This is a genomic window from Massilia eburnea (assembly GCF_009720745.1).
GTDB classification, from domain to species: domain Bacteria; phylum Pseudomonadota; class Gammaproteobacteria; order Burkholderiales; family Burkholderiaceae_D; genus Rugamonas; species Rugamonas eburnea.
In genome coordinates this window covers 1-52674 of sequence record NZ_WNKX01000029.1, presented here as the reverse complement: position 1 = coordinate 52674, position 52674 = coordinate 1, and the positions used below count along the sequence as shown (strand labels likewise).

Sequence of the window (52674 nt, the reverse complement as noted above, 5' to 3'; positions counted from 1 at the left end):
TCCCCGGCCGATCGCCTTGCGCCGCCCGCGGCAACCATCGGTTCTGTCGCTTCGCTGCCGTCAGCCGGGGACGCGGCGACAGTTGGCTCGCCGGCCAATTCCGCTGCGCCGGCGCTGGACGCGGCAACGGGCGTTTTGCGCTGGGCCGGGCCGCCGCGCGCCGCACGCAGTGCCGGAACCGTGGCCCTTGCAGGCACCGGCGTACTCGCCGCAGGCACGCGCCGCACCGCGGCTGCCGCTGCCGGTTCCTCCATCCTGAACACGGACACCGCCTCCACCAGCCGCTCCGACTGTTCCTGCATGCTGCGCGCCGCAGCTGCCGCCTGTTCCACCAGCGCTGCGTTCTGCTGCGTTGCGTTATCCATTTCCACAATCGCAGTGTTCACCTGCTCGATGCCGGAAGATTGCTCCTGGCTGGCCGACGTGATCTCATTCATGATGTCCGCCACCTGCTGCACGGAAGCGACGATCTGCTGCATCGTTGCGCCAGCCCGGTCGACTAGCGCACCGCCCGCATCGACCTTGGAAATCGAATCATCGATCAGCTCCTTGATTTCCTTCGCCGCGCTGGCGCTGCGCTGCGCCAGGTTGCGCACTTCCGAAGCGACCACCGCAAAGCCGCGCCCCTGTTCCCCGGCGCGGGCCGCTTCCACCGCGGCATTCAGGGCCAAGATATTGGTCTGGAACGCAATGCCGTCAATCGCGCTGATGATGTCCGCCATGCGCGCCGAACTGGCCTTGATCGCGCCCATGGTATCCACCACTTCGCTCACCACTTGCCCGCCCTCGCTGGCGTGGCCCGCCGCCGACACCACCAATTGGTTGGCCTGGCGCGCATTGTCCGCGTTCTGTTTGACGGTAGAAGTCAGTTCTTCCATCGACGACGCGGTTTCCTCCAGGCTGGCTGCTTGCTGTTCGGTGCGGCGCGACAGGTCCAGGTTGCCCGCCGCGATTTCCGCCGCTGCGGTATTGATGGTATCGGTGGAGGTGCGCACCGAACCGACGGTGCGCTTCAAGGCCGACACCATGTCCTTCAGCGCATTGAGCAGGCGTCCCGTTTCGTCCTTGCGGCGCACGTCGATGTCAGCCGTCAGATCGCCATGCGCCACCGTTTCCGCCACCTCCACCGCTTGCAGCAGCGGACCTGTCACCGAGCGTGTGATCAGGTAGCCGGCCACGATGGAGACCACCGTGGCCAGCACCAGCAGCCCGATCATCAACATGGTCGCATCGGATGCGGACTTGGCCGCCTCTTCCCCATCACTGTTCATCAGCCTGTTTTGCAGGGCGAGCATGGCATCGAGCTTGCCGAAATAAGCGTTCTGCAGCGGAATCGCCTGGTTGAACAGGGTTTGCACTGCGCTCTCATGGTCGCCGTCCTTCACCAGCTTGAGTACCTCGTCGCGCTTGGCGCGGAAGGCTTCAAAAGCCTGGGTCTCTTCGGCAAACAGCCTCTTGGCCTCTTCCAGCACAAGCACCTGTTGCAATTTGTTGGCGGCTGCCGTGCCGGCGGTATCCGCTTCCGCCATATTGGCAAGGAAGGCGTCGCTGCCGGCCTTGTCAGGCGCCAGCATGGCGTTGCGCAGCGACTGGGCCGAACGGTTGGAATAGCTGCGCATGTCGTTGGTCAGCTGTACCTTCATGTAGCGGTCTTCGATCAGCCGCTTGGTCAGGCTGGCGTTGTGGCTCAAGCGGCTGATCCCTGTCAGCGACATGGCCAGTTGGATCGCAATGGCCAGCGCAAAACCCATCGCCAGCCGCATACCGATATTCATGTTCGAGAAGCTCATGCCATGCCTCACCGGAAAGTTGGTCTGTGCCTGATGATGGCACAGGCATGGCAAGGCGGCGCAGCGCTCAAAAACTGCGTCGCGTTGTCGCCACAGCAAGCCCAGCTGGGCAATTACTGTATATAATTACAGTATCGCAAGCGAACTCGACTTTTTGTATATGGACTGGCCCCGCCGCATTGCCCACCTCGACATGGACGCCTTTTATGCGTCCGTCGAGTTGCTGCGCTATCCGGAATTGCGCGGCCTGCCGGTGGTGATCGGCGGTGGCGGGCGGCACCAGCCGCGCCAGCTGCCCGATGGCACCCGCGAGTTTTCCCGCCTGCGCGATTACGTGGGGCGCGGCGTGATCACCACTTCCACCTACGAGGCGCGTGCGCTGGGCGTGTTCTCCGCCATGGGCACCATGAAGGCGGCGGCGCTGGCGCCGGATGCCATCCTGCTGCCGGTGGATTTCGACTCTTACCGCAAGTATTCGCGCCTGTTCAAGGCTGCCGTCGCGAGCATCGCGCCGCAGATCGAAGACCGCGGCATCGATGAAATCTACATCGACCTGACCGATGTCGAAGGCGAAACGCGGGAACTGGCCCAGCGCATCAAGGACGCCGTGCGTGCCGCGACCGGTCTGTCATGTTCGATCGGGATCGCACCGAACAAGCTGCTGGCCAAGATCTGCTCCGACCTGGACAAGCCGAACGGCCTGACCGTGGTCGGCTACGACGACGTGCCCGCCCGCATCTGGCCGCTGGCGGTGCGCAAGGTGAACGGCATCGGCCCCAAGGCGGAAAAAAAGCTGGTGGCGCTTGGCATCGACACCGTGGGCCAGCTGGCTGCCGCCGATCCCGCCCTGCTGCAGGAACATTTCGGCCTCAATTACGCCGAATGGCTGCAGCGCATTTCGCATGGCCGCGACGAGCGCGCCATCTCCACTTACCACGAGCCGAAAGGCGTCAGCCGCGAGACGACCTTCTCGCGCGACTTGCATGTGAAGCGCGACCGCGCCGAGCTGTCCGAGATCTTCACCCGCCTGTGCCAGAAGGTGGCGGACGACCTGGCGCGCAAGCGCTATGCCGGCCGCACCGTCGGCATCAAGCTGCGCTACGCCGACTTCCGCACGGTCACGCGCGACCTCACGCTGCCTTCGCCCACGGCCGATGCCGCCGCCATCCGCCGCGCCGCCGGCGAGTGCCTGCGCCGCGTGCCGCTGGACGACCGCCTGCGCCTGCTCGGCGTGCGCATGTCGGCGCTGTGCTCGCTGGAGGAGGCCGGCAGGGCGCAGCCGGCGCAGGGTGATCTTTTTGCTAATATGTGATACCTTTCCCGCGCGAGCTGGCATGTGAGTCCGGCTGCAAACCGGACTACCTATGCAAGCAGATTTCAACCCGGCGCGGCGCGCCTGGCTGGTCGTGATCGCGTTGGGGCATCTCGCCCTGCTGATGGCCTGGCGCCCTGTCGTCCAGCATGCCATTGATGCGGCGCCGCGCATGGATGGTGAGCTGGTATTCCTCCATATGCCGGCGGCCAAGCCGCGCGACGAAACAGCCCCGGCGCCGCGCGCGGCCAGGCAGCCCTCGCATGCGCGGCCCGCGCCGCCGCCGCTCGCCAGCAAAGCAGCCCGGCCCGATGCGCCACCGGCTGCGCGCGAAGAGTCGCCACAAACGATCACCCTGCCATCCAACGCCAGTGTTCCGGCCGACCCTTTTGCCAAACCCGCTGCGCCAGCCGAAACATTGCGCGACAGGGCCCGCATGTCCGCTGCCAGCATCGACCGCCAGCTGCGCAAGGAAAGCCTGAATAAATTCGCCACCATCGTGCAGGAGCAAAGCCCGCTGGCCAAGCAGCTGGCGCGCGCCTACAACGGCGAAGTGGTGCTGGAACAAACCTCCACCATGGGCGATGGCCGCACCATGAAACGCTACCGCGCGGGCGGACAGGAATGGTGCGAATACGTGAACCTGGTCGGCGCGGCCGGGCAGGATCCTTTCCGCGACGGGAACAAAACCCAGGTGAAGACGTGCCCCTGATGGCAATCCACCGCCGGCATGGCCTGCTGGTGCTGGTCGCCGGGCTGCACTTGGCCATGCTGGCCTGCTGGCGCGTCACCGCGCCGCGCACGCAGCCGCTTGGCCAGCAGCGCGAAGGAGAGCTCGTCTTCCTGACCCAAGTGGCGGCCCGGCAGCCAAAGGAGGCGGCACAAAATGTGTCCGCCGCAGCCCGGCCTCCCCGCCGCAAGGTCTCACCGCAGCCGGTCCCGGTCGTACCCTCTGCGCCACCCTCGGCCAGCACGCCGCCGCCCGCCGCCGAAGCGCCCGAACCGGCCATCCCCGACCCCTTCGCCCAGCCGGCGCCGGTGGTGGAAAGCGTACTGGAACGCTCTCGCCACGCCGCCATCGGCATCGACCGCCAGCTGCGCAAGGAGAGCAAAAATGACAACGACCGAGTATTGGTCCACGAATCGAAACTGTCGCAAGATATGGCGCTGGCCTACAAAGGTTCCGGCGCCTTCTCGATGACCGAAACAGTGTTGCCCAATGGAGACAGCCTGGCGCGGGTGACGACTCCCCTCGGCAGCTACTGCATGCTCAAGCGCGGCAACCGCGATCACGCTGGCCTGAACGCGGTCAATAACGCGGGCAAAACATTAATCGTTCGCTGCCCCAAATAGCTCCTGCTAAAATGTCGTTCCTTTGAAAATGCTCAGCTAGGCTGCAAACAAGTATGTGGTTTAAGAATCTCCAGGTTTACCGTCTGCCCGCCCCATGGGCATTTACTCCAGAACAACTCGAAGAAGCACTGCAGTCGCAAGCCTTCTCCCCTGCCAGCAGCAATGAGCTGATGCGCCAGGGCTGGGACAAGCCGCGTCCAAATGGCGGCCTGGTACACGTAGTCAACAAGCAGATGCTGATGGTGCTGGGCACCGAGAAAAAGCTGCTGCCTTCGACCGTGGTCAACCAGGTAGCCAAGGCGCGCGCCGCCGAAATGGAAGAACAGCAAGGCTTCGCCCCAGGCAAAAAAGCCATGAAAGAGCTGAAGGAACGCGTGCACGACGAACTGCTGCCGCGCGCCTTCACCATCCGCAGCAACACCTGGTGCTGGATCGACCCGGTCAACGGCTGGCTGGTGGTCGACGCCGCCAGCCCGGCCAAGGCCGATGACATCATCAAGATGCTGCTGAAAGCCGTCGACCGCATGCCGATCGAGAGCCTGCGCGTTCAGCGCTCCCCAGTGGGCGTGATGACTGCCTGGCTGCAGGACGACGAAGCCCCTGCCGGCTTCACCGTCGATATGGATACCGAACTGCGCGCCACCGGCGAAAGCAAGGCGGCCGTGCGCTACGTGCGCCACACCCTGGAGCCGGAAGAAGTACGCCGCCACATCGCCGCCGGCAAGCAGTGCACCCGCCTGGCCATGACCTGGGACAGCAAGATCAGCTTCGTGCTGACCGAAGCCCTGGCCATCAAAGGCGTGAAGCCGCTGGACGTGATGAAGGAAAACGACGCCGTTACCCGCAACGACGACGAACGCTTCGACGGCGATTTCATGCTGATGACCGGCGAACTGGCCAAGCTGCTGCAGGACGTCGTCGACGCCCTGGGCGGCGAAGCGAAGGCGTAACGTTCGCTACGTCCGTGTGAGCGCCAGCAGGCGCTCGCAATAGCCCGCGGCCATGTCCTCGGGCACATTGGTCACGCCGAGCAGCAGCCCGCCCTGTGCGGGCGCCTGGCCGGCGTACCAGGCCGACAGGGCCGACGGCGACATGCCCAGTCCGCGCGCCCGCGCAACCACTTCCACGTCACTGACACCCGGCGGCAATTGCAGCAGCACACCGAGTGCCGCAGGCGCCTGCACCACGCCCAGCTTGTCCAGTGCCGCACCCAATGCATTGCGCCGCTCCTGGTACAAGCGCTTCATATGCCGCAGATGGCGCAGGTAGGCGCCGCTGCGCAGGAATTCGGCCACCGCCAGCTGTACCACCGGCGGCGGCGCGCTGGCGCAGGTGGACGCCGCCTGCGCCAGCTTGTCCGCCAGTGCCGGCGGCGCCACCAGGAAGCCCACCCGCAGCGACGGCGTCAGCGTCTTGCTGAACGTCCCCAGGTGCAGCACGCGGCCGGCACGGTCCTGCGAGGCCAGGGCCGGGGCCGCACGGCCTTGCGGCTGCAGTTCGCCCAGGTAGTCGTCCTCGATGATCCAGGCTTCCGCCTGCGCCGCCCATTCCAGCAAGGCCTGGCGCCGCCGCAGCGACAGCGTGACGCCGAGCGGCGCCTGCTGGCCCGGAGTGACCACTGCCAGCTTCGCGCGAGGCGCGCTGCGCATGCCGGCAGCCACGTCCAGCCCCTCCGGGTCGACCGGCACCGGCACCAGCTTGATGCCTGCGTCCAGCAAGGCGTCGCGCGTCGCCTTGTAGCCAGGCTGCTCGACCCAGGCCTCCGTGCCTTTCAGTTCCAGCGCGTGCAGGACCAGGCTTAGCGCGCCCGCATAGCCATTACAGACCAGCACTTGCGCTGGGGTGCAATCGAGCCCGCGCGCCACGCACAGGTAGCCCGCGATTTCGGCGCGCAGGGAATGTTCGCCGCGCGGGTCGGGATAGGCCAGGGTCATTGCCGCCGCAGTGCGAGCCGCCCGGCCCAGCACGCGCGACCAGGTCTTGAAAGGGAAAGCGTCCTGCGCCGGCACGCCGACCTGGAAAGGGCGCGTGCTGACGGCCCGGCCGGGAAAGGTTTGCACCACATCCTGCGCTGCCGCCGCAGGGGACATGTCGCGCAGCGCGCTGGCGGCCGCTGCTCCCATGCCGGCGCTGGCGCCCGCACAGACGAAAGTCCCCGCCGCCCCCGCCGTGAACACCAGCTGTTCGTCGCGCAGGCGCTCATACGCTTGCCGCACCGTGCCGCGCGCCACGCCCAGCTGCGCCGCCAGGTCATGCCAGGAAGGCAGGCGCGCTTGCGGCGCCAGGCGTCCATCGCCGATGGCGTTACGCAGGCCGAGGAAAATCTGGTCGGCCAGGGAGGCAGCGGCCTTGCGGTCAATGGAAAGGTCGAGTGAATGGTACATAAATTCAGCGAATTCTTGCGTCTTTTTAATGGCCTAAGGCGAAGGTACCATGGTTTTCATCCCAATCTGACGAAAGCCATCATGTTCAAGCCATTTATCGCAGCATTGTTACTGACCCTTTCCACGGTCGCAGCGCACGCGGACGAAGCGGGCAGCGGCGCCAGCCGCGCCAAGCTGGCCGGCAAGGCGCTGGTCGGCCAACCCGGACCGGCGGCGGTCCTGCAGACCATCGACGGCCAGCGTATCGACCTGGCCAGCTTTTACGGCAAGAAGCCGGTCTACCTGAAATTCTGGGCTACCTGGTGCGTGCCATGCCGTGAGCAGATGCCGGCATTCGAAAAAGCGTACGAGCAGTACGGCGACAAGATCGCCGTGGTGGCGGTCAATGCCGGCTACAGCGATACCGAAGCCGACGTGAAAAGCTACCGCGCCCAGCACGGACTGCACATGCCGATCGTGATCGACGACGGGTCGCTGGCGGCCAAGCTGAACCTGCGCGTCACGCCGCAGCACATCGTGATCGGCCGCGATGGCCGCATCGAGCACGTCGGCCATTTGCACGACAAGGAGCTTGAAAACGCGCTGGCGAGCGCCGTCAACGAGCGCAAGGTAGCGAATCCGTTGGCGCTGGCCGCACCGGCAGCCGCGCCGAGCCAGCCCGTCCTGAAGGTAGGTGACCTCGCCAAGGGCCTCCCGCTGCCCGCCGCGCAAGGCAAACCGCGCGCCCTGATGTTCTTCTCCCCATGGTGCGAGTCCTACCTGAAAGAGAGCCGCCCAGCGACTGCGCAAGCCTGCCAGCGTGTGCGCGAAGAAGCCGAAACGCTTGCCGCAAACAACGGCGTCGAATGGCTGGCAGTGGCCTCGCCGGTATGGTCCTCCGACAAGGAAGTCGCCGAATTCGCCCGCAGCAAAAAGTCGCGCATGGCAATGCGGCTGGACAAGGACGGCGCGCTGTTCAATGCCTTCGGCGTGCGCCAGATCCCCAGCGTCGTCCTGCTGGACAGACAAGGCCGCGTGGCGCGCGTGATCGGCCCCGGAGAACGCGGCCTGGCGCAAGCAGTCAAAGCCCTTGAGGTGCAATGATGCGCCGCCTGCTGATGCTGTTTGCCCTGCTGGCTTTTGTCGCCCGCGCCTTTGCGCAAGACTTCCTCGAGCCGGAAGCCGCCTTCCGCTTCGCCGCAAGGATGGCCGATGGCGGCACCGCCGAAGTCAGTTTCGACATCGCCGATGGCTACTACATGTACCGCGACCGCTTCAAGTTCAGTGCCGACGGCGCCAAGCTGGGTGCACCTGAACTGCCGGCCGGCAAAGTGAAGTTCGACCAGACCTTCGGCAAGCAAGTGGAAACCTACCGCCACCGCGTTACGGTGCGCGTGCCGGTGCAGGGCGAAGGCCCCTTTGTGTTGCGTGTAACAAGCCAGGGCTGCGCCGACGCGGGCCTGTGCTATTCGCCGATGGAGTCCGGCATCACCATGCAGGCCGCCGCACCGCTGGCGCAAGTGCTGCAGGGCGGACGGCTGCTGAAGATCGTGCCCCTGTTCCTGCTGCTTGGCCTCGGCCTCGCATTCACCCCCTGCGTGCTGCCGATGGTCCCCATCCTGTCCTCGATCATCGTCGGCGACAGCGCCAAGCCAAGCCGCAAGCGCGGACTGCTGCTGTCCGCTGCCTATTCGCTTGGCATGGCCCTGGTGTACACCGCCTTCGGCATTGCCGCCGGCCTGGCAGGAGAAGGCCTCGCCGCTTCGCTGCAAAAGCCATGGGTAATCGGCGGCTTCGCCCTGCTGCTCACCGCGCTGGCGCTGTCGATGTTCGGCTTGTACGAACTGCAGCTGCCGAATGCCCTCCAATCGCGCCTGGCCGAAAGCTCCAACCGCCGCAGCGCAGGCAAGCTGGCCGGCGTCTTCGGCATGGGCGCCATCTCCGCCCTGATGGTCGGCCCCTGCGTGGCCGCACCGCTGGCCGGAGCCCTGGTCTACATCAGCCAGACGCGCGACGTGCTGGTAGGCGGCAGCGCCCTGTTCGCGATGGCAGCCGGCATGAGCGTGCCGCTGGTGCTGGTGGGCGTTTCCGCCGGCAGCCTGCTGCCGCGGGCCGGCGCGTGGATGGTGTGGGTCAAGCGAGGCTTCGGCGTCATGCTGCTGGCGCTGGCCGCCTGGATGGCATTGCCGCTACTGCCTAGCCACCACACTTCGGCGCTGCCATTCAAGCGTATCAGCAATGTGCAGGAACTGGAGGCCGAACTCGCGAAAGGCAAACCCGTCATGCTCGACTTTTACGCCGACTGGTGCGTATCGTGCAAAGAGATGGAAAAATTCACCTTCAGCGCCGCACCAGTGAAAGCAGCGCTGCAAGGCGCGGTGCTACTGCAAGCCGACGTCACCGCCAACACCGAACAAGACAAGGCCCTGCTGAAACGCTTTGGCCTGTTTGGACCGCCCGCCATCATCCTGTTCGGCGGCGGGGGCAAGGAAGGAGCGCGCGTGATCGGCTACCAGGACGCCGAACGCTTCCAGCAAACGCTGGCGAAGATCAGGTAACTCAGAGCGGCTGGAACACACCAGCCGCTTTGTTTTTCTGCACGTTATCCCAAGCGAAGATCTGGCCGTTCATCGCCACGTACACGCCGGGCGGCAGCACCTGCGCCACGCCGCAGGCAAAGCCCATGTTGAAGAAAGCATCCGAGTTATCGATCTCGTAAGGGATCATGGCACCGGTGAAGACGATGGTCTTGTCCTTGATTGCCGGCCCCAGGACCGCGGCGGTCTGCGGCATGGTATCGGTGCCGTGCACGATCACGATCGCCTTTTCCGACGCAGCCTGGCAAGCGGCCAGCACGCGCTGGCGGTCGGCATCAACCATGTCCAGTGAATCCAGCAGCGACACCACTTCCAGTTCGCAAGGCGTGGTGATGCGGGCGCGCTTGATCGCGGCAGGCAGGTGGCTGTCGGCGAAAGCCAAGGTGCCATTCAGTTCGTTGTAATGCTTGTCGAAAGTGCCGCCGGTGGCAATGATGCGCAGGGTCATGATGAATTAAAATGAAATCGATGAATGGCGTGCATGATAGCCGAAAAAGTTTTCCGCAACCGGCTGGCATTCCGCCGAACTGTTGACTACACTGGGTTTTTTGCCCGGCCAGACCATGAAAGCGCTCGCACCAGGAACCGTGATTTTCCACCGCTACCGCGGCTACGGAGTGATCACGGCCGTCAATTTGCTCACCGGCTGGATCTCCGCCCGGTTTGGCAATGAATCGCGCACGCTCGACCTGAACCTGTCCACCGACGAAGTGCAGTTCGCCGACGGCGAAGCGATCCTGTTCCGCCGCGCCCCGCCCGACCGCATGCCGCACGCACGGCTGATGGCCGTCGTCCGCGAGTTGCACAAGGCCGGCTACCAGAAGTTATACCTGTACTCCTGGCCCAAGCCCTCCGGCCTGCACTGGCGCTGGCACCTGTTCACCGGCCCGCGCGACTGGATGCAGCGCTCCTGGCGCGAAGGCTGGTACGGCTCCGGCGCCGATTACATCTTCAATCCCGTGATGGGCTGGGGCGACCAGCCCGGCGCCACGACGGAAGAACTGGTGCACGCGCTGGCGAAATTCGACCCGCAAGGCCTGGCGCAGGCGCTCGGCCGCGACGAAGACCACACGAACTGGTTCGCCCAAGTCTGCGACGCCCTGCTACCCGGCTACATGTACAGCCTCGACATGCAGCGCCCGCACGGCGCCCCGCTGACCGAGATGCCCGCCGTCCCCGTCATCCCCGTGCGCGCCAACCTCCCGCCCTACCGCGGCCCCGACATCACCTGGCCGCCCGGCTGGGCCGGCCTCTGGAGCAAAGTTCACGCCACGCCCCTACAGTCCAGCCCGTGTCCCACCCTTGGGTCACACCCGAAATGGGACACGGACCCGGCTGTATAGTGCTCCAGCTCGTGTCCCGAAACGGGTGTGACCCCAGGGTGGGACACGGAGTCAGCCGTTGATGTGGTTGACCAGGTTCTGGAAGGCGTGGCGGAAGTAGAGCTCGTAACTTGCTTTCTCGACGTAGCCCAGGTGCGGGGTGCACAGCACATTCGGCATGCGCAGCAGCGGTGAATTTTCTGGAAGCGGTTCGGTTTCGAATACGTCGAGCGCGGCATAGCCGGGGCGGCCGGCAGCCAGGGCTTCTTCCAGCGCGCCCGACGCAACCAGCTCGGCGCGGCTGACGTTGACGAACAGCGCGTCCGGCTTCATGCGCGCCAGGTCTTCGGCGGTGACGATGCCGCGCGTGCCGTCGGCCAGGCGCAAGTGCAGCGAAAGCACATCCGCCTCCGCAAAGAATGCCTCACGCGAAGCCGCCGCTTCGTAGCCATCGGCGACCGCTGCGGCGCGGCTGGACTCGCTGCCCCACACCGTCACCCGCATGCCGAAGGCGCGCGCATACCCCGCCACCATCTTGCCGATCTTGCCATAGCCCCAGATCGCCATGGTGCTGCCCGCCAGCACCAGGCCCAGCGTATTGTGTTCATGCCGGATCGACACTTGCTGCCACTGCCCGTCGCGCAGCTTGCCGGCGTACGGGAACAGCTTGCGCCGCGCCGCCATCACCAGCGCCCAGGTCAGTTCGGCCGGGGCAGTCGGCGAACCCACGCCTTCGAGCACCGTGATGCCCAGCTCGCGGCAGGCTTCCATGTCGATATGCCCGCTCACCTTGCCGGTCTGCGAGATGACCTTCAAATTCGGCAGCTTCGATAGCAAAGTACGGTTGAACGAGGTGCGTTCGCGAATCAGTACCAGCGCTTCGAACGGCGCCAGGCGGGCCACCAGCTGGCCCATTCCCTTCACGGAATTTTTGAAAACTTTGACCTCATGGCCATCCAGAATTTTGAAGCATTCCAAGCCACGTGTTGCGTCTTGGTAATCATCGAGAATCGCAATTTTCATGTCAGTTAGCAGATTTTGTGATGGAAATAGTAGGGAAATAACAGGTTTGTGAATATCTGGAATAGCCTACTACATTAGTCGGGCAATATTCCTACATTTTGGTCGGAAACGCGGGATCGCAGGTGTACAATCGGCCAATTCAAGGAGCCCAACCAGGCTCCAGCAGCATATGTTCCACGTGCCTGAGCCACCCCCGCCAGGCACTCGCGCCCTCGAGAAATCGGGCGCATCGACAGAACCGCCGTATTTCGCCGAAGCAACCAATCTTCCGCGCAAGCTATCTGACGACGATTCCTGCCGTGCCGGGACAAGGACAGAATTCTTTATTGGCATTGGAGGTACTATGAATCAACCCGTTATGGGAGGCGTTGCAACTATGAACGCACCAGCTTACATCAAACAGCAAAAGCTGATCAATTGGGTGGCCGAAGTCGCCGCATTGACCAAGCCTGCCCGCATCTACTGGTGCGATGGCTCGCAGGAAGAGTACGACCGCCTGTGCGCTGAAATGGTTGCCGCCGGCACCATGAAGAAGCTGAACGACGCCAAGCGTCCTAACTCCTACCTGGCTTGCTCCGACCCGACCGACGTGGCCCGCGTTGAAGACCGCACCTTCATCTGCTCGCAGACCAAGGAAGCCGCCGGCCCGACCAACAACTGGATGGACCCGCAGGAAATGCGCGGCACCCTGAACGGCCTGTTCGACGGCTGCATGGCCGGCCGCACCATGTACGTGGTGCCGTTCTCGATGGGCCCACTGGGTTCCCCGATCGCCCACATCGGCGTGGAACTGTCCGACTCCCCATACGTCGCTGTCAACATGCGCACCATGACCCGCATGGGTAAGGCCGTGTACGACGTGCTGGGCACCGATGGCGAGTTCGTGCCTGCGATCCATACCGTCGGCAAGCCGCTGGCTGCCGGCGAAAAAGACGTGGCTTGGCCATGCAACGCCACCAAGTACATCGTGCACTTCCCTGAGACCCGCGAAATCTGGTCCTACGGTTCCGGCTACGGCGGCAACGCGCTGCTGGGCAAGAAGTGCTTCGCGCTGCGTATCGCTTCCACCATGGGCTACAACGACGCCAAGAACGGCGGCGAGGGCTGGCTGGCGGAACACATGCTGATCCTGGGCGTTGAATCCCCAGAAGGCAAGAAGCACTACGTTGCTGCCGCTTTCCCATCGGCTTGCGGCAAGACCAACTTCGCCATGCTGATCCCGCCGAAGACCTTCGACGGCTGGAAAGTCACCACCATCGGCGACGACATCGCCTGGATCAAGCCGGGCAAGGATGGCCGCCTGTACGCCATCAACCCGGAAGCGGGTTACTTCGGCGTGGCTCCTGGCACCAACACCAAGACCAACTCGAACTGCATGTCCTGCCTGAACGAGAACACCATCTTCACCAACGTCGCGCTGACCGACGACGGCGATATCTGGTGGGAAGGCCTGACCAAGGAAGCCCCTGCGCACCTGGTCGACTGGCAAGGCAAGGACTGGACCCCGGCGTCCGGCACCAAGGCTTCGCACCCTAACGCACGCTTCACCGTAGCCGCTACCCAGAATCCTGTGATCGACCCGGCTTGGGACGATCCAGCCGGCGTGCCGATCTCCGCCTTCATCTTCGGTGGCCGCCGCTCCACCACCGTGCCGCTGGTCACCGAAGCGCGCGACTGGATCGAAGGCGTGTACATGGCTGCGACCATGGGTTCCGAAACCACCGCTGCAGCCGCCGGCCAGCAGGGCGTGGTGCGCCGCGACCCGTTCGCAATGCTGCCGTTCATGGGCTACAACATGAGCGACTACTTCCAGCACTGGCTGGACATGGGCAAGCGCCTGGAAGGCAAGGGCGCCACCCTGCCTAAGATCTTCTGCGTCAACTGGTTCCGCACCGACGAAAACGGCCACTTCGTATGGCCAGGCTTCGGCGACAATATGCGCGTACTGAAGTGGATGCTGGAACGCGTGGAAGGCACCGGCGGCGGCGTCGAAAACATCTTCGGCACCACCCCGCGCTATGGCGACATTTCCTGGGACGGCCTGCCATTCACGCCTGAAGAATTCGAGACCATCACCTCGATCGACAAGGACGCATGGCGCGCGGAACTGAAACTGCACGCAGAACTGTTCGAGAAGCTGGCATACCACCTGCCGCAAGAGCTGAAAGACAATATGGCCAAGCTGGAGCAGCGCCTGAACGGCTAAGCTTTACCGCTTCCGCAAGAACGCGTCCTACGGGGCGCGTTTTTTATTCCCTGGCCGCCGTCGACCATTCCGGCCGCTTCTCGACCGGCACTTCCGCCTGGTCGAAGCTGTCGACTTCCTTCAAGGTGTTCGCGTCGTACAGCGTTTCAATGCCGGCGAAATGGATGCCGCCGCAATCGGTGGCGACATGCGTGCCCTTCTTCCAGAACCAGTACTCGCGGATGATTCCCGCACATTCGATGGTACCCGTGCGGCCCTCGTGGTAGACGCGCAATTCCTTTGGCCACTTCCTGCCATCGACCGAGGGAATGAGCGGGGTCACCAGCCAGGTCACAACTTCGCCGTCCGGTGAGAGCCGCACATCTTCCGCATCCCGATCCGAAGTCAGCTTCTGGTCCTTGCCTGATGCAGTCACGACATGGACATTCTTTGCCTTGTCGGCATAGGCCTTGATCAAACTTCCTGCACTAGCGCAGGAACACCCCAAAACAAGCGCAACGGCAAATGCAAAACGGCGATACCCCATCGTCATCCTCCCCAATTTTTGACCCGGCACCAGGTTCCAATAAGCTTCCCCCAACTTTATTGGAACTGCAACGTAAATATGATGGCAAAAACCGCGAACTTTCCACGCACAGCATGATCACGGAAGAGAAGGGCGGTGCGATCGTCGTTACCCATTTCCTAATCGAAGAGAAAAACTGGTCAAAAAATTTTCTTGACACGCTGTTCGGGACCGGCGCAGAATCGCGTCCACTGATTTTATTCACCCAAATTTTTGAAAGGACGACCATGCCACGTAAGGCTATCAACAATCTGCAAATGAGATAGCCCCGCAGCGCGAGCGCTCGGGGCAGGCAATCTAGCCACCCGAGCCGGTCGTTCTTCCAACACGAACCCCGGCCAGGAAACTCGCCGGGGTTTTTGTTTCTACAGCCCCGGCATAACGAAAGACGTTATGCCAATCAAGCAAAGCCTGCACAAAGGCCTGGTGCCTGTGCACATCTATACGGATGACATTGATCATTCGGCCATTCAGCAGCTGCTGAATATTTCGAACCTGCCCATCGTGCATCCGCACGTGGCAGCCATGCCCGACGTCCACGCCGGCATCGGCGCAACCGTGGGCAGCGTGATTCCGACGCGCGGCGCCATCATTCCCGCCGCCGTTGGCGTGGACATCGGCTGCGGCATGAACGCCGTGCGCACCACGCTGACCGCGAGCCAGTTGCCCGACAACCTGGCGCGTGTGCGCAGCGCGATTGAAACGCTGGTGCCGGTCGGCTTCGAGCAGCACGCCTACGACAAGGTGCGCGGCTCCGCCCACGGCCGCGCCGGACGTCCCCTGAACGATCGCCTGGACCGCATCGTGGCGCGCCACAAGGGCATCATGAAGATGCAGCACAAGTTCGCGCAGACCTGGATCTGCCAGCTTGGTACGCTCGGTGGCGGCAACCACTTTATCGAGCTATGCATCGATGAAGCGCAGCGCGTGTGGATCATGCTGCATTCGGGCTCGCGCGGCATCGGCAATGTCATCGGCCGCTACTTCATCTCCGCCGCGCGCAAGGAGATGATGCGGCACAAGGTGAACCTGCCGGACCGCGACCTGTCCTACTTCAGCGAAGGCTCCGAACTGTTCGACGATTACGTGGAAGCGGTGGACTGGGCGCAGGACTACGCGATGCTGAACCGGCGTGAAATGATGCGCCGCGTCGTAGCGGCACTCGCGCCGCACGTGCCGCCGTTCAAGCTCGATGGCGAAGCGATCAACTGCCACCACAACTACGTGCAGCAGGAATCGCACTTCGGCCACAAGCTGTACGTCACCCGCAAGGGAGCCATCTCGGCGCGCGAAGGCGAGCTGGGAATCATCCCCGGCAGCATGGGCGCGCGCAGCTACATCGTGCGCGGCAAGGGCAACGAGGAATCGTTCTGCTCCTGCTCCCACGGGGCTGGCCGCCGCATGAGCCGCAGCGAAGCGAAACGCAAGTTCACCCGCTTCGACCTGGCCGAACAGACGCAAGGCATTGAATGCCGCAAGGACGGCGGCGTGGTGGATGAAATCCCCGCCGCCTACAAAGACATCGACGAAGTCATGGCCCACCAGGCCGACCTCGTCGAAATCGTGCACACACTGAAGCAAGTGGTGTGCGTGAAAGGATAAGCAATGAAGGTAACAATCAAACTTCCCAAGCCGCGTAACCCGCTGGCCGTGCTGGCACGCCAGCGCCGCGCGGGCAACCACCAGCGCAACGAGCAATCGCGGCGCGCCCTGAAGCAGCAGCTGCGCCGTGATCTGGTACGGGGGGAGTGAACATATGCAATCAGCAATCATGTTGAACCAGCAGCAGGCGATAGATTTCTTGCTGCACGTTGCAGTTACACGCCCAGTCTTCATGTGGGGGCCACCGGGCATTGGCAAGAGTGCCTTGGTACGGCGTTTCGCGGAAGCGGTGGGAATGGAGTGCGTCTCTTTGCTCGGCAGCCAGCTCGCGCCGGAAGATTTGCTGGGTATCCCGCAAATCGACGGCAAATGCTCGCGCTTCTTCCCGCCGGCGAACATCGTGCGCGACGAGCCGTTCGTGCTCTTCCTGGATGAGTTGAATGCGTCGTCGCATGAAATCCAGAAGGCGTTCTATTCGCTGATCCTGGATCAGCGCATCGGGGAATACAGCCTGCCGAAAGGAACAATCGTGATTGGCGCAGGTAACCGCGCCAAGGATGCTGCCATCGTCAAGCCGATGCCGTCGGCGCTGGTGAACCGCATGGCGCACATCCATCTGCGCTCTGACCACCGCCAATGGCTGGAGTGGGCGAGCGGCGAAGGCGAGATCCACCCATGGGTGCTGGAATACATCCAATTGCGCCCGGACCACTTGTGGAGCGAGCCGCCGAAGCATGAAGAGCCCTTCTCGACCCCGCGTAGCTGGCATATGCTGTCCGATGCGCTGCATTCTTTTGGCGAAGATGCAAGCGACGACATGCTTGATGCACTGGCTTACGGTTTGTTGTCGCCAAATCATGCAGGAAACTTCAAGGGTTTCCTTAAGCAATTGCGGCACAAGCACGGGCTACACGCCATTATCAAAGGCGAACAGCACTGGCCTGATGCGCCGGCGGACCGAGACGTGTTGTACTTCCTGGCACAGTCCTTCCGCGCCCACTTGCTGAAGGAGTTGCCGGAAGAAGAATCGGCAGTGCGCAGCGCACAGCAAGCGTTGTCAATCCGAGCCAAGGACATGCTGCGCGACTTGGCGCGCATCAGCGTGGAAATTGCCCAATCCATCCTCGGGCAAGACCTGCAAGGACGCCGCCTGCCTGCATGGTTCCTGGTCGAAGTAGCACGCGACCTGCCACGGCTGGCCGGTCGCAGCCAGAAGGAAACTGCATGAACAAGGACAAGAAGCCCGATCCCGCATCGTCTGCGCGGCAAGCAGGCATTGCCCAGGTGTTGGCACACCCCGTTCTTGGCGCTATCGCGGGACAGGCCACCTTCCGTACGGACTTGGCGCACGAGACGGTTCCTGCAAAGGGATGGATTGCTGTGGCGCCGGGCGGTACGGTGTGGCTGCACCCGAAACGACGCGCTCAGCCGGGCGAATGGACGCGCGTTGTCGGCATTGTGCTTTCTTGCCTTGGGCTTGGACTGGTTCGGCGACGTGAACCCGCGCAGCTGTGGGAAATTGCTGCATTGGTCGTTGCAGCGAGGTTTTGCGCTGAACTCAAGATGGGCGAATTGCCGGAGGAATGGCGATTGCCGGAGTGCGAAGACGCAAGCGTGGAAACCTTGCTGCGGCACTTTTGTACCGCAGGCTGTCCTGCACCACTACTGGCCTGGCACGCAGACATCGCTGGCGCGGCGTCCCTGTTTGTGTCACTCGAGGAGAAGCCGGTAGCCTGGCGGCGCCAGACCCCTTGGAACGAACTGCTGGCGGATGGCATCGCACGCGGCGTTGGCAGGGCGCTTGCGATTGCGGGTGGCGCAGCCGTGGGCGAGGCGCACCAGCCGCAAAGCCGTGAACACCGCGCGCGGCGCCGCATGATGGATCGCTATCCTTTGCTGGGCGCATTGGCGGCTAGTTTTGACCTTGAGAACGATGTCCGCATCTGCCAGCAGTACGACATCCGCGTCGCCGCGATCGATGTCGGCGCTCGCCGTATCTGGATCAACCCGACAGCAGGCTTGAACGATGATGAAACACTTTTTGTACTTGCCCATGAATTGCTGCACGCAGGATTAAATCACGCTTCGCGCCGACGCGGGCGTGATCCGGTTCTATGGAATGTCGCTTGCGATTTTGCGATCAACAGCTGGCTGCTCGAGATGCAGGTAGGTTCACCGCCCGCTATCGGCATGCTGTACGACGCCGACCTCGCAGGGAAATCCGCCGACGAAATTTACGATGGCCTCGCCCGCGACATTCGCCGCTCACGCAAGCTCGCTACGCTGCGTGGAGCCGGCCAGCCAGATTTGCTAGGGGAGGACAGTGGCGCACAGTTCACCGACGCAGAAGAATACTGCCGCCGAGCGCTCGCACAGGGCATGGATCGCTGGGAATACGATGGTTGCCGAGGCACTGTGCCGGTTGGCCTGCTGGAAGAAATCCGCAGTCTGGCACAGCCGCCCATTCCCTGGGACGCGCGGCTGGCGCACTGGTTCGACGAACGCTTTCCACCATTGGAAGTGCGCCGCAGCTACGCGCGGCCGTCGCGGAGGCAGGGAGCCACGCCAGATATTCCTCGGCCATTGTTGTGCAAGCCTCCCGAAGAGGATCGTAAAAGCCGCGTATTCGGCGTGTTGCTCGATACCTCGGGCTCAATGGAGCCAGCCATGCTGGGCAAAGCGCTCGGCGCGATCGCCAGCTATGCGATGGCCCGCGATGTCATCGCTGTTCGGCTGGTGTGCTGCGACGCCATGGCCTATGACTGCGGCTGGGTGGAACCGGAAAACCTGCTAGACCGTTTCACCCTGCGCGGTCGGGGCGGAACCGTGCTTCAACCGGGATTTGATTTCCTTCGCGATCTCTCAGTTAAAGGGGAAATGCCAGCGCATGGCCCGATATTAGTGGTGACTGATGGTTGGTGTGAAGATAAACTCGAAACCAGCATGGACCATGCCTTCCTGTTGGCCGATGGACGCCGCTTGCCGTTCACTCCGCGTGGCGAGGTCTTCTACATCGCTGAGTGACTACTGGCCCGAAGTGACAGGCATTGGCGGCAGACCCATCATCTTGCGGCGGATATCGAGTGCGCTTTCGTCCTCGATGATCACCGGCTTGCCGCTGGCCAGCTGGGTGCCGTAGCGCTGCGGCAGTCCTTTGGCGACGCGCAGCCGGTCTTCGGCCTGCGCCAGCTGGCTGCCCGGCACGTCGTTCTCCGCCTGGGCTTCGCGCAAGGCAGGCAGCATGGCCTCCAGCTCCTTTTCGGGCATACGCATCAGGACCGTGAAGGCATTTTGAGACAGCTCCGGCCCAGCGAAACGTGCGCCCGGCCAGCCGTGGGAGGCGACGATGGTCTTCAGCCGCGCCACCTCCTTGCGGTCGCGCGCCGCATCGCGCTTGCCGGGAGCGCCCATGGCTTCCAGCGCCCGAATGGCGGCCAGCTCGCGGGTGTCCAGCACCTTGCGCTTGATGATGATTTCATCGCCAGTGATGGTGGTTGCGCCGCTGCTGCCAGCGGTGCGAATGGTCACGCGCACGTTGCCGCGCGCGTGGGTGAGGGCGCCGCGATTTTCCTGCTCGACCTGATTGCCTTCCACCTGCACGGTGTGCTGCTGGCCGATAGGGAGGGCGATGCGCGCGACTTCCTTGCCGCCGGCTAGCGTTTGCACGCTGATGCGGCTGGGATCGGCAGCCAGGGCAAGCCCGCTGCATGCGAGCAAGAGACCCAGCGCTATCTTGTAAGTGCTCATCATGAACAAACAGTAGCAAACCTGAAGGGAGAGGGGAGCACGGCTGCCCGCGTGACAAAGTGTGACTTTTTGCCAAGCTAACGCAGGCTATCATCGCCGCTTCTATTCAGCGGGGAAAACATGGCGGAACTCGAAGTCGCAAAGCACGGCAAGAACGTGATCAATATGGCGGTCAGCAAGGAACACCGCCTGGTGCACAAACTGAAGGAGATCGCGCTGGAAATCGCAATCATCGTCTTCGCCGTCAGCGTCAGCATCTGGTTCCACAGCATGAGCGAGCATCGCCATGAGCAGCAGCAGGTCAAGGAATTCCTCGTCGGCTTGAAAACCGACCTGGCGCGCGACGCCGGGCAGCTGGATGAAATCGCCAAGTCGTATCACGCCCGTGACAAGACTTATGAATACCTGGCGGCGCTGGATCCGAAGGCCGAACCGGAAGGCGAAAAGTTCGACCAGGCCTTTGCTTTTGCGGACAGCAATTGGTTCTTCGTACCTGTGACCAGCCGCTTCGAAGGATTCAAGTCCGGCGGCAAACTGACCAATATCGAAGACGAAGAACTGCTGAACGACATATTGACCCTGTACCAGCTCACGCACCAGGACATCCGCAATTCCGAGTCAGGCTGGCGTACCAACCAGAACAAGCTGCGCGACTACCTCGACGTCGCGCTTGAGCAAGGGGACTCGCGCGAGCAGCGCTATCACGCGCTCACGACGCCTAACGGCAAGCGCCGCCTGCGCAAGATGATCGCCTTTTACCAGCTCTACGACCGCTACGCCGCGGCGGCTGAACTGAGCAGGAAGATCATCCAGCGCATCGATGTCCTGTACAAGAACGCAGAGTGAATATTTATATAAAGTTTTTCTTGACACTACATTCATGAAGAGCGCAGAATCAGCGCTCGTCAGATATTCATCCACCAGATTAAGAAAGGACAGTCATGCGTATTGCCGCTATCACTTGTATTAACACCAGATAGCCCTGATGCGCGTGCGCTCGGGGCCTTGGCGAATTGCCACCCCCGAGCCGGACGTCCCACGACAAAAACCCCGGTAAGGAAACTTGCCGGGGTTTTTGTTTTTTGATTCCGGCGTGAAGAGGAGATGAATCATGCAGATCCAACTGAGACCTGTCACCCGACAGAACTTTGTTGACGTCGCCGACTTGCGGCTGCTGGACCACCAGCGCGATTACGTGGCCAGCAACGCGTTCTCGATAGCGCAGGCCAGCTTCTGCCCGGAAATGCAGGCGCGCGCCATTTACGCCGGCGACGAGCCGGTCGGCTTCCTGCTGTATGCCGACCTTGGACTGGAAGGCAAGCCCGGTGAATTCGGCGTATGGCGCCTGATGATCGACCTCCGCCACCAAGGCAAGGGCTATGGCCGCACAGCGCTGCAGCTGGCGCTGGCGGAGATCCGGGCGCGCGGCGGCGTGCGCAAGATCTGGATCGCCTGCCAGCCCGACAACACGATCGCCAGGGATCTTTACGCCGGCCTTGGATTCGTCGAAACGGAGAGCGACGAAGATGACGAAATGTATGCCGTACTAGAGCAGTAACGAAAAAGAAGAAGGAACCATCAATGAGACCATATCAACGCTTCCTGAGGAAATGGATCACGACAAACCTGCACGTGGTCAGCAAGGAAAACTTCGCCAACATCGCCGAGCTGGAGCTGCATGAGCACCAGCAGGAGCATGCCGCCAGCATGATGTACGCGATTGCGGAAGCCAGCTTCCATCCCAACTACCACTGCCGCGCCATCGCCGACAAGGACGGCGTGGTCGGCTTCCTGATGTACGCCGCGCCGGGCGCACAAGACGAGCCGGGCGACTACGCGATCTATCACTTGATGGTGGACCGCCGCTACCAGGGCCGCGGCCATGGCCGCCGCGCCGTCGAACTGGCGCTGGCCGAAATCGGCAAGCACGGCGACGTGCAGCGCATCTGGAGCAGCTACCAGCCGGGCAACGAAGTGGCGAAGGAACTCTACGCCGCCTGCGGTTTCATCGAAGCCGGCGTAGAAGAAGACGGCGAGATGTACGCCGTCTGGAGCCCCGATCCTTACTGAGTGAAGGACAGGGTGTAGGCACCGGTCGAGTAGCTGCCATAACTGGTGGCCTCGATGGTGTAAGTGCCGCTGGACGGCAGGGTGAAGCTGATGCGCGAATTGGTGCCGCCGCCGCCATCATCGTCGGACCTGATCACATTCCCTGCCGGGTCGCGCAGGTACAGGTAGGTATCGAAGCTCGACGAAGACATGGCGATGGTCGCGACCTTGCCGCCCGTGCCGGAGAAGGTATAGCGGTCGGTGTAGTAGCTGCCGCCGCGTGCGCCGGCCGGGCAGCCGTTCGATTTGAGCGAGCCGCTGACCGGAGTACCGCTGGTGATTGGCGTGCTGCAGGCGGTCGCTTGGCCCGATGCCTGGTTGAAGCTGACCGGCAAGGCCGGGCCGCTGCCCGACAAGGTGGTCGCTGCGCTGCGCGCTGCGCCGGTATTGGCGCTGGCCGAGTAGCTGATGCTGCCGTTGCCGCTACCGCTGCGCGCGCCGGTCAGCGTGATCCAGCTTGGCACCGTGCCAAGCGACCAGGTGCAGGCGGCATTGGCGGTGACGGTCAAGCTGCCGCTGCCCCCTGCGGCAGCAATGCTGGCGCTGGATGGCGAGATGCTCCACGTCGCGCATGGCGAGGCCGCCTGGCTCATATTGAAGGTCGAAGCAACGCCCGGGGCGGTCAGCATGCCCGAACCGCTGCGCGCCGCGCCCGTGTTGGCTGGCGCCGTGATGGTAAAGCTGCCGTTGCCGGTACCGGTGGCGCCGGCAGAAACAGTGGCCCAGCTTGGCGCGCTGATCGACCAGGTGCAGGTCGTGGCAGCGGCCACCGTGCCGGTTGCGGTGCCGCCTGCCGCCGGGAAGGCGTTGGTGCTCAGGCTGATGGTAGGCACCGTCGGGCAAGGCCGGCCGTCCTGGGTGAAGATGAACGTGACGGACTGCCCCATGGCGAGCAGTTGGCCCGACCCGCTGCGCGCGGCAGGGTCATTATTTGCGGCGGCAGTGAAGGCGATGCTGCCATTGCCGGTTCCACTGGCAGCGCCGGTTGCGGTCACAAAGCTCGGCATGGAGGCGACGCTCCATGGGCACGTGGCGGCGGCTGTCACGCTGAGGGTGCCGCTGGCGCCGAGGTTGCCAACGTTGATTGGATTGGGCGATACCACCGGCGCCGACGGACAGCTTGGCGACGCCGCTTGCGTGGCGTTGACGCTTGCGTTGGCCAGCATGAAACTGACATTGCGCGCGGCGCCGCTCTGGTTGGGGGCCGCAGTGAAAAAGACCTCAAGCAAGCCGCTCTCCGGCAGTCGCTGTACGTTACCACCGTTGACGGTCAGCCAGGAGGGCAGTTCCGCAGCCTCGAAGCGGCAGCCCGGTGCCCCGGTCACCACATAGCTGGCAACACCGCCATCGCCAGGGAAGGCCTGGTCCGGCGACATTACGTCGGTCACCTGGCCGGCACAGGCAGGCTCCCAGACCGCTGCATACGACGTAGCCTGATTCAATTCAGAGCCGCCGGTCATCAGCACGCTGCCGTCGGGCAGGCGCGCGACAGCATTGTCGCGCGCAACCTTGCGCTGGGGGCCGGTCAGGTTCCAGGTGCCGGTCGCCGCCTGGTAGCGCATGAGCTGGCGAGTCCAGTCGGCGGTATAGACGATGTCGCCGTTCGGCAGCAACTTGGCGCTCCGGGGTTCGAAGCTGGCAGGCATGGTCGCGGCGGTTGAGAACTGGCCCGTGGCGGGATCGTAGATTTCGGTGCTGCTCTGCGACCACTCCCGGCGGCCACCGGCAACCAGCACGGTACCGTTGCTGAGGACGACCGGCTGCAGGGTAATGCGCGGTTCATTCATCTGGCCGGTGGCGCTCCATTGGTTGGTGGCCGGGTCCCACAGCTCGGCATTCTTGCTGTAGCCGTCCGAATTGAGGCCGCCCATCTTGAGGACGCGGCCATCCGGCAACACCACCAGTCCGGAATCGTAGGCGCGTTCCATCATCGGACCGGTCCTGGTGAACAGTCCAGTGGACGGATCGAAGACGTCGGCTTCGAGGCCGCCGGCACGCTTGTCGAGCAGCATGACGCGCCCGTCGTTCAGCAGGAGCCCGACCGCGTCGGCACGCGTGGCATTCATTCGGCCGGTCATGCTCCATTGGCCGCTGGCCGGGTCGTAAAGTTCGGCCGTATCGGTGTAATAGCCATTTGTCGACATGCCGCCGGCAACCAGGATGCGGCCGTCCAGCAGGGTCACCGCGGCATGGCTGCGGCGCGGCAGCAACATTGGCGCGCCGGGGGTGAACTGCCCGGTGAGCGGGTCGTAGACCTCGGTGCTGGTGTAGATGACGCTGCCGGGTTGCGGGGCGCCGCCCGTCAGCAGGATGCGGCCGTCCGGCAGGGTGCTGGCCTGGTGGAACATGCGCGGCGCGCTCATCGCGCCGGTCGAGATCTGGGCCTGTGCGGACAGGGCGCAGCAGGCGAGCAGGGCGGCCGCCATAAGGCGGCGCGGGATTGGCTGTTTCAAATTTTTCTCCTTGAAAATATTTCCCTCATACAACTCTAGCCATATTTGTAAAATAGTCAATCAAAAAAAATAACGGGAATATTTAGGTTTGATATTTCGCACATGTGTGCTAAAGTTCGCCACATGGACACCCTGACTGCCAAAAGCGAGGCCACCTTCGCCATCATTCTCGACGCCGCCATGGAAATGGCAGCGGCGGAAGGCATCGGCAAGCTGTCGCTGGGCGAGATCGCCAAGCGCACAGGGATCAGCAAGAGCGGGGTGTTTTCGCGCGTGGGTTCGCTGGAGCAGCTGCAATGCGCGGTGCTGGATGAATACGACCGCCGCTTTGCGGCCGACGTCTTCATGCCGACCCTGCAGCTGCCGCGCGGACTGCCGCGGCTGCAGGCGCAAGTGGCAGCCTGGTTCGAGCGCGCCGCCGGCGAGGCGCTGCGTACGTCCTGCCTGTACACGGCGGGCGCTTTCGAGTTCGACGATTCCCAGGACAACGCGGTACGCGACCGCCTGGCGCAAGGCGTGATGACCTGGCGCGCTTCGCTGCGCAAGACGGTGCTGCAGGCGATGGAAGCCGGCCAGCTGCGGCCGGACACCGAACCGGAACAGCTGGTGTTCGAGATTTACAGCCTGGTGGTGGGCCTGCTGCATGATGCCCGCTTCCTGCGTGACGAGCAATCGCCGCGCCATGCGCAGCGTGCTTTCAACCGATTGATTTCTACGTACAAGAGCTTCAACGACTTGTGATTTTGGGTTGCCGCGGGCACTTGCCTGCGGCCTTTTTTTAATCAGACTTCGCACGGGTGTGCGAAAGTGGAGACGAAAATGCGCTTCCTACTTTTACTGGTGCCGGTCGGCATCTACTTTGTGAGCCAGAGCAGCCTGTGGGGCATCCTGCGCGGGCTGCCCCGCAATAACAGCGATTTCGGCGAAAACTACTAAGGAGCGGCCATGGTCCTCGACTTCTATTTCGATTTCGCATCGGGCTACTCCTACTTCGCGGCGCGCCGCATTGAGTGGCTGGCGGCAGCCCATGGCGCCAAGGTGCGCTGGCATCCGGTGCTGCTGCCCGCGCTGACCCAGGTCACCGGCGTGCTGCCTTCGCCGGTGGTGCCGGTCAAGTGGGCTTATGTCACACGCGACATGCAGCGCACCGCGCAGGAGGAGGCGATTCCGTTCAATCCTTCGCCCGCATTCCCGCAAATGCTGATCGCGCCTGGCCGAGCAATGTTATGGGTGCGCGCCAACCATGGTGAGGAGGTAGCGGTGTCGTTTGCGCGTACCTGCTTCCAGGCTTATTACGCCGATGCGGTGGATATCGCCGACAAGGCGGTGCTGCTGGGAATTGCGGAAGGCCTGGGCATCGATGGATCGGCCTTCCTGGCAGGCATGGAAGATCCGGCGATCAAGTCGCAGTTCAAGGAAGGCAACGAGCGCGCGCTGGCGCAAGGCGTGTTCGGAGTGCCGTTTGTGATCGCGGAAGGGGAACCATTCTGGGGCTACGACCGTTTCGGCAACCTGGAACGCTGGCTCGCCGCCGCGCGCAAAGTAGCCTAGCGCCGCAACTGCTCGTAGGTCAGCCACAGTTCCTTGCGGCCCAGCGGCGTATCCGACGGCAAGCCGGGATTGGGCAGTTCGATGACGCGGCGCTTGCCCAGCGCCGCCCTGGACAGCATCGGCCCGTAATAGCCAAGCAGCAGGCGGTCGAATGAGCCATCGGCCTGCGCCGCTTCCAGGCCGCGCCGGATCTCGTCCGCCAGCTCGCGATTGGCGTAATTGACGAAGAAATAGTCGGCGGCCTTGTAATGCAGCACCAGGTGCGGCTCGTCCGACAGGCCGGGATGGTTGCGAAGTTCGCTCCAGATTTCATTGATGGAGCGCGGCACGGCATCGATGCGGCCCGCTTTCAGCATGGGAATCAGGCGGCTGTAGGCGGGCACGATTTCGGGCTGCAGTCCGGCGCCGCGCAGCACTTTGAGGTCGGGCCAATCGTAGCCCAGCGCCATCCGGACATCGCGCAATTCGCGAGCGTTGTGCACATCGCGCAGCCAATCCCGCTTTTCTTCGCGCACCAGCAAAATGCGCCAGCCTATCAAACCCTTTGATATGGGGATCCGCACCGGCAGCATTTCCACTTCCCGTTCGACCGACGTCATGGTGCCGACCACGTGGATTTTTCCCCGGTTGGCGATCAGCTCCACGATCGCGCGGTTTTGCTGGCGGTACTCCGGCGTCAATTCGGCGTGGTGTTTGCTGCCGGCCTTGCTGAGCGCCAGTTGCAGCAGTTCGAAGCCGTAGTCGGACTGGCCGTTTTCGAAAGATTCCGGACGCGGGTAATAAAGCGTATCGGCTTGCGCACAGGCGGCGGCGAGCGCGCAGGCGCACAGCAGGAGGCGGGTCAAACGATGCGGCTTCGGCATGGCGGCCTCCGCGGCCCGAGGAGTAGGGTGGAGCTACCATTTTACTCCCAGGAGCTTGCGTCCCGTCAACCGATGTTGCCGGTTGACGGGCCTGGGCGCCTTATTTTTTCTTCAGCAGCGGCCCGAGGTATTTGCCGGTGACGCTGGCCGGGTTGGCAGCCACTTCTTCCGGCGTGCCGCTGGCGATGATCTGGCCGCCGCCGGCGCCGCCTTCCGGACCGAGATCGACGATCCAGTCGGCCGTCTTGATCACGTCGAGGTTGTGCTCGATGATGACCAGCGTGTTGCCGTGGTCGCGCAGGCGGTGGATTACCTTCAGCAGCAGGTCGATATCGTGGAAGTGCAGGCCGGTGGTCGGCTCGTCCAGGATGTACAGCGTGCGGCCCGTATCGCGCTTGGACAGCTCCAGCGACAGCTTGACGCGCTGCGCCTCGCCACCGGACAGCGTGGTGGCGCTCTGCCCCAGCTTGATGTAGCCCAGGCCCACGTCGAGCAGGGTTTGCAGCTTGCGCGCGATGACCGGCACCGCCTTGAAGAATTCGTGCGCGTCTTCCACCGTCATGTCCAGCACTTCGGTGATGCTCTTGCCCTTGTAGTGGACTTCCAGCGTCTCGCGGTTGTAGCGCTTGCCGTGGCAGACATCGCAAGGCACGTACACGTCCGGCAGGAAGTGCATTTCGACCTTGATCACGCCGTCGCCCTGGCAGGCCTCGCAGCGGCCGCCCTTGACGTTGAAGGAGAAGCGGCCGGCCGAGTAGCCGCGCTCTTTCGCCACCGGCACGGTGGCAAACAGGTCGCGGATCGGCGTGAACAGGCCGGTGTAGGTGGCCGGGTTGGAACGCGGCGTACGGCCGATCGGCGCCTGGTCGACCGAGATCACCTTGTCGAAGTGTTCCAGCCCGCTGATCGAATCGTGCGGCGCCGGTTCGGTCTGTGAGCCGAACAGGTGGCGCGACAGGGCAGGGTACAGCGTGTCGTTGACCAGGGTCGATTTGCCGGAGCCGGAAACGCCGGTCACGCAAGTCATCAGGCCGACCGGCAGGTTGAGCGACACCTTCTTCAGGTTGTTGCCGGTGGCGCCGGTGATGGTCAGCTGGCGCTGCGGATCGGCCACATGGCGCTTCTTAGGCACGGCGATCTGCAGCTTGCCGCTCAGGTACTGGGCGGTCAGCGATTCCTTCGATTTCAGGATGTCTTTCAGCGGGCCGGCTGCGATCACGTCGCCGCCATGCACGCCGGCGCCCTTGCCCATGTCGACCACGTAGTCGGCAGTGCGGATCGCGTCTTCATCGTGCTCCACCACCAGCACCGAGTTGCCGATGTCGCGCAGGTGCTTGAGGGTGTCGATCAGGCGGTCGTTGTCGCGCTGGTGCAGGCCGATGGATGGCTCGTCCAGTACGTACATCACGCCGGTCAGGCCGGAGCCGATCTGCGAAGCGAGGCGGATACGCTGTGCTTCGCCGCCCGACAGGGTGTCGGCGCTGCGTTCCAGCGACAGGTAATCCAGGCCCACGTTGTTCAGGAAAGTCAGGCGCGAAACGATTTCCTTGATGACGCGGTCGGCGATGTCTTTCTTGGCGCCCTTCAGCTTCAGTTGCTCGAAGTAGGAAAGCGTGTCGCGCAATGGCTTGTCGGCGATCTGGTAAATCGCGCGTTCCTGCTTGCCGGTGCCGATCTTCACGTGGCGCGCTTCCACGCGCAGGCGCGCGCCCTCGCAGCTCGGGCACTTCTTCTCGTTGATGAACTTCGCCAGTTCTTCCTTCACCGCCATCGAATCGGTTTCGCGGTAGCGGCGCTGCAGGTTGTTGACGATGCCTTCGAAGGTATGCGCCTTCACCACGGCCTTGCCGCGCTCATTCATGTAGGTGAACGGGATGGTGGTCTTGCCGGAACCGTGCAGCACCACGTCCTGCGCTTTCGCCGGCAGTTGCTCGAACGGGGTGTCGAGGTCGAAGTCGTAGAAGGCTGCCAGCGCCGCCAGCATCGAGTAATAGAACTGGTTACGGCGGTCCCAGCCCTTCACCGCGCCGGAAGCCAGCGACAGGTTGGGGAAGGCGACAATGCGGCGCGGGTCGAAGAATTCGATATGGCCCAGGCCATCGCACTCAGGGCAGGCGCCCATCGGATTGTTGAAGGAGAACAGGCGCGGCTCCAGTTCCTGCAGCGAGTAGCCACAAGTGGTGCAGGCGAACTTGTTCGAATAAACGTGTTCGGCGCCGGTGTCCATTTCGTAGGCGATGGCGCGGCCGTCGGCCAGGCGCAGCGCCGTTTCGAAGGACTCGGCCAGGCGCTGCTTGATTTCCGGGTTCACCTTCACGCGGTCGATGACCACGTCGATGGTGTGCTTCTCGGTTTTCTTCAGCTTCGGCAGGTCGTCCACTTCATAGATCTTGGCGTCGTGGGTGCCGCTCTGGACGCGGAAGCGCACGAAGCCCTGGGCTTGCATGGCCTCGAACAGGTCGACGTGTTCGCCTTTGCGGTTGGCCACGACCGGCGCCATGATCATCAGCTTGGTGCCTTCGGGCATGGCGAGGACGGCATCCACCATCTGCGACACGGATTGCGCGGCCAGCGCGTGGTCCGGGTGGTTGATGCAGTACGGCGTGCCGACGCGCGCGTACAGCAGGCGCAGGTAGTCGTGGATCTCGGTCACGGTGCCGACGGTCGAACGCGGGTTGTGCGAGGTGGCCTTCTGCTCGATGGAGATCGCAGGCGACAGGCCTTCGATCATGTCGACGTCCGGCTTTTCCATCAACTGCAGGAACTGGCGCGCGTAGGCCGACAGCGATTCCACATAGCGGCGCTGGCCTTCTGCGTACAGGGTGTCGAACGCCAGCGACGACTTGCCGGAACCGGACAAGCCGGTGATCACGATCAGCTTGTTGCGTGGCAGGTCGAGGTTGATGTTTTTCAGGTTGTGGGTGCGCGCACCGCGGATGCGGATTTCTTCCATGTTTGAGCTAGATCAGTCTCAGTGAGGGCAAATACTGTATATAATACCAGTGATCAAGATTGTCTGCTCGCAGCTGCGAAAAGAAAATATAATCGCCGTTTAGCAAAATTTCACCGTGGGAGTTACACATGGCATCTGTTAACAAAGTAATCATCGTCGGCAACCTGGGCCGTGACCCGGAAATCCGTTACATGCCAAGCGGTGATGCAATCGCCAACATTGCAGTTGCGACTTCGTACCGCAGCAAGGACCGCAACACCGGCGAGCAAAAAGAGCTGACCGAATGGCACCGCATCTCCTTCTTCGGCCGCCTGGCCGAGATCGTGGGCCAGTACCTGAAAAAAGGTTCTTCCGTCTACGTGGAAGGCCGCCTGCAAACCCGTAAATATACCGACAAAGACGGCATCGAGAAGTACGCCACCGACATCATCGCTGAAAACATGCAGATGCTGGGCGGCCGTGGCGATACCGGCGGCGGCATGGGTGGTGGCATGGGCGGCGGCGACGACATGGGCTACGACGCGCCGCCGGCACGTCCAGCGCCACGTCCACAAGCTGCACCGGCTCCGGCCCCACGCCCGGCACCGCGTCCAGCGCCTAACTTCTCGGACATGGACGACGACATTCCGTTCTGATCGCGAACGAACCAGCTTCCAGATGAAATCCCGGCAGGCCTGACGCCTGCCGGGATTTTTTTTGGCAGCAGTAGTTAAGATTCGCTTGTAATTGACAGGAAATACACGCCACTTCATGATTTGACATCTAATTCCTCTGGGGAAACAGCATGTTCATTGTCTGGGGTCGCAAGATTACGCGTCGTAAGCTGGGATATGTGGCAGATTTCTGCGGTATTTGCAGGGTTCCCCGGCCATTTCGCATGACCCGGCTTGGGTCGGTGGGCCATGTCTATTACATCAGTTCTGGCGAAGGCAAACTGGTTGGCCATGAGCGTACTTGCACCAGCTGCGGCGCGTTCAGCTACGCGGACCCGAAGGACTATGCCGGCATCTCGAAAAGCTCGGGGCCAATGGAAACCCTGAAGCGCGAGACTTACCCTGGCCTGGATGAAGCCCTGGCGCCGCGCATGGAACTGGAGGCGAAGGTCAAGGCCGCGCCGCACCTGTTGTCGGAGGAAGAGCGGTTAGGCCTGGTTTTCTCGCCGATCAACCTGATCTCGCCCACAGTGGAAAAGCACTTCGCCACCACGCATATGGATGCCGGCGTTGCGCTGGCAATCGGTGGCGGCGTTGCCCTGTGCTTCCTCGGCGCCACCATTGGCAATTCGATCGCACCGGAATTTGGCCCGCAGGGTGTCGTGGCTGGCCTGGTCATCGGGGCTGGCCTTGTCATCTGGCAGCTCATCGCCGCCGGCCCGCGTTTCATGCGCAAGGAAATCCTGCCGCTGCTGGCGAAATCGCTGGCGCCGGTGCAGCCAAGCGAGGCCGAGGTCAACCGGGTTTTGCTCGAACTGAAAAAGGGCGCGGCACAAGATCGGCAGCAAGCTCAAGGCCTCGCAGCTGATTGCAGCCATTCGCTCGCCGCAATAGAAGTTCAAGTATCATCGGGCGGTTGCCAGGACTATATTAAATGCCATGCTCCAAACGCCCGAAGGTTTCCTGCCGCTGATCCAGCCGGCTTCCGCCACCGATATCCAGACGCTGGTGTTCCACAAAGACCGCCTGCTGCTGCGTGAAGAAAGCCTGGCCCTGCCGGCGCACACGGAGCTGATTGCAGCGGGCCTGGAAATGGCTGGCGCTATGCCCCTGGGCACCTGGGAGGGGCGCTACTGGCAAGTGGCGCAGGCGCCGCATGACACGCCGCCGCTGCCGGGACATGCCTATGTCGGCTTGCGCGCCTTGTTCGGCGCAGTCGATGATGGATTGCTGGGCGTCGCAGGCCGCGGCTTCCAGATCGCCGAATGGGCGCGCACCCACCGCTTCTGCGGCGCCTGCGGCTCACCGATGGCGTTGGCGCCCGGCGAGCGCGCCATGCGCTGCACTTCCTGCAGCCATCTCGCCTATCCGCGCATTTCGCCGGCCATGATGGTGCTGATCAAGAAGGGGAACCAGCGCCTGTTGGCAGCGCACGCCAATTCGCCTTACAAACGCTACACCGCACTGGCAGGATTCCTCGAGGCTGGCGAGTCGGTGGAGGAGGCGGTGCACCGCGAAGTGTTCGAAGAAGTCGGCCTGCGCGTGCACAACCTCAAATATTTCGGCAGCCAGTCCTGGCCCTTCCCGCATTCGCTGATGATCGCTTTCACCGCCGAATACCTGGACGGCGAGATCGTCACCGACCCCAATGAAATCAGCGATGCCCGCTGGTTCGGACCGGAAGATGAGTGGCCAGCGCTAACGCATACGGTTTCCATCGCCAGCGAGCTATTGGCAGCGAACCGCCCCTGAACGCGATATACTGGTGGATTGAATTTGACATTTCACGGTCCTTGCAATCATGACTAAAGAAGTATTCACCGAAGACGATTGGCGCCGCCTGCTGGAACATCTGGGCGAAGACCCGACCCGTCCAGGCCTGATCGAAACCCCGCACCGCGTCCACAAGGCGTGGAAGCATTGGGTGTCCGGCTATGGCCAGGACCCGGCGGAAGTGCTGAAGGCGTTCGAAGATGGCGCCGAGCAGTACAACGAACTGATCGTCGTGAAGAACATCCCGGTCTACAGCCATTGCGAGCACCACCTGGCGCCGTTCTTCGGCAAGGCCACCGTGGGCTATGTCCCAAATGGCAAGATTGTTGGCTTGTCCAAGCTGACCCGCCTGGTGGACGTATTCTCCAAGCGCCTGCAGGTGCAGGAACGCATGACCATGCAGATTGCCGAAGCGCTGATGACCGTGCTGGAGCCGAAAGCCGTGGGCGTGGTGGTCAAGTGCCGCCACCTGTGCATGGAATCGCGCGGCATCCGCACCGCCGGCGAAGAAACCGTCACCTCCGCCATGCTGGGCGAACTGCAGCCTAACCTGGCAATGCGCACCGAATTCCTGGCACTGGCCCGCGAGTCCTGATCCATGGCAGACACCATCGAGTGGTTCGACGGCGGCTTTGACGCCGCACTGGAGGCAGCCCGCGCTGCGGGCCGTCCGCTGTTCCTGTACTGGGGCGCCGTGTGGTGCCCGCCGTGCAACCGGGTCAAATACGAAATCTTCGGCCGCGAAGAATTCCCCGCCAAGCTGCAAAGCATGGTGGCGATCCAGCTCGATGGCGACAGCCCGAACGCACAGGCCATGGCCGCTCGCCTGAAGCTGCGCAGCTATCCGACCATGGTGATGTACCGCCCGGATGGCAGCGAGATCACCCGCCTGCCGTGCGAACTCGATGGCGAGCTGTTTGGCGAAGCCCTGATGGCTGCGCGCTTCGCCGGTCACACCGCCGGCGAATCGATGGCTGCAGCGCTGGACGGCACGCGCGCGCTGTCGCCTTCCGAATGGACGCTGCTGTCGAACTATTCGTGGGATACCGACGAGGGCGTGCTGCTGCAAGGCCGCGACCTTGGCGTGACCCTGGCCACCTTGTCGCAGCTCGCTTCCGCCGCCGTTACCGGCGAAGCGGCGGCTGCTGCACGCCAGGTGGAAGATGCAGCGACGCGCCTGCACCTGCACGCGCTGGTCGCGCAGGCTGGCCGCGTGGCCGATGCTTCCTCGCCTGAATTCCTGTTGAAGGTGCTGGGCGATGCGCGCGTGGCGCGTGCCAATATGGATATCTTCGGCAACAGCGGCCACCTGCTGGTGCGTGCCGCGCCGGCGCGCCACGCTGAACTGGCGACCGCCATGGCGAATGCGGCGCATGTGTGGGCGGAAGATATGTGGCTGTCGGCGCCGGATCGGCTGACTGCTGTACGCTTGCAGGTGCGCATGACGCGCATGGGCTTTGCGGGGAAAGACTTGCCGCAGCTGGTGCGCGTTCGTGTTGAGCAGGCGCTGGCGCTGGTGGATGACAAGTATGGGCGCCATACGCTGGTCAACACGGCGGTGAGTGCGCTCAATGACGCGGGCTTGCATGCTGAGGCGGAGGCTTTGCTGCAGTCCACGCTGGTGGAGTCGCATGCGCCTTATTACTTCAAATTGAGCCTGGCTTCAGCGGCCAAGCGGCGCGGCGACTTGCCGGGCATGCTGGATTGGTATGAGAAGGCCTGGCGTTCTTCGGTGGGGCCGGCGACGCGTATCCAGTGGGGCGTGACGTACCTGGCGGCGGTGATCGATACTACGCCGGGCGATAGCGCGCGGATCGAAGCGGCTGCAGCGGCTCTGGCCCAGGATTTTGCCAATGCGCCGGACGCTTTCCAGCAGCGCAACCTTACGCAGGCGCAGAAGCTGCAAGCCAAGCTGCCGGCAGGGCTGGCGCTCGGCGATGCCCTGCGTGCCGGCATCGAAACCCGGCAAACCAGCCGGCCAACCGAAGCCGCAGGCCGTTGATCAGACAGGGTCTGACCCTTGGGTCAGACCCAGGTTTACCGGGTTTCAAGCGAGCCGAAGCACCTCCGCCAACCAATCCACAAACACCCGCACCCGCGCCGACAAATGGCGGTTATGCGAGTAAATGATGGAGACCGGCAGCGGCGGCGCCCGCAACCCCGGCATCACCTCCACCAGCTGCCCATCCGCCAGCAACTGCTCAATCCCCGGCTGCGGAATCTGTGCCAGCCCAAGCCCCGCAAGGCAAGCCCCCAGGTAAGCCTCCGAACTCCCGACCGACACCCGGCTGCGCATCCCCAGCGTTCGCGCCTCCCCATCCACCACATATTCCCAAGGCAGATCACGTCCCGTCTGGCTGGAGAAATAATTCACCGCCCAATGCTCGCGCAAATCCTCGAGCGTTTGCGGCACGCCATGCGCCGCTAAATAGGCCGGGGAAGCCACATTCACCTGCTCCATCGCCCCCAGCGGCTTGGCCACCAGCGTGGAGTCGCGCAACACGCCCGCCCGCACCGCGCAGTCGATTCCTTCACCCACCAGGTCCACCATGCGGTCATTGGCGCCAACGCGCACCTTGATATCCGGGTAGCGCGCGAAAAAATCCGGCAGCGCAGGAATGACGCTCAAGCGCGCAATCCGCTCCGGCAGGTCAACCCTTATCGTGCCGGAAGGCTTGCGCCCATCCGTCAGGAACAATGCATTGATGTCTTCCAGCTCATTGAGCAGGGCGCGACAGCGTTCCACGTACAGCTGCCCCTCGACAGTCAGGCTGACCTTGCGCGTCGTGCGCTGGAGCAGGCGCACGCCGAGCTGCTGCTCGATCGACTGCACGGCATTGGTAACGGTGGGGCGGGGCAGGTCCAGCTGCTCGGCGGCCTGGGTGAAGCTTTTGCTGTCGGCCACCGCCAGGAAGACCTGCATCGATTTCAGCTGATCCATTGTTATCTATCTTCGAATAAAGATGTATATGATGTGGCATTTATTGTTGAATTCGATAATAGCACAATGATCTCCATCGAAACCCCACCTGGAGATCACACATGGAAACCCGCAAACTTGGCAGCACCGGCCCGCAAACCTCCCAGCTCGGCCTTGGCCTGATGGGCATGTCCGACCTGTACGGCCCGGCCGACCGCGCCGAAAGCATCGCTACCATCCACGCCGCGCTGGATGCCGGCGTCACCCTGCTCGACACCGGCGACTTCTACGGCATGGGCCACAACGAAATGCTGCTGGGCGAAGCGCTGCGCGGCCGCAACCGCGAGCAAGTGCAGGTGAGCGTCAAGTTCGGCGCCCTGCGCGATCCGGATGGCGGCTTTATCGGCTACGATTCGCGCCCCCAGGCGGTGGCAAACTTTGCCGCCTACTCGCTGCGCCGCCTGGGCACCGACTACATCGACATCTACCGCCCATCGCGCCTCGATCCGGCCACGCCGATTGAAGACACCGTCGGCGCGATCGCGGAGCTGGTACGCAAAGGGCATGTGCGCCACATCGGCCTGTCGGAAGTGAATGCTGACACCCTGCGCCGCGCCCACGCCGTGCATCCGATCACGGACGTGCAGATCGAATACTCGATGATTTCACGCGGCATCGAAAATGGCCTGCTGCAGGCCGCACGCGAACTGGGCGTCGGCATCACCGCCTACGGCGTGCTGTCGCGCGGCTTGATCAGCGGCCACTGGACCGCCCAGCGCGAAGGCGAGAAGGATTACCGAGGCCTCCACAGCCCGCGCTTCCAGGGCGAGAACCTGAAGCACAACCTGGAACTGGTGGAGCGCATGCGGTCAGTAGCGCAAGCCAAGGGCATCAGCGTGGCACAGCTGGCGATTGCCTGGGTGATGGCGCAAGGCACCGACATCGTGCCGCTGGTAGGCGCCCGCACCCGCACGCGCCTGCAGGAAGCATTGGGCGCGCTGGATGCGGTGCTGCTGCAATCCGACCTGGAAGCGCTGGAACTGATCGTGCCGCAGGGGGCCGCAGCAGGTGGCCGCTACAACGACTACCAGCTGTCGCACCTGGACAGCGAAAAAGCGGCTTAAGCGAAGACTTCCGCCAGGAAGTCGATAAAGGCCTGCACCTTGGCCGCGCGTTGGTGCCGCTGCTGGTACAGGGCGGTCAGCGCGGGGCCGGGAGCCTGGAACCCGGCCAGCAGCGGCCGCAGGGCGCCGCTGCGCAATTCCGCTTCCACCGACAGCGACAGGAACTGGCCGATGCCGGCGCCGGCCTTGCAGGCCTCCACCAGCGAATCCACATGGTCAAAGGAAGCGCGCGATGGCGGCGTGAACGTCACGCCATCCGCGAACTGCCATTCGCGCAGGCGGCCGGCGCGCGGCAGGATGAAATGCAGGCAGTCGAAGCCCGCCAGGTCCGCTGGCTCAGCAGGCACGCCGTGCCGTTCGATGAAGGCCGGCGATGCGCAGCAGACAAAGCGCGTCTGCAGCAAGGGCCGCGCAATCAGGCGCGCGTCGCCGACGTCGCCCAGCCGCAGCAGCACGTCATAGCCTTCCTCCACCATATCCACCATGCGGTCGCTGGCGCTGGCCTGCACAGCGATGCCGGGATGGCGCGCCAGGAAGCGCGGCAGCGCCGGTGCGATGTAGAGCCGGGAGACCAGGCCCGGCATATTCACCCGCAAGGTGCCGCGCGGCTCCTGCGCCGCATGCTGCAGGCTCGCTTCCAGGTCTTCCATGCCGGCCAGCAGGCGCTGGGCATGTTCGTAGCATTCGCGGCCCTCGCCGGTGAGCGACATGCTGCGCGTGGTGCGGTTCATCAGCTTGACGTGGAAATGGGCCTCCAGCGCATTCACCTGAGCCGTGACGGAGGACGTGGAGATGCCCAGCTTTTCCGCCGCGCGCGAAAAGCCCCCGGTTTCCACAACTGCGCAATAGACGCGCAGGGCATCGAGTTTGTCCATCCCGCCATTATCCACAATTCGTGGATTCTGTTTGCAGCCCGGCCCGGTTTTTCCCGCAGCGGATGCCGCCTACACTGGTTTCCATACCAACCCAACTCACAGGAGTTCCTATGAAAGCCATGATCCTCGAAGCGGCCGGCAAACCGCTCTCCCTCCGCGATATCGCCAAGCCAGTGCCAGCCGAAGGACAAGTCCTGGTGCGCATCCACGCCAGCGGCGTCAACCCGCTTGACCTCAAGATCGCCGCCGGCAAGGCCGAACATGCCCGCATGCCGCTGCCGGCGGTGCTGGGCATCGACATGGCGGGCGTGGTGGAAGCCGTTGGCCCGGGCGTGACCGGCTTCGCGCCAGGAGACTCGGTATTCGGCATGACGGGCGGCGTGGGCGGCGTGCAGGGATCGCTGGCTGAATATGCGGCGGTGGATGCCGACCTGCTGGCCCACGCACCGCGTTCCATCAGCCTGCGCGAGGCGGCAGCGCTGCCCCTGGTCTTCATCACCGCCTGGGAAGGGCTGGTAGACCGTGCCCGCGTGCAGCCCGGCCAGTCGGTGCTGGTGCAAGGCGGGGCGGGCGGCGTGGGCCGCATGGCCGTGCAGCTGGCGCTGGCCTCCGGCGCCAAGGTAACGGCGACGGGCCGCCCGGCACAGCGCGAACAGATCGAAGCCATGGGAGCGCGCTTCCTGGAGCAGGTGGACGGCGAAGAATTCGATATCGTCTATGACACCGTCGGCGGCGAAGTGCTGGATGCCTCATTCCGCGCCGCGCGGCAGTACGGCGGCCATGTGGTGAGCGCCCTTGGCTGGGGGACCCACGCGCTGGCGCCGCTGTCGTTCCGCGCCGCTACCTACTCCGGCGTCTTCACCCTGCTGCCGCTGTTGTCAGGCAAAGGCCGGGCGGCCCATGGCGCCATCCTCAAGGAAGCGGCGCGCCTGGTCGACGCGGGCAAACTGAAGGTGCAGCTGCAAGCCGGCCGCTTCACGCTCGAGCAGGCAAACGCGGCGCACGCCGCGGTGGGTGCGGGCAAGGTAGTGGTGGATGTAGCCTGAGCGGAAAGGCCGCCTGCGCCTATTGCGACGCAGGCGGGTTGCTGGCCGGGGCGGCGTCCGCAGCGGGGGCAGGCGCAGCGGGCGCCGCCTCCGCATCGAAGCGCATCTTCGCTTTCTTGCTCTCCGCCGTGTAGGTGCCAAGCTTGGCGCCCGTAGCAGTGGTCGTACCGCCTTCGGAAACCAGGGTGCAGCCCTGCGTCTCCACCTGCCAGACGTATTTGCCGGCGCGCAGGCTCCAGACATTGTCGCCGCTGGCGAACAACTCAAAATCCAAACCTTCCAGCGGCATTTCGCCCAAAGGAATCGCGCGCTGGCAATCCGGCAGGCGCGCCGCCATCAGCGTGTACTGCGCATCCTCTTTCCAGAAATACTCCTGTTGCCGCCGCACGGTCAGCGTATGGTCGCGTGAGCCGTCCACGTAGAAGGTTGCGGAATCATTCACGCAACCGGCCAGTAGAAGCAGCGGCACTACAGTCAGGATCTTGCGCATGGGCTATAGAAAGTGATTGGTTTGAAAGCAATTATAGCCCCCGCGCACGATTGCCGCGCAAGCTCCGCCGTAGGCGTACACTGGAATCTTCCCGATGACAGTTGATCAATGACATGCAGCGTAGTTCGACCATCGATGACCAGGGTTTTCGCCGGATACTCAACCGCAACGTAAGGATACCGCTGCTTGGCGGGATTGTTGCCGCCGGCATTTTCGTGGCCCTGTTTGCCTACCTGATGAGCACCTGGAGCGCGGTCGAAACGACCGAACGCGCGATCGGCAGCGCGCAGGAACTGCGCAAGCTGGCGGTCGACATGGAAAGCGGCATGCGCGGCTTCCTGCTGACGGGTGATGACGCCTTCCTCACGCCGCTCGTCGCCGCGCGGCCGCGCTTCGACACCGCCAGCGACATGCTGTCCGAGATCGTCGCCGACGATGCAACCCAGGTCGAACGCTTGCGCCACATCCGTAGCCAGGAGAAGGAATGGCTGCGTGCAGCCGACCGGATGATCGCCGCGCGCCGCCAGGGAGGCGACTATCTTGGCATGGCGAGAGCGGGCGTGGGCAAAGTGCCGTCCGACGAACTGCGCGAGCAATTCCGCGACTTCATCGCGCATGAAGAGCTGCAGCGCGCGACGCGCAACGAAACCCTGCGCCTGGTGGGCTTCTGGACGGTGGCGATTTTCCTCGCCGTGAGCGTGGCGGTCAGCGCCCTGCTGGCGTGGCTGGGACGGCGCGACCTGCTGCGCTTGTCGAATGTCTACCGCGACGCGTTGCAGGAACAGCACACTCACGCCTACCAGCTGCAGCACCAGGCCTGGCTGCGCGAAGGCCAGAGCCAGCTTGCCGAGCAGGGCATAGGGCAGATGGCATTGCCGCTGCTTTCGTCCACGCTGCTGGAATTCATGGCGCGCTACCTGGACGTGGCGGTGGCCTCGTTTTACGTGGTGCGCCAGGATGGCTCGCTGGAACGCACGGCCGCCTACGGCTTCAGCCAGGAAGACGAGGAAGAAGGCCGCGTGCTGGCGCCCGGCGAAGGCCTGGTCGGGCAGGCGGCCCGCACGCGCCGCACGGTGCACATGACGCAGCTGCCGGAAGGCTATATCAAAGTCTCGTCCTCGCTGGGCAATGGCGCGCCGCAGCAGCTGGTGCTGTTGCCGGTGCACAGCGACAAGAATGTGAACGGCGTGGTGGAACTGGGCTTCCTGCGTGAAGTCGGGCGGCGCGACCTGGACTTCCTTGAGCTGGTGGCAGGAAATGTCGGCATGGCGATTGATGCCACCATGTCGCGCCAGCGCCTGGCGGAGGTGTTGTCGGATACCCAGATGCTGAACGAGCAGCTGCAGGTGCAGCAGGAAGAGCTGCGCACCGCCAACGAAGAACTGGAAGAGCAGTCGCGCATTCTCGAACGCTCGCAAGCGAACCTGGAAACGCAAAAGCTGGAACTGGAGCAGACCAACGAAAAGCTGGCGATGCAGGCCGAAGCCCTGGACCAGCGCAACGCCGCCCTGGCCGCAGCGCGGCGCGACGTGGAAGAAAGGGCGCGCGACCTGGAACGCGCCAGCCAGTACAAATCGCAGTTCCTGGCGAATATGTCGCACGAACTGCGCACACCTTTGAACAGTTCCCTGATCCTGGCCAAGCTGCTGGCCGATAACGCCCAGGGCAACCTGAACGAGGAGCAGGTGCGCTTTGCGCAAACCATCTACAACGCGGGCAACGACTTGCTGGCGCTGATCAACGATATCCTCGACATCTCCAAAGTGGAAGCGGGCAAGCTGGAACTGGTGCCGGAGGATGTGCACCTGCAGGGCATGATCGATAACCTCGATGCCGCCTTCGGCCCGCTGGCGCAGGACAAGAACCTGGAATTCGTCGTTGATCGCCTGCCAGGCCTGCCGGAGACGATCTACACCGATCGCCAGCGCCTGGAACAGATCCTCCGCAACCTGCTGTCGAATGCGGTCAAATTCACCGATCGCGGCAAGGTGATCCTGCGGGTTTCGCCGGGCGAGGCGGGCCTGCTGCGCTTTGCCGTCATCGACACCGGCGTCGGCGTGCGCCCCGACCAGCAGGCATCGATCTTCGAAGCCTTCCAGCAGGGCGACGGCACGCCGAGCCGGCGCCATGGCGGCACCGGCCTGGGATTGTCGATCTCGCGCGACCTGGCGCGCCTGCTGGGCGGCGAAGTGGAAGTGTCGAGCGTGGAAGGGCAGGGCAGCACCTTCACCCTGCTGCTGCCGACGCAATGGGCCGTTGCCGCCCCATTGGCTGAGCCACCCACGGCCCGGCCCGGCGAGTCCGCCGTAACCAGCCCTGCCCCTTCGGCCAGCGCATCGCCAGCGGCGCGGAACGGCGCCGCACAGCCAGCAGGGCGCGCCGACGCGACGGCGGCCGCGCCCGAGGCGGCGCATTCCGGCCGGACTGCGGCCGCAACGGCGGCACTTGCATCCGCCAGGGCTACCGGTGCTGCAGCAAACGGCAGCGCTGCATCCCGCCCCTTCGAAGACGACCGTGGCAAGGCCGCGCCGCCGGAGCGGCTGGTCCTGATCATCGAAGACGACGCCAACTTCGCCCACATCCTGTACGACCTTGCCCACGAAGCGGGCTACCGCGGCCTGGTTGCCTTCACCGCCGAGGAGGGCCTGCGGCTGGCCGAAGAATACCAGCCGCAAGCCGTGCTGCTCGACATCCGCCTGCCCGACCGTTCCGGCCTGTCGGTGCTGCAGGCCCTGAAGGACAACCCGCAAACCCGCCACATCCCCGTGCACGTGATCAGCGCCTCCGACAGCGGCGAAGCAGCGCTGCACCTGGGCGCCATCGGCTACGTGCACAAGCCCGCCGAGCGGCAGGACCTGCTGGCCGTGTTCGACCGGCTGGAACGCCGCTTCACGCAAAAGATCAAGCGCATCCTGCTGGTGGAAGACGACGAACGCCAGCGCGAAAGCATGGTCAAGCTGATCGAGGACAAAGACATCGATATCAGCGCCGTGGCCAGCGGCGCCGAAGCGCTGGAGCAGCTGCACAAGACTGTTTTCGATTGCATGATCATGGACCTGAAACTGCCCGACATGCAGGGCAGCGACCTGCTGCAGAAAATGTCGCAGCAGGAGATCGCCAGCTTCCCGCCGGTGATTGTCTATACTGGACGTAGCATGACGCGCGCCGAAGAAGCCGAGCTGTCAAAATATTCGCGCTCCATCATCATCAAAGGCGCGCGTTCGCCGGAACGCCTGCTGGATGAAGTCACGCTCTTCCTGCACCGCGTGGAATCGCAGCTCTCCAGCGAACGGCAAGACATGCTGAAGGCAGTACGCAGCCGCGACCGCGTATTCGAAGGCCGCCGCATATTGCTGGTGGACGACGACGTGCGCAACATCTTCGCCCTGACCAGCGCCATTGAACAGAAAGGCGCCCTGGTGGAAATCGCCCGCAATGGCCACGAAGCCCTGGAAAAGCTGGACACCGTGCCCGACATCGACCTGGTGCTGATGGACATCATGATGCCCGGCATGGACGGCCTGGAAGCCACGCGCCGCCTGCGCGCCGACGAGCGCTTTGCCCGCCTGCCCGTGATCGCCATCACCGCCAAGGCCATGAAAGACGACCAGGAACAATGCCTGGCCGCCGGCGCCAACGACTACCTGGCCAAGCCGATCGACCTGTCCCGTCTGTACTCCCTGCTGCGCGTGTGGATGCCAACCCTGGAAACAGTGTGATGAGCGACGGCGCCCCGATCAGCAGCATGGAAATCGAGCTGCGCATGCTGATGGAAGCCATCTTCCTCAAGTACAGCTACGACTTTCGCGACTACACTGGCGCCTCGCAAAAACGCCGCGTGCTGCACGCCATGGCTGAAATGGGCTGCAAGACCGTGTCCCAGCTGCAGTCGCGCGTGCTGCACGAGCCGAACGCCTTCAGCCAGCTGCTGCAATTCCTCACCATTCCCGTGACGGAAATGTTCCGCGACCCCAGCTACTACATCTCCCTGCGCGAACACGTGATGCCGGTGCTGGGCACCTACCCCTCGCTGAAAATCTGGGTCGCCGGCTGCAGCACCGGCGAAGAGGTGTATTCGCTTGCAATATTGCTGAAAGAAGAAGGCCTGCTCGAGCGCAGCATCATCTACGCCACCGACATCAACCCGCAATCGCTGGAAAAAGCGAAGAAGGGCATGTTCCCGCTGGAGCACATGCGCACCTACACCGCCAACTACCAGGCCGCCGGCGGCAAACGCGCCTTCTCCGACTATTACACGGCCGCCTACAACGCCGCCCTGTTCGACCGCTCGTTATGCGAAAACGTCACCTTTGCCGACCATAGCCTGGCCACCGACTCGGTTTTCGCAGAAACGCAATTCATCAGCTGCCGCAACGTGATGATCTACTTCAACAGGAAGCTGCAGGAAAGGGCGCTCGGCCTTTTCCACGATTCGCTGTGCCACCGCGGCTTTCTGGGCCTGGGCACCAAAGAAAGCATTGACTTCTCGTCCTACGGGCCCAAGTTCGAAGTACTGGCGCGCCGCGATCGCCTGTTCAGGAAAAAATCATGACCATCTACCCATCGCTTGAGATGGCAGTTGCCGGCCGCAAGACCGAGGCGGTGGTGATCGGCGCGTCGGCCGGCGGCGTGAGCGCCCTGCTGCAAGTGCTGCCCGTACTGCCGCGCGGCTACCGCCTGCCGATCATCGTTGTGCTTCACGTAAGGAGTGGCCGCCCCAACCAGCTGGTAGACGTGTTCCAGCAAAAGGTAGCGATGCCGGTAAGCGAAGCGGGCGACAAGGAAGCTATCATTCCGGGTACTCTCTACTTTGCACCGGCGGATTATCACCTGCTGATCGAGAACGACCGCAGCTTCTCACTGAGTTGCGACGCCCCGCTGCATTTCAACCGCCCCGCCATCGACATCACCATGGAGACGGCGGCGGATGCTTACGGCGCGAGCCTGGCGGCCATCCTGATGACGGGCGCGAATGAAGATGGCGCGGCCGGCATGGCCGCTATCGGCAAGGCCGGCGGCCTGACGGTCGTGCAGGACCCCAGCGAAGCCGAAGTCGAGGTGATGCCGCAAGAGGCGATCGACTTGCGTGCGCCCGACTTGATTTTACCGCTGGACCAAATCAAGCAACTGTTGCTGATGCTGGAGAGGCACTGATGGAACCGACCAATGTTTTGCTGGTGGACGACCTGCCGGAAAACCTGCGCGCGCTGAGCGCCCTGGTGCGCGCCGACGACCGCGCCATCTATCAGGCCCGCACCGGCGAAGAAGCCCTGGCCCTGCTGCTGGAACACGAATTCGCGCTGGCCATCATCGACGTGCAGATGCCCGGCATGGACGGCTTTGAACTGGCGGAGCTGATGCGCGGCACCGGCAAAACGCGCCATATACCCATCGTCTTCGTCAGCGCCGCCGGCAAGGAGCTGAATTACGCCTTCAAGGGCTACGAAGCCGGCGCAGTCGACTTCCTCTACAAGCCGCTGGATGCGGATGCGGTAAGGAGCAAGGTCAACGTCTTCGTCGACCTGTACCGGCAAAAGCAGGAAGTGCGGCAGACCGTCGCCCAGCGCGACGCCACCGTGAGCGAGCTGCACGCCGTGCAGCAGGAGCTGGAGCGCGCGCTGGAAATGCGTGACCAGTTCATGTCCATGGTGGCGCACGAGCTGCGCACGCCGCTCAACACCCTCTACCTGGAAGCCCAGATGCGCAAGCTGCAGCTGGAGCGCGGCAATATGGCCCACTTCGCACCCGAGCAGATGGAACGCATGGTAGCGCGCGATATGCGGCAGATTCACGCCATGGTGCGGCTGATCGACGACATGCTCGACGTATCGCGCATCCGCGCCGGCAAGCTCTCTATCCGCCCCGCCGCGGTCGACCTGGAAGCACTGCTGCAGCGCATTGTCGGCGACCTGTCGCCGCAGGCAGCCGACATGGGCTCCGAACTGCGCCTGACGATCGTGCAGCCCGTCGCCGGCTGCTGGGATGAATTCCGCGTCGAGCAAGTGATCATCAACCTGATCACCAACGCCCTGCGCTATGGCGAAGGCAAGCCGGTCGACGTGCGGCTGCACGCCGACAGCGAATTCGCCCGCATCGAAGTGATCGACCAGGGCCCCGGCATTCCCGAAGAAATGCTGCCGAAAATTTTCGAACCCTTCGAGCGCGGCAAGATGGAAAACGTCCCCTCCGGCCTGGGCCTGGGCCTGTTCATCTCGCGCCAGCTGGCCGAAGCCCACGGCGGCACGCTGACGGCGCGCAGCAAGCCCGGCGAAGGCTCCACCTTCATCTTCACCCTGCCCCGCCTTGTGGACGAAAAATCCACACAGGCCGCTGACCCTGCAGTGGACACTTTGCCTTTGCCCGCCAGTTGTGCCTAAAATGTCTCCATGAAACGAGACTTGCTCAGGGAACGCAGGGAATGGCTACTGCGGCGCAATTGCTCATTGACGCCCCAGCAGATGGGGATGGCTTACGCCCTGATGTGCCTGTTCTCGTTTGCCGTTGCAACAGGCTTTGTCATGGTTGGCATGTGGCAGATACTGATCTTCACCGCGCTGGAAATGACAGCCGTTGCAGCCGCCTTCCTCTACTTCGCCCGCCACGCCACGGACTACGAGCACATCGTGCTCGCCAACGGTCAGCTGCTGGTGGAAAAAGTCTCCGCCGGCAAAATGAGCACCATCCAGCTGGAACTCTACTTCCTGCGGCTGCACATGCCCACCCACCCCAGCGACCTGATCCACCTTGAATCAAAAGGCGTAGCCGTCGACATAGGCTACTTTGCCACCGACCCGCGCCGCCGCGCGCTGGCCCAGGAGCTGCGCGCGGAAGTGCAGGGCGGCCTGTTCAACGCTTAGAAGCGGTAGCCCACGCCAACGCCGAACAGCACAGGGTCCACCTTCACCTTGCTGACCGTGGCGCCGGAGATCATCACATCGCTGCGGATCTGCACCTTCTTGATGTCCACGTTGATGGACCAGTTCTTATCCAGCTTGAAGTCCGCACCTGCTTGCAATGCCAGGCCGAAGCTGTCATGTTCCAGGCTGCCGGTACCGTTAAGGATCTTGTTGTTGGAGAAAGTAGTCCAGTTCACGCCCAGGCCCACGTAAGGGCTGATCTGGGAGGACGGGGTGAAGTGGTACTGCGCCGTCAGCGTCGGCGGCAGGTGCTTGAAGGTACCGATGGACTGGCCATCCAGGTAAACGTCGTGCTTCTGGGGGTAAGTCAGCACCAGTTCGGTGGAGATATTCGGGGTGAAGAAATAGGAGATATCCACTTCCGGAATGGTCTTGCTGCTGACGCTGATGCGGTCGGAAGCGCCCACGCCGCCAACTGGATCAGACTTGTCCGCAGGGTTGATGTGCACCGCACGTGCACGCACCAGCCAAGGGGATTCTTCAGCCATTGCATTCAGAGCCAGGCCACCCAGTACAACTGCCAAAATCGCTTTCTTCATTTCACTGCCTCTTTCACTTGGTCATTGATATTCGGTAAGTGAAAGTCTATTGACGCGGCGCAGCAAAATCTTTGACCTAAATCAAAATTGCCAAAACGAATGTCCACCACTATTGGCGGGGTGACCTGGATCAAGGGTGAGACATCATGTTCAAGCCAAGACCTGCAGCGCATCAAGGCCCCAACCTCTGGCATTTCTCCGCATTAGCGTGGGGCACATCCAACCTGCTGTTATCGCTGTTTGCGATGCCCATCAGCCTCAACCCATTCGGTATACGCCTGCAGCTTTGCCTGGGCTTCGCACATTTCGTTGGTGTGTTCTACCTCTGGCGCCTGGCCGGCAAGCGCGGCAACCCCGAGCGACTGATGGAGCTGGCCATCATCACCCTGGTTTTCATCTACATCGTTCCCTTGTTGATGCTCGCCGCCCCTATGATCGTGCTGGCCGCCTATGCCTTGCCGCCGCCCGCCTGGCAAGCCGTGATCGCGATCATGCTACTCTGTGCCGTCATCCTCGCTATCGTGCGGCTGTGGAATGCCGCCACTGACAACAGCACCGGCCGTTATTTCGACCAATTTGTCAGGTGCGAGCTGAAAGAGGCGACCATCACAAGCAGCTCGATGAGCTATTTTCTGAGTCACATCGGCCGCCATGCCACGCAGCCAAGCCGCATCGATGGCTGGACAATGGTCGCCGCCATCGCCGTGGGCACGCCGGTTCTCAGCTCCAGCATCGCCTACGACAAATCCAGCAGCACACTCGCCATCTGCGCGCTGGTCACCACGCCAATGGCCATGCACGCATTTTCCCGGATGGTGGTGCACACCTACTTTTGGATCTATCGCCTGCGCCGGTTTGAGCGCCAGGCAGGCATCAGGATTCTCGTCAACTTCCGCGACCGGGGGTGATCATGGAAAAGCTGCTACACCATTATGAGCAAGAATTGGTCCGCCTGCGTGAAGCGACGCGCCGATACGCCGAGAAGCACCCCAATACCGCCAGCGCCCTCGAACTTGGGCCAGACGCCAGCACGGATCCGGAAGTCGAACGCCTGCTGCAATCCGTCGCCCTGCTCAACGCGGCCACGCAGAAGATGATCGAAGAAGGGCGCGGCGAATTTCACAAAGCCCTGCTGCAAACCCTGCAGCCGCACTACCTCCGCGTCGTTCCTGCCTGCGCCATTGCCCACGTCGACACATCGTCAGCACGGCCAAATGAAATCAACGCAGTCAGCCGCCTGCCGCTCGGCGCTATCCTGTGCGCAGGCGCGAATAAGTTCACAACTGCCTATGAAGCCTGCATTGCACCAATCGCAATCGCCGACGTCAAATTCCAGCTAACGATAGACCTGCCGGCGTCCTTAAGCCTGCCCGGCGACGCCACTTCTGCGCTAATCATCGGATTGCATTGCACTGCAAACAGTGCGTCTTTCAATCAGCCCCCAGTTCGCAATCTACGAATCCACATCGCAGGCGAACCGGGCCTGCGCGGGGCGCTACTGGACGCCATCCTGATGCACGGCAGGTGTGTGTGCCTTGAGGCGGACGGGGCCTGGCACGCGCTCGCCAAGCCGCCGTTCGCAGCCGTCGGCGAAGGCGACGCTGAAGCCCTGCTGCCATCGCAAGCAGGCCCACAAAGTCCACGCCTCCTCACCGAATATTTCCACTTTCCGCAGAAGTTTGACTTCATTGATCTGGACCTGGAAGGCATCTCCGCAGTGTGTGCGCCGGGATGCAAGCAGATCTCACTCCACATCGTTCTCCCGAGCTGCAACCCACGTCTTCGCGCTGCCTGCATTGAAAGCCTCCGACTCGGTTGCACACCTGCGATCAACATATTCCCCCTCCCTGCCGCACCAATCCGCCTTGATGGCCGGAGCGGAGCCTACCCTCTGCATCCCAAGTTAACAGGCTGCGAAATCTACAGTGTAGAAAAGGTGGCGTTGGTGAAGGCCAGCGGCGAACAGATCATTCCGCCTTTCCACGGCAAGGAGCATAGCATCGCCGGCCCGTACTGGCAGCTGGATGAACAGGAAGGCATTGCACTCAAGTTCATCGACCGCGAGCAACGCCCATTCAATCTTCAATCGGGCACAATTGCGGCGCACCTGACATGCACCAACAGCCACCCATTGCACCGCTCCGCCAAACTGGCAACGGAAGCAAATACCGTATGCTTTCCCATCCAATTCCTGGGCGAGATTACCGCACCTGGGTTCTCGCCAGAGTATGGCCAGCTCGCACAAAGCCTGTACACGGAAGACACAACGTTGCCCGACCTGTGCAGGCAGTTGCGACTTCACGGCTGCAAATTCGCGGAAAGCCTGAAAGGGCTGGTCGCCAAACCGACCACCGCTTGGCTGGAGCACGCGATGGGACGCGTTCACATGTACGGAACGGAATTTACCGTCCTGGTTGACGAACCTGCCCTGCAAGAGCAGAGCATCTACATCTTCGCCGAAATGCTGACCGTTGCGCTGGCGGACAAGCTGCGCGAAAACCGCTTCGCACAACTGCGTATCGCCAATGCGAACGGCCAAGTGCTCCATTGCGCAAAGCCGCGCGTTGGCACGCGGCCGCTCCTGTGAATCAGCGATAGACTTGCCAGGGCCACTCCATTTCACCGTCGCCGTTTGGCCTGCGCTGCACGATATCGAAAGACAGCTTGTCATCAATGGCGGCGAGGAGCGAGCGATAATGCGCGACTTGCGGTTCCGGCGGGGGAAGGTCCATATCAAGCGACCGCTGCTCGCGGCAAGCCATCAACACTGAGCGCTCCGCCATGACATCCGACTGGTTAAAGAGCCAATATAGGAAACGTTGCGCGACAAGCGCCTCCTCCCAAATCGCGCCATAAGCGCCAAGATATTGCGCGGCCAACGGCGGCTCCTCATTCGCCCAGAAATGCATGATTGCATAGGGATTCGGCCGGTGCCCGTTGAAAATCAATTCCGCGATATAGGGATTGATCGCGATCCCACGCCGGAACGCCGTAGCGGCCTCGATGAACTTCTCCTGTTCTACGAGGCACAAACCAAGCTCATAGAAGTAGGGCGAGTACTCCGTTCCATGGTCGGCAAACCAGGCCTGCGCTTTTTCACTCTCGCCCGAACGAAGCAAGACATGGCCGAATACAAAGCGAATGCCGCAGCTATCATCAGGATCGGCGCGCTTGATCATGTCGCACCACTCGACAGCCTTCTCGTACTTTTTCCCCGCGATGTAGCAAAGCAGGATAGTTTTCAGCAGATCAAGGTAGGGCCGGTTGCCGTTATGGTGCCACGGAATCGGACCTGCAAAATCATCCGGAAACATGCTGTTGACCGCCCCAAGCCCACGTACTGCGGTCTCCAGAGCCTTGGCGTGTTTGCCTTTCGCCAGCTGAATCGTAGCGAGAATCCGATATGGCTGCAGCAAAGGCGGGAAGTCATGAATCATCTTTTCGCAGATGGCAGTCATGCGCTTTTGGGTAATTCGATCGTCCTTGAAAGCCTCGACCAACAGATCGAACTTGTCGGACGTTTCCTGCGCTCCCGGCGCGCTGAAGATGAATGCACCGGACTTATCCTCAAAGACTTTGAATTCCATGGCGGGCTCCTTTAAGCGTTGAAGACTCATGCTGGCACAAGCGCGAAGACCATCTTTGCCAAAGATCAAAGCCATCAACAATCACGCGTGCCACCATAGGCACTCGCATCAACCAGACGAACGGAGCCCGCCGTGGACAACGCCCTGCTCAGCTTCTTCCAGCAAGAAAAGGACCTGATCACCGACAACCGTCCATTGCGCCTGCGCCTGGCCCATCCCACACAGATGCTGGAAGATGTGCTGCTGCCGCAGCGTGTGCAAGGCAGCGAATCCATCTGCGGCAGCATTGAGTACCGCATCCTGTGCGTCTCTCTCGATGCCTACATCTCGCTGAAAGAGCTGATCGCGTTGCCAGTCGCCGTCGACATCGTGACCGACCGGGGCGACTTGCGCAGCGTATGCGGCATCGTCACCGAAGCACACGCCGGCGACAGCGATGGCGGCCTGGCCAGCTACCAGATCGTGCTGCGGGACGCGCTTTCGATCATGGAAAAGCGCAACAACACCCGCGTGTTCCGCAACAAGAACGAAGTGGAGATCGTGCAGGTGATCCTGGATGAATGGATGCAGACCAATCCCATCATCGGCGCTTGCTTCCGCTACGAGATGGACGAATCATTCAAGAGCGACAGCTATCCCCAGCGCGAATTCACAATGCAGTACAACGAATCGGATGCCACCTTCATTCGCCGCCTTCTCAAGCGCCGAGGCATCGCATGGTACTTCCGCGCAGACAAATCCAACTGGCCATCGCATACGATGGTCTTGTTCAACAACGCCGATACGCTGCCACCAAACGCCGCCGGCATCGTGCGCTATCACCGCGACGCCGCCACCGAAGAACGCGACAGCATCACATCCTGGTGCGCAGTGCGCACATTGCAGCCAGGCCGCGTCTCCCGCTTCAGCTGGAACTACAAGAACCCCACCGATACGGAGTTCATGACCACAACGGTCCAAAGCCAATCGGACCAGGGATCAAACGGCAACGAAATGTCCGCTACTTTGGACGATTACCTGATCCTCTCGCCCCACGCAGGGGATGACCACGAAGACCTTTGCCAACTTGGTCAGTTAGCCATGAACCGCCATGACCTTGAGTCCAAATGCTTCCATGGCGAAGGCAACGTGCGTGACTTCTGCGTTGGCGAATATTTCGAGCTCGAAGGCCATCCAGAGATCGATGCACACGCTAATGGGGAGCGTGAGTTTGTCATCACCACCCTGCAGATGGCAGTCACAAACAATCTATCAAAAGAATTAACTACTCGCGTCGAGCGGCTCTTTTCACGAAGTCGTTGGGTGCACGAGCCGGAAAGTGAACAATCATCCACACGCATGAAAACAAGGATCGTTGCCGTCCGCCGAGGAATTCCAATCGTTCCCGCATACGATGCGCGCACCGATGTCCCGAACGTCCCAATGCAAAGCGCAATCGTTGTCGGACCTGATGGTGAGGAAGTCCACTGCGATGAACTTGGGCGCGTAAAGGTCCGGTTTCGTACCACGCGAAAGGCAGATCACGAGCATGCGCAAGGCGCAGGCGCTGCGGACAAAGACAATGACTCTGCTTGGGTGAGAGTCTCAAGCAGTTGGGCAGGCAATGGTCCGGGGAGCATGAATCAATTCGGCAGTCTGCAGCTTCCCCGTGTTGGCAGTGAGGTACTGATTGCATTTCTTGGCGGGGATCCGGACCGGCCAATGATTGTTGGCCAGGCCTATAACCAGATTGCTCATCCCCCGGCGTTAAGCCAAGGTGGCGGGCTTCCTGGAAACAGATATCTGTCAGGGTTAAAAAGCCGTGAGGTACAAGGAAGCAAATCGAATCAGCTGCGCTTCGATGATACTTCTGGGGAGATCAGCGCCCAATTATCAAGCGACCATTCGTCTGCCCAACTCAACCTTGGCTTCATTACTCACGAACGGTCCAACGGTTCAGGCGCGAAACGTGGGGAAGGTGCGGAGTTGACGACCAATCGCGCCGCAGCCATTCGCGGTGAGTCTGGCGTGCTCATTTCTGCAGCGCCGTTCGCCAGCCCAAGGCATGAAATGTTGGATCGGGAGCCCTGTCTCAGCGCCGCAAATCTCGCTCACCAAGTGCATAAACACTTGGCAGAAGTCGCTACTAAAGTATCCGAAGACTCGGAAGAAGCTGACTCACTTGGCGAGGTCGTTGCTCGTCTCGAGAACTGGCGTGAAGGTGGAGGGGAGCCACTCCTGGCGCTGTCTGCTCGCACTGGACTTATCGAAGGATCGGCAGGCCCTATAGTGCTGGCAGCTCAAACTGACATCCACTCGAATAGCGCTCACAACACAAATATTGGCGCAGGTGGCAACCTGATTGCAAGAGCAGCGAAAGGTGTAAGCGTCCTTGCCTGCAAATTGGGGATGAAACTTATCGCTTCCGGTGGCGATATAAAGATTCAGTCTCAGAACGGCAGCATTGAGATCTCTACTTCAAAGCAGATCAAACTAATTGCAAATCAAAAAATCGAGCTTCATTCACCTGCCATCAAATTTGTCTCTAAGGGTGCGCAAATTGATTGCGAAGAGGGAAGAATTACTCAACAGAGTAATGGCCCTCACACGATAAAGTCCTCGAAGTTTGATCATTTGAGTGGTGGGGAAGGTTCACCTGAATTGATGACGGCTACAAGTATGGATGTCGAACACGATCAGCAGGTCTTGGTAACAGATCTTATGAGTGATGATCCGATTCCCAATCGAAAATACCGAATCACAGTTGAGGATGGTCAAGTAATTGATGGGAAAACCGACAAGAATGGCCTTACGGAACGCTTCAAAACAAAGACGTGTTGATTTGCACCGAAAATTGACCCACTTTGCCGCATAATTTGCATCAGAATCTGACCCACGTTTAAGACACAATCCTGCTCATGACATTGAGTGGGGAATTGGAGTGATCGACGTGGCATTACTA

At 62.5% G+C, this 52674-nt stretch carries 47 protein-coding genes; 33 read left to right on the top strand and 14 right to left on the bottom strand.

Annotated elements, in window-relative coordinates:
- A partial coding sequence (locus GM658_RS25205) for a methyl-accepting chemotaxis protein (protein ID WP_155456828.1) occupies window positions 1-1790 on the bottom strand: 1790 nt, incomplete at its 3' end.
- Window positions 1791-1950: 160 nt separating this feature from the next.
- Between GM658_RS25205 and dinB the strand changes: the two genes are divergently transcribed.
- From dinB to GM658_RS25185, 4 genes are read left to right on the top strand one after another with little or no spacing between them, the layout of a single operon-like run.
- Window positions 1951-3102, top strand: coding sequence for a DNA polymerase IV (gene dinB / locus GM658_RS25200; RefSeq protein ID WP_155456827.1), 1152 nt, complete (start codon window positions 1951-1953; stop codon window positions 3100-3102).
- 52 nt (window positions 3103-3154) lie between these two features.
- Entirely contained in the window at window positions 3155-3814 is a 660-nt protein-coding gene (locus tag GM658_RS25195) for a hypothetical protein (protein WP_155456826.1), read from the top strand.
- Window positions 3814-4455: a hypothetical protein gene (locus GM658_RS25190; RefSeq protein ID WP_155456825.1), complete on the top strand. Its 642-nt coding sequence runs from the start codon at window positions 3814-3816 to the stop codon at window positions 4453-4455. The genes GM658_RS25195 and GM658_RS25190 overlap by 1 nt, the downstream gene beginning before the upstream one ends.
- Before the next feature lie 53 nt (window positions 4456-4508).
- On the top strand, window positions 4509-5405 hold the full coding sequence (locus GM658_RS25185; RefSeq protein ID WP_028103579.1) for a recombination-associated protein RdgC: 897 nt from the start codon (window positions 4509-4511) through the stop codon (window positions 5403-5405).
- A 6-nt stretch (window positions 5406-5411) separates the two neighbouring features.
- On the opposite strand, the gene pdxR is transcribed toward GM658_RS25185, so the two are convergent.
- Window positions 5412-6839, bottom strand: a complete 1428-nt coding sequence (gene pdxR / locus GM658_RS25180; RefSeq protein ID WP_155456824.1) for a MocR-like pyridoxine biosynthesis transcription factor PdxR — start codon at window positions 6837-6839, stop codon at window positions 5412-5414.
- A gap of 81 nt (window positions 6840-6920) precedes the next feature.
- On the opposite strand from pdxR, the gene GM658_RS25175 reads away from it, so the two are divergent.
- Together GM658_RS25175 and dsbD are read left to right on the top strand one after the other, a co-directional pair.
- The gene (locus tag GM658_RS25175; protein ID WP_155456823.1) at window positions 6921-7922 is read left to right on the top strand and encodes a redoxin family protein; all 1002 of its coding nucleotides are present in this window, start codon (window positions 6921-6923) and stop codon (window positions 7920-7922) included.
- A complete protein-coding gene (gene dsbD / locus GM658_RS25170; RefSeq protein ID WP_155456822.1) occupies window positions 7919-9376 on the top strand; it encodes a protein-disulfide reductase DsbD in 1458 nt (485 codons plus the stop codon). Before GM658_RS25175 ends, dsbD begins: the two co-directional genes overlap by 4 nt.
- 1 nt (window position 9377) lies before the next feature.
- Here dsbD and GM658_RS25165 read toward each other — a convergent pair whose 3' ends face one another.
- Window positions 9378-9863 (bottom strand): asparaginase domain-containing protein, encoded by a 486-nt coding sequence (locus tag GM658_RS25165; RefSeq protein WP_155456821.1) that lies wholly within the window; start codon window positions 9861-9863, stop codon window positions 9378-9380.
- A 115-nt stretch (window positions 9864-9978) separates the two neighbouring features.
- Between GM658_RS25165 and GM658_RS25160 the strand changes: the two genes are divergently transcribed.
- The gene (locus tag GM658_RS25160) at window positions 9979-10758 is read left to right on the top strand and encodes an L-asparaginase (RefSeq protein ID WP_229417063.1); all 780 of its coding nucleotides are present in this window, start codon (window positions 9979-9981) and stop codon (window positions 10756-10758) included.
- Window positions 10759-10809: 51 nt separating this feature from the next.
- Here GM658_RS25160 and GM658_RS25155 read toward each other — a convergent pair whose 3' ends face one another.
- Window positions 10810-11760 (bottom strand): D-2-hydroxyacid dehydrogenase family protein, encoded by a 951-nt coding sequence (locus GM658_RS25155; RefSeq protein WP_155456820.1) that lies wholly within the window; start codon window positions 11758-11760, stop codon window positions 10810-10812.
- A gap of 343 nt (window positions 11761-12103) precedes the next feature.
- Between GM658_RS25155 and GM658_RS25150 the strand changes: the two genes are divergently transcribed.
- Complete coding sequence (locus GM658_RS25150) at window positions 12104-13966, top strand: phosphoenolpyruvate carboxykinase (GTP) (protein ID WP_155456819.1); 1863 nt, start codon at window positions 12104-12106, stop codon at window positions 13964-13966.
- Between the two features lie 43 nt (window positions 13967-14009).
- Here GM658_RS25150 and GM658_RS25145 read toward each other — a convergent pair whose 3' ends face one another.
- Window positions 14010-14381 (bottom strand): hypothetical protein, encoded by a 372-nt coding sequence (locus tag GM658_RS25145; RefSeq protein WP_170298970.1) that lies wholly within the window; start codon window positions 14379-14381, stop codon window positions 14010-14012.
- Between the two features lie 89 nt (window positions 14382-14470).
- On the opposite strand from GM658_RS25145, the gene GM658_RS25140 reads away from it, so the two are divergent.
- The 5 genes from GM658_RS25140 (at window position 14471) to GM658_RS25125 (ending at window position 19157) form a co-directional block, all read left to right on the top strand.
- A complete protein-coding gene (locus GM658_RS25140; protein ID WP_155456817.1) occupies window positions 14471-14797 on the top strand; it encodes a hypothetical protein in 327 nt (108 codons plus the stop codon).
- 127 nt (window positions 14798-14924) lie between these two features.
- Window positions 14925-16133: an RtcB family protein gene (locus GM658_RS25135; protein WP_155456816.1), complete on the top strand. Its 1209-nt coding sequence runs from the start codon at window positions 14925-14927 to the stop codon at window positions 16131-16133.
- Window positions 16134-16136: 3 nt separating this feature from the next.
- Window positions 16137-16283, top strand: a complete 147-nt coding sequence (locus GM658_RS28945) for a hypothetical protein (protein WP_170298969.1) — start codon at window positions 16137-16139, stop codon at window positions 16281-16283.
- A 4-nt stretch (window positions 16284-16287) separates the two neighbouring features.
- On the top strand, window positions 16288-17361 hold the full coding sequence (locus GM658_RS25130) for an AAA family ATPase (RefSeq protein ID WP_155456815.1): 1074 nt from the start codon (window positions 16288-16290) through the stop codon (window positions 17359-17361).
- Window positions 17358-19157, top strand: coding sequence for a vWA domain-containing protein (locus tag GM658_RS25125; RefSeq protein WP_170298968.1), 1800 nt, complete (start codon window positions 17358-17360; stop codon window positions 19155-19157). The genes GM658_RS25130 and GM658_RS25125 overlap by 4 nt, the downstream gene beginning before the upstream one ends.
- Here GM658_RS25125 and GM658_RS25120 read toward each other — a convergent pair whose 3' ends face one another.
- Complete coding sequence (locus GM658_RS25120; RefSeq protein WP_155456813.1) at window positions 19158-19883, bottom strand: DUF6624 domain-containing protein; 726 nt, start codon at window positions 19881-19883, stop codon at window positions 19158-19160.
- A gap of 117 nt (window positions 19884-20000) precedes the next feature.
- Between GM658_RS25120 and GM658_RS25115 the strand changes: the two genes are divergently transcribed.
- The 3 genes from GM658_RS25115 (at window position 20001) to GM658_RS25105 (ending at window position 21950) form a co-directional block, all read left to right on the top strand.
- The gene (locus tag GM658_RS25115) at window positions 20001-20726 is read left to right on the top strand and encodes a DUF6090 family protein (RefSeq protein ID WP_155456812.1); all 726 of its coding nucleotides are present in this window, start codon (window positions 20001-20003) and stop codon (window positions 20724-20726) included.
- A gap of 265 nt (window positions 20727-20991) precedes the next feature.
- Window positions 20992-21438, top strand: coding sequence for a GNAT family N-acetyltransferase (locus GM658_RS25110; protein WP_155456811.1), 447 nt, complete (start codon window positions 20992-20994; stop codon window positions 21436-21438).
- Between the two features lie 23 nt (window positions 21439-21461).
- The gene (locus GM658_RS25105; protein ID WP_155456810.1) at window positions 21462-21950 is read left to right on the top strand and encodes a GNAT family N-acetyltransferase; all 489 of its coding nucleotides are present in this window, start codon (window positions 21462-21464) and stop codon (window positions 21948-21950) included.
- Here the strand turns inward: GM658_RS25105 and GM658_RS25100 are convergent.
- Window positions 21944-24442, bottom strand: a complete 2499-nt coding sequence (locus tag GM658_RS25100) for a pre-peptidase C-terminal domain-containing protein (protein WP_155456809.1) — start codon at window positions 24440-24442, stop codon at window positions 21944-21946. The two genes, GM658_RS25105 and GM658_RS25100, sit on opposite strands and share 7 nt — an antisense overlap.
- A 123-nt stretch (window positions 24443-24565) precedes the next feature.
- On the opposite strand from GM658_RS25100, the gene GM658_RS25095 reads away from it, so the two are divergent.
- Entirely contained in the window at window positions 24566-25183 is a 618-nt protein-coding gene (locus GM658_RS25095; protein WP_155456808.1) for a TetR/AcrR family transcriptional regulator, read from the top strand.
- 204 nt (window positions 25184-25387) lie between these two features.
- Window positions 25388-25993 carry a 2-hydroxychromene-2-carboxylate isomerase gene (locus GM658_RS25090; protein WP_155456807.1) on the top strand — a complete coding sequence of 202 codons (606 nt, stop codon included), beginning with the start codon at window positions 25388-25390 and terminating at the stop codon, window positions 25991-25993.
- Here the strand turns inward: GM658_RS25090 and GM658_RS25085 are convergent.
- Window positions 25990-26856, bottom strand: coding sequence for a transporter substrate-binding domain-containing protein (locus tag GM658_RS25085; protein WP_155456806.1), 867 nt, complete (start codon window positions 26854-26856; stop codon window positions 25990-25992). The two genes, GM658_RS25090 and GM658_RS25085, sit on opposite strands and share 4 nt — an antisense overlap.
- A gap of 100 nt (window positions 26857-26956) precedes the next feature.
- Window positions 26957-29809 carry an excinuclease ABC subunit UvrA gene (uvrA, locus tag GM658_RS25080; protein WP_155456805.1) on the bottom strand — a complete coding sequence of 951 codons (2853 nt, stop codon included), beginning with the start codon at window positions 29807-29809 and terminating at the stop codon, window positions 26957-26959.
- A 128-nt stretch (window positions 29810-29937) separates the two neighbouring features.
- Between uvrA and ssb the strand changes: the two genes are divergently transcribed.
- The 5 genes from ssb to GM658_RS25055 all read left to right on the top strand — a co-directional run bounded on the left by ssb (window position 29938) and on the right by GM658_RS25055 (window position 34237).
- The gene (gene ssb, locus GM658_RS25075; protein WP_155456804.1) at window positions 29938-30444 is read left to right on the top strand and encodes a single-stranded DNA-binding protein; all 507 of its coding nucleotides are present in this window, start codon (window positions 29938-29940) and stop codon (window positions 30442-30444) included.
- A gap of 260 nt (window positions 30445-30704) precedes the next feature.
- The gene (locus GM658_RS25070) at window positions 30705-31502 is read left to right on the top strand and encodes a hypothetical protein (RefSeq protein ID WP_170298967.1); all 798 of its coding nucleotides are present in this window, start codon (window positions 30705-30707) and stop codon (window positions 31500-31502) included.
- Window positions 31402-32214, top strand: coding sequence for an NAD(+) diphosphatase (gene nudC / locus GM658_RS25065; RefSeq protein ID WP_155456802.1), 813 nt, complete (start codon window positions 31402-31404; stop codon window positions 32212-32214). The genes GM658_RS25070 and nudC overlap by 101 nt, the downstream gene beginning before the upstream one ends.
- Window positions 32215-32263: 49 nt before the next feature.
- Window positions 32264-32830 (top strand): GTP cyclohydrolase I FolE, encoded by a 567-nt coding sequence (gene folE / locus GM658_RS25060; protein ID WP_155456801.1) that lies wholly within the window; start codon window positions 32264-32266, stop codon window positions 32828-32830.
- Window positions 32831-32833: 3 nt separating this feature from the next.
- Window positions 32834-34237: a thioredoxin fold domain-containing protein gene (locus tag GM658_RS25055; protein ID WP_155456800.1), complete on the top strand. Its 1404-nt coding sequence runs from the start codon at window positions 32834-32836 to the stop codon at window positions 34235-34237.
- Window positions 34238-34282: 45 nt separating this feature from the next.
- On the opposite strand, the gene GM658_RS25050 is transcribed toward GM658_RS25055, so the two are convergent.
- Window positions 34283-35176 (bottom strand): LysR family transcriptional regulator, encoded by an 894-nt coding sequence (locus tag GM658_RS25050; RefSeq protein WP_155456799.1) that lies wholly within the window; start codon window positions 35174-35176, stop codon window positions 34283-34285.
- A gap of 101 nt (window positions 35177-35277) precedes the next feature.
- On the opposite strand from GM658_RS25050, the gene GM658_RS25045 reads away from it, so the two are divergent.
- Complete coding sequence (locus GM658_RS25045; protein WP_155456798.1) at window positions 35278-36279, top strand: aldo/keto reductase; 1002 nt, start codon at window positions 35278-35280, stop codon at window positions 36277-36279.
- Here GM658_RS25045 and GM658_RS25040 read toward each other — a convergent pair.
- Window positions 36276-37154, bottom strand: coding sequence for a LysR family transcriptional regulator (locus tag GM658_RS25040; RefSeq protein WP_155456797.1), 879 nt, complete (start codon window positions 37152-37154; stop codon window positions 36276-36278). The two genes, GM658_RS25045 and GM658_RS25040, sit on opposite strands and share 4 nt — an antisense overlap.
- Window positions 37155-37264: 110 nt before the next feature.
- Between GM658_RS25040 and GM658_RS25035 the strand changes: the two genes are divergently transcribed.
- Complete coding sequence (locus GM658_RS25035) at window positions 37265-38200, top strand: zinc-dependent alcohol dehydrogenase family protein (RefSeq protein ID WP_211841933.1); 936 nt, start codon at window positions 37265-37267, stop codon at window positions 38198-38200.
- 19 nt (window positions 38201-38219) lie between these two features.
- Here the strand turns inward: GM658_RS25035 and GM658_RS25030 are convergent, their stop codons facing one another.
- Complete coding sequence (locus GM658_RS25030) at window positions 38220-38690, bottom strand: hypothetical protein (RefSeq protein ID WP_155456795.1); 471 nt, start codon at window positions 38688-38690, stop codon at window positions 38220-38222.
- Between the two features lie 113 nt (window positions 38691-38803).
- Here GM658_RS25030 and GM658_RS25025 point away from each other — a divergent pair, with 113 nt between their 5' ends.
- From GM658_RS25025 to GM658_RS25005, 5 genes are read left to right on the top strand one after another with little or no spacing between them, the layout of a single operon-like run.
- Window positions 38804-42409, top strand: a complete 3606-nt coding sequence (locus tag GM658_RS25025; RefSeq protein ID WP_155456794.1) for a response regulator — start codon at window positions 38804-38806, stop codon at window positions 42407-42409.
- The gene (locus GM658_RS25020) at window positions 42409-43242 is read left to right on the top strand and encodes a CheR family methyltransferase (protein ID WP_211841932.1); all 834 of its coding nucleotides are present in this window, start codon (window positions 42409-42411) and stop codon (window positions 43240-43242) included. The genes GM658_RS25025 and GM658_RS25020 overlap by 1 nt, the downstream gene beginning before the upstream one ends.
- Entirely contained in the window at window positions 43239-43844 is a 606-nt protein-coding gene (locus GM658_RS25015) for a chemotaxis protein CheB (RefSeq protein ID WP_155456793.1), read from the top strand. The genes GM658_RS25020 and GM658_RS25015 overlap by 4 nt, the downstream gene beginning before the upstream one ends.
- Window positions 43844-45067 (top strand): hybrid sensor histidine kinase/response regulator, encoded by a 1224-nt coding sequence (locus GM658_RS25010; protein WP_155456792.1) that lies wholly within the window; start codon window positions 43844-43846, stop codon window positions 45065-45067. The genes GM658_RS25015 and GM658_RS25010 overlap by 1 nt, the downstream gene beginning before the upstream one ends.
- Window positions 45068-45076: 9 nt before the next feature.
- Window positions 45077-45547 (top strand): DUF2244 domain-containing protein, encoded by a 471-nt coding sequence (locus tag GM658_RS25005; RefSeq protein ID WP_155456791.1) that lies wholly within the window; start codon window positions 45077-45079, stop codon window positions 45545-45547.
- On the opposite strand, the gene GM658_RS25000 is transcribed toward GM658_RS25005, so the two are convergent.
- Entirely contained in the window at window positions 45544-46146 is a 603-nt protein-coding gene (locus GM658_RS25000; RefSeq protein ID WP_155456790.1) for an OmpW/AlkL family protein, read from the bottom strand. The two genes, GM658_RS25005 and GM658_RS25000, sit on opposite strands and share 4 nt — an antisense overlap.
- Window positions 46147-46292: 146 nt before the next feature.
- Between GM658_RS25000 and GM658_RS24995 the strand changes: the two genes are divergently transcribed.
- Both GM658_RS24995 and tssF read left to right on the top strand, forming a co-directional pair.
- Window positions 46293-47054 carry a hypothetical protein gene (locus GM658_RS24995; RefSeq protein ID WP_155456789.1) on the top strand — a complete coding sequence of 254 codons (762 nt, stop codon included), beginning with the start codon at window positions 46293-46295 and terminating at the stop codon, window positions 47052-47054.
- Between the two features lie 2 nt (window positions 47055-47056).
- A complete protein-coding gene (gene tssF / locus GM658_RS24990; protein WP_155456788.1) occupies window positions 47057-48733 on the top strand; it encodes a type VI secretion system baseplate subunit TssF in 1677 nt (558 codons plus the stop codon).
- Window position 48734: 1 nt separating this feature from the next.
- Here tssF and GM658_RS24985 read toward each other — a convergent pair whose 3' ends face one another.
- Complete coding sequence (locus GM658_RS24985) at window positions 48735-49733, bottom strand: tetratricopeptide repeat protein (protein WP_155456787.1); 999 nt, start codon at window positions 49731-49733, stop codon at window positions 48735-48737.
- A 132-nt stretch (window positions 49734-49865) separates the two neighbouring features.
- On the opposite strand from GM658_RS24985, the gene GM658_RS24980 reads away from it, so the two are divergent.
- On the top strand, window positions 49866-52553 hold the full coding sequence (locus GM658_RS24980; protein WP_371865270.1) for a type VI secretion system Vgr family protein: 2688 nt from the start codon (window positions 49866-49868) through the stop codon (window positions 52551-52553).
- Window positions 52554-52674: the final 121 nt, after the last annotated feature.

What these genes read in the sequence shown, in the direction of transcription:
- GM658_RS24985 (WP_155456787.1), bottom strand. Translation starts at nt 49,733, where the DNA reads ATGGAATTCAAAGTCTTTGAGGATAAGTCCGGTGCATTCATCTTCAGC.
- dinB (WP_155456827.1), top strand. Translation starts at nt 1,951, where the DNA reads ATGGACTGGCCCCGCCGCATTGCCCACCTCGACATGGACGCCTTTTAT.
- GM658_RS25195 (WP_155456826.1), top strand. Translation starts at nt 3,155, where the DNA reads ATGCAAGCAGATTTCAACCCGGCGCGGCGCGCCTGGCTGGTCGTGATC.
- GM658_RS25035 (WP_211841933.1), top strand. Translation starts at nt 37,265, where the DNA reads ATGAAAGCCATGATCCTCGAAGCGGCCGGCAAACCGCTCTCCCTCCGC.
- GM658_RS25150 (WP_155456819.1), top strand. Translation starts at nt 12,104, where the DNA reads ATGAATCAACCCGTTATGGGAGGCGTTGCAACTATGAACGCACCAGCT.
- dsbD (WP_155456822.1), top strand. Translation starts at nt 7,919, where the DNA reads ATGATGCGCCGCCTGCTGATGCTGTTTGCCCTGCTGGCTTTTGTCGCC.
- uvrA (WP_155456805.1), bottom strand. Translation starts at nt 29,809, where the DNA reads ATGGAAGAAATCCGCATCCGCGGTGCGCGCACCCACAACCTGAAAAAC.
- GM658_RS25050 (WP_155456799.1), bottom strand. Translation starts at nt 35,176, where the DNA reads ATGGATCAGCTGAAATCGATGCAGGTCTTCCTGGCGGTGGCCGACAGC.
- GM658_RS25030 (WP_155456795.1), bottom strand. Translation starts at nt 38,690, where the DNA reads ATGCGCAAGATCCTGACTGTAGTGCCGCTGCTTCTACTGGCCGGTTGC.
- GM658_RS25135 (WP_155456816.1), top strand. Translation starts at nt 14,925, where the DNA reads ATGCCAATCAAGCAAAGCCTGCACAAAGGCCTGGTGCCTGTGCACATC.
- GM658_RS25125 (WP_170298968.1), top strand. Translation starts at nt 17,358, where the DNA reads ATGAACAAGGACAAGAAGCCCGATCCCGCATCGTCTGCGCGGCAAGCA.
- GM658_RS25000 (WP_155456790.1), bottom strand. Translation starts at nt 46,146, where the DNA reads ATGAAGAAAGCGATTTTGGCAGTTGTACTGGGTGGCCTGGCTCTGAAT.
- folE (WP_155456801.1), top strand. Translation starts at nt 32,264, where the DNA reads ATGACTAAAGAAGTATTCACCGAAGACGATTGGCGCCGCCTGCTGGAA.
- GM658_RS28945 (WP_170298969.1), top strand. Translation starts at nt 16,137, where the DNA reads ATGAAGGTAACAATCAAACTTCCCAAGCCGCGTAACCCGCTGGCCGTG.
- GM658_RS25110 (WP_155456811.1), top strand. Translation starts at nt 20,992, where the DNA reads ATGCAGATCCAACTGAGACCTGTCACCCGACAGAACTTTGTTGACGTC.
- GM658_RS25160 (WP_229417063.1), top strand. Translation starts at nt 9,979, where the DNA reads ATGAAAGCGCTCGCACCAGGAACCGTGATTTTCCACCGCTACCGCGGC.
- GM658_RS25095 (WP_155456808.1), top strand. Translation starts at nt 24,566, where the DNA reads ATGGACACCCTGACTGCCAAAAGCGAGGCCACCTTCGCCATCATTCTC.
- GM658_RS25040 (WP_155456797.1), bottom strand. Translation starts at nt 37,154, where the DNA reads ATGGACAAACTCGATGCCCTGCGCGTCTATTGCGCAGTTGTGGAAACC.
- tssF (WP_155456788.1), top strand. Translation starts at nt 47,057, where the DNA reads ATGGAAAAGCTGCTACACCATTATGAGCAAGAATTGGTCCGCCTGCGT.
- GM658_RS25185 (WP_028103579.1), top strand. Translation starts at nt 4,509, where the DNA reads ATGTGGTTTAAGAATCTCCAGGTTTACCGTCTGCCCGCCCCATGGGCA.
- GM658_RS25055 (WP_155456800.1), top strand. Translation starts at nt 32,834, where the DNA reads ATGGCAGACACCATCGAGTGGTTCGACGGCGGCTTTGACGCCGCACTG.
- GM658_RS25045 (WP_155456798.1), top strand. Translation starts at nt 35,278, where the DNA reads ATGGAAACCCGCAAACTTGGCAGCACCGGCCCGCAAACCTCCCAGCTC.
- GM658_RS25020 (WP_211841932.1), top strand. Translation starts at nt 42,409, where the DNA reads ATGAGCGACGGCGCCCCGATCAGCAGCATGGAAATCGAGCTGCGCATG.
- GM658_RS25090 (WP_155456807.1), top strand. Translation starts at nt 25,388, where the DNA reads ATGGTCCTCGACTTCTATTTCGATTTCGCATCGGGCTACTCCTACTTC.
- GM658_RS25140 (WP_155456817.1), top strand. Translation starts at nt 14,471, where the DNA reads ATGCAAAACGGCGATACCCCATCGTCATCCTCCCCAATTTTTGACCCG.
- GM658_RS25165 (WP_155456821.1), bottom strand. Translation starts at nt 9,863, where the DNA reads ATGACCCTGCGCATCATTGCCACCGGCGGCACTTTCGACAAGCATTAC.
- GM658_RS25190 (WP_155456825.1), top strand. Translation starts at nt 3,814, where the DNA reads ATGGCAATCCACCGCCGGCATGGCCTGCTGGTGCTGGTCGCCGGGCTG.
- GM658_RS24995 (WP_155456789.1), top strand. Translation starts at nt 46,293, where the DNA reads ATGTTCAAGCCAAGACCTGCAGCGCATCAAGGCCCCAACCTCTGGCAT.
- nudC (WP_155456802.1), top strand. Translation starts at nt 31,402, where the DNA reads ATGCTCCAAACGCCCGAAGGTTTCCTGCCGCTGATCCAGCCGGCTTCC.
- GM658_RS25155 (WP_155456820.1), bottom strand. Translation starts at nt 11,760, where the DNA reads ATGAAAATTGCGATTCTCGATGATTACCAAGACGCAACACGTGGCTTG.
- GM658_RS25115 (WP_155456812.1), top strand. Translation starts at nt 20,001, where the DNA reads ATGGCGGAACTCGAAGTCGCAAAGCACGGCAAGAACGTGATCAATATG.
- GM658_RS25130 (WP_155456815.1), top strand. Translation starts at nt 16,288, where the DNA reads ATGCAATCAGCAATCATGTTGAACCAGCAGCAGGCGATAGATTTCTTG.
- GM658_RS25105 (WP_155456810.1), top strand. Translation starts at nt 21,462, where the DNA reads ATGAGACCATATCAACGCTTCCTGAGGAAATGGATCACGACAAACCTG.
- GM658_RS25010 (WP_155456792.1), top strand. Translation starts at nt 43,844, where the DNA reads ATGGAACCGACCAATGTTTTGCTGGTGGACGACCTGCCGGAAAACCTG.
- GM658_RS25085 (WP_155456806.1), bottom strand. Translation starts at nt 26,856, where the DNA reads ATGCCGAAGCCGCATCGTTTGACCCGCCTCCTGCTGTGCGCCTGCGCG.
- GM658_RS25120 (WP_155456813.1), bottom strand. Translation starts at nt 19,883, where the DNA reads ATGATGAGCACTTACAAGATAGCGCTGGGTCTCTTGCTCGCATGCAGC.
- GM658_RS25175 (WP_155456823.1), top strand. Translation starts at nt 6,921, where the DNA reads ATGTTCAAGCCATTTATCGCAGCATTGTTACTGACCCTTTCCACGGTC.
- GM658_RS25025 (WP_155456794.1), top strand. Translation starts at nt 38,804, where the DNA reads ATGCAGCGTAGTTCGACCATCGATGACCAGGGTTTTCGCCGGATACTC.
- GM658_RS25005 (WP_155456791.1), top strand. Translation starts at nt 45,077, where the DNA reads ATGAAACGAGACTTGCTCAGGGAACGCAGGGAATGGCTACTGCGGCGC.
- pdxR (WP_155456824.1), bottom strand. Translation starts at nt 6,839, where the DNA reads ATGTACCATTCACTCGACCTTTCCATTGACCGCAAGGCCGCTGCCTCC.
- ssb (WP_155456804.1), top strand. Translation starts at nt 29,938, where the DNA reads ATGGCATCTGTTAACAAAGTAATCATCGTCGGCAACCTGGGCCGTGAC.
- GM658_RS25015 (WP_155456793.1), top strand. Translation starts at nt 43,239, where the DNA reads ATGACCATCTACCCATCGCTTGAGATGGCAGTTGCCGGCCGCAAGACC.